At 37.7% G+C, this 57,671-nt stretch carries 50 protein-coding genes, 1 pseudogene and 1 CRISPR repeat array (1 of these 52 running past the window's edge); of the genes and pseudogenes, 9 read left to right on the top strand and 42 right to left on the bottom strand.

Going from position 1 to position 57,671, the window contains the following annotated elements; all coding sequences use genetic code 11:
• The 11 genes from SPD89_RS09205 to SPD89_RS09155 form a co-directional block, all read right to left on the bottom strand.
• A protein-coding gene (locus SPD89_RS09205) for a hypothetical protein (RefSeq protein ID WP_336261657.1) crosses the window boundary here: on the bottom strand, positions 1-242 show its 5' end (the start). It extends 2,956 nt beyond the left edge of the window; 242 of the gene's 3,198 nt are visible here — the first part of the coding sequence; it begins with the start codon at positions 240-242; the stop codon falls past the left edge of the window.
• A gap of 244 nt (positions 243-486) precedes the next feature.
• Positions 487-1,488 carry a LacI family DNA-binding transcriptional regulator gene (locus tag SPD89_RS09200; protein ID WP_336261656.1) on the bottom strand — a complete coding sequence of 334 codons (1,002 nt, stop codon included), beginning with the start codon at positions 1,486-1,488 and terminating at the stop codon, positions 487-489.
• 250 nt (positions 1,489-1,738) lie between these two features.
• Positions 1,739-2,581, bottom strand: a complete 843-nt coding sequence (locus SPD89_RS09195) for a carbohydrate ABC transporter permease (protein ID WP_336261655.1) — start codon at positions 2,579-2,581, stop codon at positions 1,739-1,741.
• Positions 2,578-3,525 (bottom strand): carbohydrate ABC transporter permease, encoded by a 948-nt coding sequence (locus tag SPD89_RS09190; protein WP_336261654.1) that lies wholly within the window; start codon positions 3,523-3,525, stop codon positions 2,578-2,580. Before SPD89_RS09190 ends, SPD89_RS09195 begins: the two co-directional genes overlap by 4 nt.
• 417 nt (positions 3,526-3,942) lie before the next feature.
• Positions 3,943-5,241 carry an ABC transporter substrate-binding protein gene (locus SPD89_RS09185; RefSeq protein ID WP_336261653.1) on the bottom strand — a complete coding sequence of 433 codons (1,299 nt, stop codon included), beginning with the start codon at positions 5,239-5,241 and terminating at the stop codon, positions 3,943-3,945.
• A gap of 294 nt (positions 5,242-5,535) precedes the next feature.
• On the bottom strand, positions 5,536-6,126 hold the full coding sequence (locus SPD89_RS09180; protein WP_336261652.1) for a YesL family protein: 591 nt from the start codon (positions 6,124-6,126) through the stop codon (positions 5,536-5,538).
• A gap of 569 nt (positions 6,127-6,695) precedes the next feature.
• On the bottom strand, positions 6,696-7,868 hold the full coding sequence (locus tag SPD89_RS09175) for a DUF763 domain-containing protein (RefSeq protein WP_336261651.1): 1,173 nt from the start codon (positions 7,866-7,868) through the stop codon (positions 6,696-6,698).
• A gap of 144 nt (positions 7,869-8,012) precedes the next feature.
• Positions 8,013-8,423, bottom strand: a complete 411-nt coding sequence (locus SPD89_RS09170) for an MAE_28990/MAE_18760 family HEPN-like nuclease (protein ID WP_336261650.1) — start codon at positions 8,421-8,423, stop codon at positions 8,013-8,015.
• Positions 8,401-9,039, bottom strand: coding sequence for a hypothetical protein (locus SPD89_RS09165; protein ID WP_336261649.1), 639 nt, complete (start codon positions 9,037-9,039; stop codon positions 8,401-8,403). The genes SPD89_RS09170 and SPD89_RS09165 overlap by 23 nt, the downstream gene beginning before the upstream one ends.
• A 260-nt stretch (positions 9,040-9,299) precedes the next feature.
• Complete coding sequence (locus SPD89_RS09160) at positions 9,300-10,253, bottom strand: DUF262 domain-containing protein (protein WP_336261648.1); 954 nt, start codon at positions 10,251-10,253, stop codon at positions 9,300-9,302.
• Positions 10,250-10,876: a DNA methyltransferase gene (locus SPD89_RS09155; protein WP_336261692.1), complete on the bottom strand. Its 627-nt coding sequence runs from the start codon at positions 10,874-10,876 to the stop codon at positions 10,250-10,252. The genes SPD89_RS09160 and SPD89_RS09155 overlap by 4 nt, the downstream gene beginning before the upstream one ends.
• A gap of 343 nt (positions 10,877-11,219) precedes the next feature.
• On the opposite strand from SPD89_RS09155, the gene SPD89_RS09150 reads away from it, so the two are divergent.
• Positions 11,220-12,074, top strand: coding sequence for a HipA domain-containing protein (locus SPD89_RS09150; protein ID WP_336261647.1), 855 nt, complete (start codon positions 11,220-11,222; stop codon positions 12,072-12,074).
• On the top strand, positions 12,071-12,826 hold the full coding sequence (locus SPD89_RS09145; protein ID WP_336261646.1) for an HIRAN domain-containing protein: 756 nt from the start codon (positions 12,071-12,073) through the stop codon (positions 12,824-12,826). The genes SPD89_RS09150 and SPD89_RS09145 overlap by 4 nt, the downstream gene beginning before the upstream one ends.
• A gap of 369 nt (positions 12,827-13,195) precedes the next feature.
• On the opposite strand, the gene SPD89_RS09140 is transcribed toward SPD89_RS09145, so the two are convergent.
• From SPD89_RS09140 to phnG, 15 genes are all read right to left on the bottom strand, one after another.
• Positions 13,196-14,215 (bottom strand): aldehyde dehydrogenase family protein, encoded by a 1,020-nt coding sequence (locus tag SPD89_RS09140; RefSeq protein ID WP_336261645.1) that lies wholly within the window; start codon positions 14,213-14,215, stop codon positions 13,196-13,198.
• A 90-nt stretch (positions 14,216-14,305) separates the two neighbouring features.
• Positions 14,306-16,042, bottom strand: coding sequence for a thiamine pyrophosphate-requiring protein (locus SPD89_RS09135; protein WP_336261644.1), 1,737 nt, complete (start codon positions 16,040-16,042; stop codon positions 14,306-14,308).
• A gap of 165 nt (positions 16,043-16,207) precedes the next feature.
• The gene (locus SPD89_RS09130; protein WP_336261691.1) at positions 16,208-16,786 is read right to left on the bottom strand and encodes a hypothetical protein; all 579 of its coding nucleotides are present in this window, start codon (positions 16,784-16,786) and stop codon (positions 16,208-16,210) included.
• Between the two features lie 735 nt (positions 16,787-17,521).
• Positions 17,522-18,376, bottom strand: a complete 855-nt coding sequence (locus SPD89_RS09125) for an ABC transporter permease subunit (protein WP_336261643.1) — start codon at positions 18,374-18,376, stop codon at positions 17,522-17,524.
• Positions 18,376-19,161: a phosphonate ABC transporter, permease protein PhnE gene (gene phnE / locus SPD89_RS09120; protein WP_336261642.1), complete on the bottom strand. Its 786-nt coding sequence runs from the start codon at positions 19,159-19,161 to the stop codon at positions 18,376-18,378. The genes SPD89_RS09125 and phnE overlap by 1 nt, the downstream gene beginning before the upstream one ends.
• Before the next feature lie 12 nt (positions 19,162-19,173).
• A complete protein-coding gene (phnC, locus tag SPD89_RS09115) occupies positions 19,174-19,938 on the bottom strand; it encodes a phosphonate ABC transporter ATP-binding protein (RefSeq protein WP_336261641.1) in 765 nt (254 codons plus the stop codon).
• A gap of 75 nt (positions 19,939-20,013) precedes the next feature.
• A complete protein-coding gene (locus tag SPD89_RS09110; RefSeq protein ID WP_336261690.1) occupies positions 20,014-21,087 on the bottom strand; it encodes a PhnD/SsuA/transferrin family substrate-binding protein in 1,074 nt (357 codons plus the stop codon).
• A gap of 103 nt (positions 21,088-21,190) precedes the next feature.
• Entirely contained in the window at positions 21,191-22,036 is an 846-nt protein-coding gene (locus SPD89_RS09105) for a PHP domain-containing protein (protein WP_336261640.1), read from the bottom strand.
• A gap of 1 nt (position 22,037) precedes the next feature.
• Positions 22,038-22,751 carry a phosphonate C-P lyase system protein PhnL gene (phnL, locus tag SPD89_RS09100; RefSeq protein WP_336261639.1) on the bottom strand — a complete coding sequence of 238 codons (714 nt, stop codon included), beginning with the start codon at positions 22,749-22,751 and terminating at the stop codon, positions 22,038-22,040.
• Between the two features lie 20 nt (positions 22,752-22,771).
• Positions 22,772-23,950 carry a phosphonate metabolism protein PhnM gene (gene phnM / locus SPD89_RS09095; RefSeq protein ID WP_336261638.1) on the bottom strand — a complete coding sequence of 393 codons (1,179 nt, stop codon included), beginning with the start codon at positions 23,948-23,950 and terminating at the stop codon, positions 22,772-22,774.
• A 37-nt stretch (positions 23,951-23,987) separates the two neighbouring features.
• A complete protein-coding gene (locus SPD89_RS09090; protein ID WP_336261637.1) occupies positions 23,988-24,827 on the bottom strand; it encodes an ATP-binding cassette domain-containing protein in 840 nt (279 codons plus the stop codon).
• Complete coding sequence (locus SPD89_RS09085; RefSeq protein WP_336261636.1) at positions 24,820-25,686, bottom strand: alpha-D-ribose 1-methylphosphonate 5-phosphate C-P-lyase PhnJ; 867 nt, start codon at positions 25,684-25,686, stop codon at positions 24,820-24,822. Before SPD89_RS09085 ends, SPD89_RS09090 begins: the two co-directional genes overlap by 8 nt.
• On the bottom strand, positions 25,673-26,791 hold the full coding sequence (locus SPD89_RS09080) for a carbon-phosphorus lyase complex subunit PhnI (RefSeq protein WP_336261635.1): 1,119 nt from the start codon (positions 26,789-26,791) through the stop codon (positions 25,673-25,675). Before SPD89_RS09080 ends, SPD89_RS09085 begins: the two co-directional genes overlap by 14 nt.
• 4 nt (positions 26,792-26,795) lie before the next feature.
• Positions 26,796-27,386: a phosphonate C-P lyase system protein PhnH gene (gene phnH / locus SPD89_RS09075; protein ID WP_336261634.1), complete on the bottom strand. Its 591-nt coding sequence runs from the start codon at positions 27,384-27,386 to the stop codon at positions 26,796-26,798.
• Positions 27,387-27,418: 32 nt separating this feature from the next.
• Complete coding sequence (gene phnG, locus SPD89_RS09070; RefSeq protein WP_336261633.1) at positions 27,419-27,844, bottom strand: phosphonate C-P lyase system protein PhnG; 426 nt, start codon at positions 27,842-27,844, stop codon at positions 27,419-27,421.
• A gap of 220 nt (positions 27,845-28,064) precedes the next feature.
• On the opposite strand from phnG, the gene SPD89_RS09065 reads away from it, so the two are divergent.
• On the top strand, positions 28,065-28,406 hold the full coding sequence (locus SPD89_RS09065; RefSeq protein WP_336261632.1) for a hypothetical protein: 342 nt from the start codon (positions 28,065-28,067) through the stop codon (positions 28,404-28,406).
• A gap of 226 nt (positions 28,407-28,632) precedes the next feature.
• Entirely contained in the window at positions 28,633-29,394 is a 762-nt protein-coding gene (locus tag SPD89_RS09060; protein ID WP_336261631.1) for an SDR family oxidoreductase, read from the top strand.
• Positions 29,395-29,973: 579 nt separating this feature from the next.
• Positions 29,974-33,229: direct repeats of the CRISPR family, unit length 33 nt; unit sequence ATTTCAATCCACGCTCCCCATACAGGGAGCGAC.
• 158 nt (positions 33,230-33,387) lie between these two features.
• Here SPD89_RS09060 and cas2 read toward each other — a convergent pair.
• The 11 genes from cas2 to SPD89_RS09005 all read right to left on the bottom strand — a co-directional run bounded on the left by cas2 (position 33,388) and on the right by SPD89_RS09005 (position 46,276).
• Positions 33,388-33,678 (bottom strand): CRISPR-associated endonuclease Cas2, encoded by a 291-nt coding sequence (cas2, locus tag SPD89_RS09055; RefSeq protein WP_336261630.1) that lies wholly within the window; start codon positions 33,676-33,678, stop codon positions 33,388-33,390.
• Between the two features lie 9 nt (positions 33,679-33,687).
• Entirely contained in the window at positions 33,688-34,719 is a 1,032-nt protein-coding gene (gene cas1c / locus SPD89_RS09050) for a type I-C CRISPR-associated endonuclease Cas1c (protein WP_336261629.1), read from the bottom strand.
• A complete protein-coding gene (cas4, locus tag SPD89_RS09045) occupies positions 34,716-35,375 on the bottom strand; it encodes a CRISPR-associated protein Cas4 (RefSeq protein ID WP_336261689.1) in 660 nt (219 codons plus the stop codon). Before cas4 ends, cas1c begins: the two co-directional genes overlap by 4 nt.
• The gene (cas7c, locus tag SPD89_RS09040; protein ID WP_336261628.1) at positions 35,362-36,237 is read right to left on the bottom strand and encodes a type I-C CRISPR-associated protein Cas7/Csd2; all 876 of its coding nucleotides are present in this window, start codon (positions 36,235-36,237) and stop codon (positions 35,362-35,364) included. Before cas7c ends, cas4 begins: the two co-directional genes overlap by 14 nt.
• Complete coding sequence (cas8c, locus tag SPD89_RS09035) at positions 36,218-38,116, bottom strand: type I-C CRISPR-associated protein Cas8c/Csd1 (RefSeq protein WP_336261627.1); 1,899 nt, start codon at positions 38,114-38,116, stop codon at positions 36,218-36,220. Before cas8c ends, cas7c begins: the two co-directional genes overlap by 20 nt.
• Before the next feature lie 2 nt (positions 38,117-38,118).
• Positions 38,119-38,838 (bottom strand): type I-C CRISPR-associated protein Cas5c, encoded by a 720-nt coding sequence (gene cas5c / locus SPD89_RS09030; RefSeq protein WP_336261626.1) that lies wholly within the window; start codon positions 38,836-38,838, stop codon positions 38,119-38,121.
• 13 nt (positions 38,839-38,851) lie between these two features.
• On the bottom strand, positions 38,852-41,215 hold the full coding sequence (cas3, locus tag SPD89_RS09025; RefSeq protein ID WP_336261625.1) for a CRISPR-associated helicase Cas3': 2,364 nt from the start codon (positions 41,213-41,215) through the stop codon (positions 38,852-38,854).
• Between the two features lie 1,755 nt (positions 41,216-42,970).
• Positions 42,971-43,777, bottom strand: a complete 807-nt coding sequence (locus SPD89_RS09020; protein ID WP_336261624.1) for a transposase — start codon at positions 43,775-43,777, stop codon at positions 42,971-42,973.
• Between the two features lie 255 nt (positions 43,778-44,032).
• Positions 44,033-44,236: a hypothetical protein gene (locus SPD89_RS09015; protein ID WP_336261623.1), complete on the bottom strand. Its 204-nt coding sequence runs from the start codon at positions 44,234-44,236 to the stop codon at positions 44,033-44,035.
• Positions 44,237-44,295: 59 nt separating this feature from the next.
• Positions 44,296-44,565, bottom strand: coding sequence for a hypothetical protein (locus SPD89_RS09010; protein ID WP_336261622.1), 270 nt, complete (start codon positions 44,563-44,565; stop codon positions 44,296-44,298).
• 706 nt (positions 44,566-45,271) lie between these two features.
• On the bottom strand, positions 45,272-46,276 hold the full coding sequence (locus SPD89_RS09005; protein WP_336261621.1) for an Rpn family recombination-promoting nuclease/putative transposase: 1,005 nt from the start codon (positions 46,274-46,276) through the stop codon (positions 45,272-45,274).
• 1,344 nt (positions 46,277-47,620) lie between these two features.
• On the opposite strand from SPD89_RS09005, the gene SPD89_RS09000 reads away from it, so the two are divergent.
• On the top strand, positions 47,621-47,782 hold the full coding sequence (locus tag SPD89_RS09000; RefSeq protein WP_336261620.1) for a hypothetical protein: 162 nt from the start codon (positions 47,621-47,623) through the stop codon (positions 47,780-47,782).
• Between the two features lie 54 nt (positions 47,783-47,836).
• On the opposite strand, the gene SPD89_RS08995 is transcribed toward SPD89_RS09000, so the two are convergent.
• From SPD89_RS08995 to SPD89_RS08980, 4 genes are read right to left on the bottom strand one after another with little or no spacing between them, the layout of a single operon-like run.
• Positions 47,837-48,754, bottom strand: a complete 918-nt coding sequence (locus SPD89_RS08995) for a ferrochelatase (RefSeq protein ID WP_336261619.1) — start codon at positions 48,752-48,754, stop codon at positions 47,837-47,839.
• Between the two features lie 4 nt (positions 48,755-48,758).
• On the bottom strand, positions 48,759-49,763 hold the full coding sequence (locus SPD89_RS08990) for an ABC transporter substrate-binding protein (protein WP_336261618.1): 1,005 nt from the start codon (positions 49,761-49,763) through the stop codon (positions 48,759-48,761).
• Positions 49,754-50,554 (bottom strand): ABC transporter ATP-binding protein, encoded by an 801-nt coding sequence (locus SPD89_RS08985; RefSeq protein ID WP_336261617.1) that lies wholly within the window; start codon positions 50,552-50,554, stop codon positions 49,754-49,756. The genes SPD89_RS08990 and SPD89_RS08985 overlap by 10 nt, the downstream gene beginning before the upstream one ends.
• The gene (locus SPD89_RS08980) at positions 50,551-51,459 is read right to left on the bottom strand and encodes a FecCD family ABC transporter permease (protein ID WP_336261616.1); all 909 of its coding nucleotides are present in this window, start codon (positions 51,457-51,459) and stop codon (positions 50,551-50,553) included. Before SPD89_RS08980 ends, SPD89_RS08985 begins: the two co-directional genes overlap by 4 nt.
• Before the next feature lie 398 nt (positions 51,460-51,857).
• On the opposite strand from SPD89_RS08980, the gene SPD89_RS08975 reads away from it, so the two are divergent.
• From SPD89_RS08975 to SPD89_RS08960, 4 genes and pseudogenes are all read left to right on the top strand, one after another.
• On the top strand, positions 51,858-52,871 hold the full coding sequence (locus tag SPD89_RS08975) for an ABC transporter substrate-binding protein (RefSeq protein ID WP_336261615.1): 1,014 nt from the start codon (positions 51,858-51,860) through the stop codon (positions 52,869-52,871).
• A complete protein-coding gene (locus SPD89_RS08970) occupies positions 52,864-54,681 on the top strand; it encodes an iron chelate uptake ABC transporter family permease subunit (protein ID WP_336261614.1) in 1,818 nt (605 codons plus the stop codon). Before SPD89_RS08975 ends, SPD89_RS08970 begins: the two co-directional genes overlap by 8 nt.
• On the top strand, positions 54,665-55,174 hold the full coding sequence (locus tag SPD89_RS08965) for a pyridoxamine 5'-phosphate oxidase family protein (RefSeq protein ID WP_336261613.1): 510 nt from the start codon (positions 54,665-54,667) through the stop codon (positions 55,172-55,174). Before SPD89_RS08970 ends, SPD89_RS08965 begins: the two co-directional genes overlap by 17 nt.
• 234 nt (positions 55,175-55,408) lie before the next feature.
• Positions 55,409-56,474: pseudogene (locus SPD89_RS08960) on the top strand (IS630 family transposase).
• 397 nt (positions 56,475-56,871) lie between these two features.
• Here SPD89_RS08960 and SPD89_RS08955 read toward each other — a convergent pair.
• Positions 56,872-57,642, bottom strand: coding sequence for an ISL3 family transposase (locus SPD89_RS08955; RefSeq protein ID WP_336261688.1), 771 nt, complete (start codon positions 57,640-57,642; stop codon positions 56,872-56,874).
• Positions 57,643-57,671 lie beyond the last annotated feature (29 nt).

The following is a 57,671-nucleotide window of genomic DNA, read 5'->3' as shown; positions in this document are numbered from 1 at the left end:
ATAAAAGTACGAAAGCCTTGAAGTGGAACCATTTGATACGATTTATCTGCCGGAAAAAATTCTGTAATGGAAGCATCTTTATCTCGTATACCAAAGCCCGCCATTGCTTGTCCGCGGTTAACATAAAATGCCCAAAGCGGAATTCCATTTTCTCCAGCAATCCCTGGCAGAAAACTTGAAAAGGGGTGAAATCGCTGAAAGTCTTCCATGATAAATTCATTTTTGTCTGTTACTTTACACATTAGAATGCCACCCTTTTAGTGCGTGTTCAAAAAGGAGGATAAAAAGGACCAAGAAGTTCGAGGCGGCGCAGTTTCGAGCAGCGGAATGTATGCATTTAGATACATGAGCGGCGGAGAAACAAGCATTCGTGCGAAATTCGCAGTGTCATTTTTACCGGACTTTTTGAACATCCTCTTTTATACATTCATTTATTGTATTTGCCCTACATTATTAATTTTGGCTTTTACACTTGTTACTGCGATATCAGGATTCTCTTATAATTAACTTTGAGTCAATCAAAACTGGCTCTATTTGCTTTTTGCCAGATATTAAGTCATTCAATACATTTGCAGCTAATTTACCTAATCTATCTTTATATTGCTTTACGGTGGAAAGCTTTGGGCTACTATATCGACATGCGTTTATATCATCACAACCAATAATTCGAATATCTTGAGGCACGCGAAGCCCTTCTTCCTCTATTGCTCTTAACGCACCAAAGGCCATTAAATCAGCAATTGCAAAAACAGCTTTAGGATATGGCTTTTTATTTAAAAGCTTTTTCATTGCGATATAGCCACTCTCTTCATAAAAATCACCATATTGCATCCAATCCTTATTGATTTCCATCCCTAACTGTTTCATCGCATTCACAAAACCTATTTTTCTATTCCGAGCAACAGCAGAGTCCCTCATGCCACCGATGTATGCAATTTCTCTTATTCCATCCAAATATAACTGTTGAACAACTTTGGTAGATAAATTTACATTATCTGTCATTACATAGCTGACTTTCGGACCCGTTAATTCAATATCAATTCCAACACATGGAATTCCACTTTTAACTAGTTCCTGTACACCTTCTTCTATATCATCACCTGCAATAATGACACAGCCTTCCACATGATAATAATTACATCTAGCTAAGTAACTACCATCACCATGTTCAAAGTTTTCATTTGAAAACATGATAATATCATAGCCCATTGCTCCAATTGTCTTTTTAAAGGAAGTAATAACTTCATTAAAAAATGGATGGGTGAAATCTACATTTATCTCACCTGCATAGATTAAACCAATTAGCTTGGACTTTTTGGTAGTTAGTGTTCTAGCCGTATATGTGGGCTGATATTTATTTTCTTTGATCACATCCATTACAGCCTTTCTCGTTTCTTCACTAACACCACTATAATTATTCATTACTTTTGAAACAGTTGATGGTGAAACACCGGCTAATTCAGCAATATTTTTAATTGTTATTTTCATTTCATCCCCTCAATACCAAGAAAAATTATAGTGTATGTTCAAAAGGTGGATAAAAAAAGACCTAGGTCGGCTAACGTCGAAACGTCCTGTTCGGGCGCCGACACTAGCACAACCTGTTCGTCGAAATTCAAGGCGGCGAAGCTTAGAGCACCGGAATGTACGTCAGTGGGTACATGAGGAGCGGAAAAGCAAGCCAACGCAGAAGTTCGCAGTGCCATTTTTACCGGACTTTTTGAACATCCACTCATAGTTATGATTTAACAGCTCCATCCGTAATACTTGCTATAAATAGCTTGTTGAACAAAAGGAATATAATAACCAATGGAATAGTTGCCCAAAATACACCCGACAAGAGCATACCATAGTCCACTTTAAATGTATTATTCAGTGAAGCCAAAGCCACCTGTATCGTATACATTTCTGGATCTCGTAATACTGTAAACTGCCATAAAAATTCTCCCCAAACCGAGGTAAATACAATAATGCCTAATGTTGCAAAAGCAGGGAGAATAATCGGAAGCACAATTTTCCGATAAATTTTTAAATTGGAGGCTCCATCTAATTTCGCAGCTTCAATTAATTCATCTGAAATCGATTCACTTATATATTGTCTCATTAAAAATATTCCTAATGGATTTAAAAACGATAAAATCATAACTCCTTGCAGCGTATCTAATAATCCAGCCTTCGCAATAATCAAATATTGCGGAATTAATCCTAACTGAGGTGGTATAATCATTGTTAATAAAATTGCAATGAAAAGTCCATTTTTCCCTGGAAATTTAAACTTTGCAAATGCAAAGCCAGCTAAGGAACTTATAAATAACACGACTATCGTTACGACGGTACAAAGAATGAAAGAATTCCACATCGCACCAAAGAAGTCGATTTGCTGTAATACCTTTTGAAAGTTCTCAACTAACATATTACCAGGTGTTATCGTAGGAGGTATTGAATTATATGCTGAGCTTGGGCGTGTCGCCATAACAAACATCCAGTAAAAAGGAAACAGGGATAAAAGAGATGCAAGGGATAAAAATGCGTACATCAACACCTTGCCTAATGTAAACCTTTTTATATCAATTTGTTTCATTTACTTACACCCCTTTTTCTCTTCCTGCCAATTCCGGAAGTTACATATAAATTTATTGCTGCTAATACGGCAATAAAGATAACTAAAATAATAGCTGTTGCTGAAGCAGTACCAAATGACTGTAGTCTGAAAGCATCACGATATAAATACATTACAATCGTCATAGCCTCATCTCTAGTAAATGCACTCTGACCTAAAAATACCGTGGGCTCTGAAAATAACTGTAATGCCCCTACTGTAGAAAAGAAAACAGTTAATAGAATAAATGGTTTTAAAAGCGGCATTGTAATATATCTTAACTGCTGAAATTTACTCGCTCCATCTATCGTTGCAGCTTCATATAATTCACTAGAAATACTCTGCAGCCCTGCAAGATAGATGATGGTATTATATCCGACCCATCTCCAAAAGACCATAAGAGAGATCGCTATTTTAGTACCCCATTCCGAAGTGGCCCAATTTACTGGATCCAATCCAAATAGACCTATTATATAATTCGCCATGGAAGAATCTTGATTACTGAAGATAACACTGAATACTAATGCAACTGCGACCATTGATGTGATATAGGGCATAAAAATTGTAACTCTATAAAATTGTTTAAAACGCAATAATGCTTGATTTAATAGAAACGCTAAAATTATTCCAACAACTAATTGAGGTGCCGTTCCTAATAGTCCCATAATAATTGTATTGTATACAGACTTCCAAAAAAGCGAGTCTGTCAAGATAATTCTAAAATTATCAAATCCCGCGAATTCCATTGGTGAAAAACCATTCCAATTTTGAAATGCCAAATAAAAACTAAATAACGTTGGAAACAAACCAACTAAAATAAAAATAATAAAAAACGGTGAGACGTATAGATATCCTGATATCATATCCTTTTTCTCTTCAGATAAATATCTTTTATTACTTTTTTGTTTCTTTTTTAGCGATCCCATTCTTCCACCTCGTTTCTATAAACAATTGGATATGGCACTTCTAGAAAGCACCATATCCTCAGTAATTAAGAAAAGCGCAAGCGCCCGTTTAGCAACGTACAAACTGGAGTGCTTCGCAACGGAGATAAAGGAAACACGGTAACGTCAGTGAACCGAAGTTAACTTTCACCGCAAGGGTATAAGTGGACTAAGCCTCACTTCGTTCGGCAAGTCTTCTTTATCCTAGTGGAGCAACTCGAAGTTTTGGGACTGCGCTAAAGCTCGCCCCACCAAAAAGATATGCTATGGCTTTAGCACTGGAGCTAGACAGGACTGATTATGTTATTAAGCAGTTTCAAAAGAAACCTTTTTCATGATAGATGGTGGAGGCATGCCCCTAGCCGCCATGCTGGTTTTTTCTCTGAACAAAATCCTACTTTATCGACTTACTAGGTCCTCAGCGCGTTGTATAGCTTCATCCCATTCTTTATCTGGATCAGCACCTTCTTGAACGTTTGTAAGCGCAGTGAGAATTTCATTGTTTACGGATACATATTTCTCGCCCTTATAGACAGCTTCTGTAATATCATTTGCTGCTTCACCAAACACAACAGAAGTTACCTGTCCACCGAAGAATTCATCTTCATTTGTTTTAAACTCATCCATTTCATATACTTCTGGAGCAGAAGGGAATAACCCATGACTCTTGAAAGATTCTAGTTGATTTTCAGGAGATGTTAGCCATTCAATAAATTTATATGCTTCTTCAGGATGATCTGTTTCTGCTGGAACTGTTAGGAATGAACCGCCCCAGTTTGCGGAAAATTCTGATGGTAAAGTGGCAACCCGGAACAATCCTGATGCATCAGGAGCATTTCCTTCCATCCAGCCTTTTAGCCAACCTGGTCCTAGCTCTACTGCAAAATCTCCATTATTTACTGCGTTCGCCCACTCTGGGGTCCACATTTCGTAATTTCCAACCAAGCCTTCTGCATTTAATTCTACAGCAAAATCATACGCTTTTTTCACAAGGCTTCCTTCTTTATCGGCTATTAATTCACCTTCAGGATTTAGATGGGTTTCTGGCGCTGCATCTAGATAGGCTCTGTACGCCATCTCCATACTGTCTACAAATGGCTTCCCAGTTTTCTCTTTAACCGCTATCGCAGCATCTTTTAACGCTTCAGGAGAATCTATTAAAGTGGAAACTTCGTCCGGATCAGTTGGTAATCCCGCTTCTTCAAACACATCTGTACGATAATATAATGCTTTTGGTCCGATGTCAGTCGGGAGTCCAAACATAAAATCTCCTTCTACACTTTGTCCAGTATTCCAAGCCCAATCCTGATAACGATCTTGAATATCTTCAGCACCATACTCAAATAAATTAACAAAACGGTCTTGAGCTTGTTTAAAACGATCTAACTGATCAACTTCAATCATAGCAATATCTGGCGCTCCAGTTCCTGCAGACATTGCAGTAAACAAAGAATCATGATGATCGGCATTCTCAGAGGTTTTAAATTTAACCTTCACATTCGGATGTTCTTTTTCATACTCTTTTATTAGTTCTTCATACCCGGTCGCACCAAATGTCCAAAAGTTTAATGTAATATCTTTACCTGAACTTTTATCACCTTTACTTGATTCATCCTTATCCCCATTACTGCAGGCAACCAAGAAAAATGCTAAGAACAGAACTAGTGATAAAGTAAATAATCGTTTCGTACTTTTCATCATTAAACCCCCATATTTATTTTTGAGTGACTAACAAATAACTTCCAAAAACTATTTATAATCGGATTACTCTCCCTGCACCTCCTTCAGGAAATAAATTAATAAGTAAGATCTAGCAGGAAAACAAACACCTTTTTGGAAACCGGTTTCCAAAATCGTTTTAAGAAAGCGATTTCAATTAAAGTATAAGAGACTTATAACAAAAAATCAACCATTATTTTGGGTGGATGGTGGCATTTCCATGAAATCGGTTTCTATAATATAAGACCTAAAGTGTATAAATACTTAATTTATCTAATTCAATTTATTAAATATCTTTATACTAACCATCATTTGAAAAAACGCTAATGGTGTTAAGCCAAAAAAGAGAAGAAGAGCAGGCAATCTAAATATAATCAAAAGAAGGATCCCAATAAAAATGATTTGTAACACCAGACCTAATATAGAAGAAAATCCTGTTTTTAACATGACAAGAAATAAATCATGATTAGATAACTTATAGTGAACGATGGTCGGGAACAAATATACCCAGATAATAAACAAAATAATGGACATAAATACTAGGATAGCATACATAATTAGGCGGATATTTTCGGGATAATAAGACATATATATAAAATTTGTAATAACTACAAGAGTAATCAATAAAACGCTCCATCCAAAAATATTAGCAACCCTAAAATTTTCATCATAATATTGTTTGAACAATTTGGTAAGCATCTCTGTTCTTCCTTTTAGCAGCCAATGCCGAATAACAGCAAAGATAGCTGCTATAGAAGGAAATAATCCAGCAATGACGAACCCCTTTAAGGTATATATAATCCACTGAAAATGTAAGTGAAACAATTCAAAAATCAAATCGGTAATTTTAGCAGTTTTAGACATAGAATTCTACTCCTATCTATATAGGAAAAATAAAATAATTTTACATCAAATAATAGGTTTTAAAAGTATTGAATATGCAATTTAAATGAAGTTTTAGAGGATTTTAAAATAGTATTGTTCATATAAAGAAAACGGTTTCTGTATTTTAAGTATATGTTTTTTTACAGTGTCTAGTCAATAAACAGCGAATCATAGTTTTTTGCTTTTATGCTTTAATTGTAGCACTAATTACTTCCATTCCTTAAACTTCCCAGCTGGCGATAGTGATAGATACAAGTTTTTCTTCTACCGCTGGAAATAATTTTTTAAACATCAAAGCTTATGCGGAAGCATTAAAAGCAACGATACAAATACATCCTAAGGCAAAAACCAACCACTGATAAGTGAGTTCACCCAGAACTTTTAATTGAATAATGAAAGAAAAAAACATAAAGATCTTTTTGTTCCACTATATACAACGTATAAAAGAAGTAATCATCCAGACTAGTGTGATTACTTCTTTTTTAAATTTTTAACCATCACTTTCATTTGTCTTTGGTTGAAAATATTACTTGAATGAAATTGTACATTTAATTGGTTACGAGTTTTTCTTGTTGTTTTGCAAGTCTCCTGAGGGATTCTAATTTATCCTTTTCCCCCATTTTTCCCTTTTCAATCACTGTTTGCAATACAGACAGGGAGTGATCCACATCCTCACGGGAGACTGGAAACGGAAAATTATCCTTCCCGCCATGTGCGAAGGCATACCGAACTGGGTCATGAAACGTCGGTTGAGCACCGTGTGTCACTTCTGCAACCATAGCTAATGCGCGCAATGTGCTTGGCCCGACCCCTTTTCGCTCCAATAACTGTCGATATGTTTCCGGCGGATGGTCATACATTTTATATAACATTTTATCCAAATAACGTGGAGATGGAATTGGATGCTCAGGAGGCATCGTAATAATCGAACCGGCTTGTTCGTGCGTTAAACGACCATCATCCGGATCTTCAAAGAGACTTAATTGCTCAGGCACCTGTTTTGTTTTTCCATTATGTTCCACAATTGCATTATATACTTTTTTAATTTCTTCCGGCTTTTCTTGGCAAATTTCCACCGAAGCAAGCCTAGTCGCCTCATTTTTTCCTGCAACTAAATTAAGTACGTGTTTTTCCTTCGTTCCACACACTGCTTTATGCGGATCTCTTGTGAAATCAGTGAGGTCTTCATTTAACCAGTGATATCGGCGAGCATACCGATTTTTACTGTTCATTCCTTGTTGGATGACGGTCCAATTTCCATCCCGATCAAACACAAGGAAATGATGGTATAGCTGGTATCCATCCTGCACCGCTGCGGAATCTACTTTTGCCACTGTTCGGCTCGTTTGCTGTAAAGCGAATAAATCATTGGATAAACCATATTTATCTCCTGTTTCGATAATTTCAGTTGGGGTTTTCCTTGATGCTTTCCCTTTTCCCCCAACAAGAAATAAACCTAATTCCCCTTGAGCATCTCTAAGCCCTTCCTTAAGAGCCCCACATACGACCGTTGTTAATCCCGATGAATGCCAATCAAACCCTAATACACTACCAAATGACTGAAACCAAACAGGATCTGACAGCCTTCTCAATACTTCTGTTGTACCATATTCCATTACAATTACTTCAATAATCGTTGCACCAAGATCCCGCATTTTTTTAAATAACCACGGCGGACAAAATCCACCGTGCAGTGGCACATTCGCTACACCCGTTTTCATGTTGTTTCACCTCGCTGCTTATATTTTACCATGCTGGGTAAATTAGTATTGCATATATAAATTATATTTATATATTTACTAGCATTTATTGGGACGGAGGTTTGATTCTGTATTAATAATTTCATCAGAAATAAAAGCAGGTTCTTACCAAAATTGGTTTAGATTTTCAACAAAATATATTTGTCTGGAAAACTTTTCAATCGCCTTTTCTTCAGGAGGATCATTTTTAAATATTTTTCTATATTCTTTTGTTTTTAAATGAGGATTTTCGTAAGCTTTAAATACATCCGCGAAAGAATTAGCAGCAAGATTATTATTCAATTGTTTTCTTTTTAATGCTTCCTCATTGATTGCTTTTATATAAATTTGAAAAGCGGTTGAACAAAACCCTTCAAAGTGTGAGTATAACATTACAATAAGAGCTTTTCTGAACCGCTTTTGATCATCTTCCAAAACATATCCCAATTGATTATGCAACAACCGAATTTCATCACGTCTCCACGTTAATTCTTCTTCAAGTTGTGCCCGAATATCAAGAAGCTTTTCCTCGTTCACGTATCCACACACCTACTTTGTTTTCAACATACTCAATTCTATTTCTTAAGAAATTTGCAGTATTTTTTCCACCACCACCGGTAACCTTTATAAATTCGTCCTCACTTTTTATATCTTTTAATAATTGTCCTAATTCTTCCATCATTGGTTGATCTTCAGGTTTCAGTAAATCTAAGTATTTTTGAATTCCCATTGTAAATGCATCAAAATGGTTTGGCGATAATGAAATGATAAAATTTTTATTTTTTTTATTCACTCTTGCAAAAACATTTTCTCCAAGCGCTTTATTTAAAACAGCAAATGTCTTTTTAAAAATTTTTTCTTCCTCTTGATAATCAAATATTTCGTTATTATCTTTATCTAGTTGACTATCAGCAACCTTTTCCATATAATCTGTCAAGAATGGTGCGATGTTTTTTCGATACTCTTCTCTATTATTTTTAAATGCGAAGAATTTAAGGACGTACTCCTGATCAATCTTCTGATCATATTGCTCTCTAGATAGATTGGCAATACATATTTTAAAGTCCTCACTTTTACTTAATTGAATAATAAAATCATTAAAAGTATTATCTAATAATCGAATTGTACTGTTTCTTATTTCTTGCTCACTCAACTCTTCTCCACCAGTGTTTAGGCGCTTAAACATATAATATCTTAGTTTCTGATCACTACCTCTTCGAATTACCTCTACTCTTATAAAATTTCGTTTTAGCCAAATTTGTAATGCTTTTGGTAATGTATTGTATGAATACCCATTTAACTCTTGAACAATATCACAACCAGTTAATAGTAAAAATGATTGCTCTTCATCAATATTCTTTTTTAAAGCACCTCAAAATGTAAGTACGACGACAACCTTTGCAATCCATCAATTTATTCATAAATCCCATCTTTTACTTCTATAACAAAGATAGGTGGAATGGGCATTTCAAGAATCAATGACTCAATAAATCGAGACTGCTTCTCTTCTGACCACCGAAAAAGCCTTTGATACTCAGGGCTTATTTCTAATTCATCATCTTCATACATATCAAGTAATTCATTAAAAGATAAGTCTAATGTACGAGTCTTAACTAAATCAATTTTTGAATCCACAATTTGAATTAGTTCAGCTGGCGATACTTTTGATTCCTTAGTCATATCATTTAACTCCTTTTGAAAGAATAAAACTGTTTCTTTATCTTTCGTTATATTTCTATACTTTTTACTATTCGTATTTATCCAGGACATACTTTGTTTAGAGGTATAACTAAGCTGTTTAGTATGTTTCCAATTTAGTGAAGTAGCCATTTCAGAGACAATCTCAGCTAAGTTTATGTTTATATGAATATCTTTATAATAAGAATCTTGAACTACAATAACACATTTTCCATTACTTGTTAAAACTCTATCAATTTCAATTAAAGATTTATATAAGCCATCAAAATATTGTAAATATGTACGTAGATAATAAGTATCAGATGCTTTAGATTCGTGCCTCTTGATTCGATTTATAGTGGTTAAACATAAATTTCTCCAATCAACATTAATTTCAGGTTCAGTAGGATGTGTAAGAGGAGAACCAATTAATGTTCTACGTAACGTTGCTAAATCATCATCATTTATACCTAAGAGCGCTAACTCTAAACTAGTTAAAACAGCATAATCGATTCGTGTACAATATGGGGGGGAGGTAATGACAGCATCAACAGACTCGTCTTCTACTATCAGATTTGTTGAGTTAGAAAGTCCTAAAGAAATACTACCTGTTTCTACATTCAAGTCATTAACTTTATTCGAAAGTAAAGCCAACAACTCATTTACTTGATCATTAAAACACGAAATCACTGACTCTTTACTAAAAAAGCACGATCATTTTCTTGTCTTGGCTTCTTTATCCATGTAGGATTCGAAGACCGAAATGAAGAAGAGAACTCTTTCAAAACACGGAACAAAGCAACATAGAAAAATGCTGTTTCTGAAGTAATCTTTACAAGTTTTTCTAGATGGTGAAACAAACGTACATTCTCAGTGAAATCCAATGAAATAGACTGGATACAATACTCTATAACGCGTATAACCTCAACTGTTTCTGGCACAAACCAATCTGTTAACGGATCATTATTTAAACTTAACTTAGACGGTTGATCTAAAGCTTGTAATTTCTCTTCGAAATCTCTTTGCATTTCCTTCAACACCTCGTATTGAGATACTGATACATTTCGTGCTTTAGCAATAATAATCATTACTGGATTTAAATCATACCCTTTAGCATGATAACCTAAATCTTTTGCGGCTTCAGTAGTTGTCCCACTACCATTCCATGGATCCAAAATAACTGAATCTTTAGAAAGGCCCCAATATTGCAGAATATCTTTAACGAATTCAGTAGAATACCCTGGATAAAAATGATAAAAGCCTCTTTTCCTTGAGCTTCTCTTACATTTATTTTTGGAGTGTTCGGGATAAATTTTACATCTGTATTTATCATTCCAGTCATTCCTTATCTTAATTTGCTATTTGTAGCAAAAAATTCCCTCAATTCACTTACTCTTATAAGTAAAACCAAATTTGTTTCAGCCCTTAACCAACCGTTGTCTTTATCCCCCATTATATCAGTATTATCTCATCTTTGTGAAATGTTAATGATAAATGTAACATCCATCCCATGACTTTAAAACTAAAATTTTTGACTGTGAATAGTAACCCTGTAAATACTTGACAGACTCCTACTCGGTTTTTCTGGGTGACAATCAGACAAATAATCTATATACTAATAGATAGTAAAGATTTTGGTTGAAGGAGCGATGATAAATGATAGATACCTCGCTCTGGAATCGAGACATCAAAAGCCATGCATCAGGGACCCGAACAAAGTTTTGGTTGTTTGAACCCGGAGCGGATCCTGAACATGCAACAAGGTATCTTTTCAAAATTCCCACAGAAGGAACAGGGGGACATTGGGCAGAGTATGTGGCAAGTAAAGTTGGTGCGCATTTGGGATTTCATACAGCTGAGGTGGAATTAGCTATACATGAAGATGCGGTTGGCACAATCTCAAAGAACTTTCGCGCCAGAACGGAAGAATTGTATGAAGGTGGAGACTTGTTTTTAGCACAGTTTGAGGATTTTAACAGACACTCGCTAGCTTACTATGAGTTACCACACATCTTGGATATACTTTCTGCGTATAATTTAGAGAAGGATTTTGTGGTCATACCGGTGTTTGACGCATTGATTGCCAATAATGATCGGCATTGTGATAATTGGGGCGTTTTAAGTGGACCTAGTGGAATGCGATTAGCGCCTATTTATGACAATGGTTCTTCCCTTGGTTTTAACGAGCTTACTGAAAGAAAGGAAAAGATGCTGACGGATGATCGTATGCTTGCAGGCTTTTGTAATCGAGGAAAGCCAAGTATTGGATTGCCTGATAGAAAACGACCTAGGCATTTTGAGTTATTATCCTTTCTTCACAGCTGTTTACCTAAGGAACTTGAAAAGATCATAATGGGGTTAAATAATTTGAATGAGGAAATGATAGTAACGATTGTTCGTGATATATCAATCGACCTAATGAGTGATTTAGATAAAGAATGGATTGTCCGCCTTTTAATGTATCGGAAGGAATGGATTTTAAATTGGTATGAAGGGAGCGTGAAAGTATGAGAAAGAGACCGTTTGAACTTTGGCTGATTTGGCAAAATGTTGAGACTCGCCAACGTTACCATGTTGGTAGGTTGTTTCATGAAGATGGTATTTATACCTTTTCTTACGCAAAAGAGGGGTATAGAAGAAAATTAGCAGAAGCTATGGACAATGGCTATCGACCTCATTTGGCTTTCCTAGATACGAATAAGACTTATACTTCCACTACATTATTTGGACCGTTTGCACGGCGGTTACCAGACTCTCGGAGACCGGATTATCAATTAGTGCTTCAGGAATTAGGACTTTCATCGGAGTGTACAGAAATGGATGTCTTGCGAGCTACGGGCGGCATTTTAGCAACAGATGCCTATGAGTTCGTTTCCCCAATCATCGTTGAAAATAGCTACTTTGCTTTGGACTTTTTTGTTGCAGGTTGGCGTTATTATAACGGGGATCAGGTGATTGATCAGCTCCAAGTAGGAGACATTGTAGAATTTTCTTTAGATCCAGAAAATCCGCATGATCATAAAGCAGTTGTAGTGATGTCGGTGAATGGAGAGAAGTTAGGCTTCATCCCTGCATTTTACAGTGGTTGGATGTTTGAAATTATTGAGAAGAAATGCAACTACCAAGCAAGGGTGGAGTCTATTCACCCACAAGCGGTTCCGCATCGTAAAGTTAGCATTTCAATCGGCGGTGAAGTAAATCAATATGTCAACATTGAGGAAGTACTAAATGATAAAGAAGAATTACGAGTGGTGATGTGTTAAGGGATTTGCTTCAAAGATATCAGTATCCGTGTCGAATATCGAGGTCGGTACCCCATAGTACTGACCCCTAAAGTTAGACTAAATTTTAAGGAGATAATTGGCTGGTTTGTTTTCGGTATTCAACCGGACTCATACCAGTCAATTTTGCTTTTAATCTCTTATCCTAAATCCGTGACAAATGTGCCGATTAACTAGAAACAAGCTTAATTTTAATTTTTTCTTCAGTGAGATGTTTTGATATCACATCAAGGATACTTGCTTAATCTTAATAATGAAACATCCACCTATTTAAGGCATGCCAAATAAGCCTGCACTTTTACTGGTAATGGGTATTTTAGGCTGTTTTATCAAATAATTGAAGCTATTTTATTAAGTAGTTGAGGAAAATGTGCTGTATAGCCTTCTGAATGTTGGCAGCCACGGGTTTGTCTTCGTTATTTTCAAGACCCATCTACCAGCATGAAAAATCATTTTTGATGCCATAGTAATCATAGACTTGATTACTGTTCGAATACGGCGTCTTTGAACTTTCTTACGTAATGGCTGGTCATCTGCCTGCAGGCTTTCCTGTCCAATGATTCGTAACAAGTTGTAAGCAACCAATCCTAAGTGCAAAACCAAATCATTGGTCGCAAACTTTCCGGAAGGCAGGCGTTCCAAGTCCAGTTCTGTTTTGATTTCACTATGGAATTGTTCCATTGTACCATGATCGTGAAATAGTGAAATAACTTCATCGGCACGGATGTCTAGTGAAGTCCAATATGTATCAAATGTAATTTCAGGAATAAGAAGAGCCTGTCCATCTGCGTCTATCGTTCGCTCGATTACTTCAAAAACAAGGTAAGCAGTCTTTTTAGCCGCAGGGAGCTCTGCATATTCAAATGCTTTTGCTACGACAACACCTGACACTAACCCAACTTCAATCCCTTGCTTATGCACAACAGCATTTCCAAGTGCAATCCCCGGGATAATATTTCGTAGAGATAAGTTGAGCGGGAAGTTAAACGGCGCAATAGAAGAAATTACTCCTAAAGGCTTATGATAAATTTTGTTAACCTTTCCTTCAGGATCTCCCGGAACTTCTGTTACCTCGTCAAGTCTTTCAGCATAATTTAATGCTTCTTCAATTACTTCCATTGCAAGCATAAATTCAACATTAGCTTTTATTACTGTTCCACCTGTTTCACGACTAATTAGTTTAACAATTTCTTCTTTATTTTCATTGAAATATTCAATTACTTTTTTAATAACATTTAATCGTTCTTCTGCTGTGGAATTACCCCATTCTTTTTGAGCTTCATTAGCAACTTCAAAAGCCTCTTTTGTTTGTGCTCTTGAAGTAATTTTGATTTCCGTAATTAATGAATCATCATGGGTTTCTATTTTCATGAACGACCGCTATCTCCTTCAACCCATTTTCCGTTAATATAACATTTGTTTGTTTTTTCAAACTGTTGCATGATCCCCAGTCTCCTTTTCTTATTGTTCTTGTTTAATAGCTGGTAAATAAACGTCTAACACAGCTGATCTTCCGGATTTTACAGCTTTTAAAGCTTCTTGAAGTGTTGCTTTCATTTCTTCAGGATTATCTACTTTACGTGCATATGCTCCACCAGCTGCTTCAGCCACTTTGGATAAATCAGCATGTGGGGTGAAATCTATAAAAAATCGATCTGTCTCGTTTGCAATTCCATCTGGATGTACTCCTAATGTAGATAATTTCGGTGATTTCCAGCCACGGTTATTGAAAATCACTGTTAATATTGGTGCATCATATCGTCTTGCTAACCAATAAACTGTTGAAGGGACACTAAACATGTAACAACCGTCACCAGCTAGATTAATAATTGTTTTGGATGGATCAGCTAGTTTAGCACCAATTGCAGCACCACCATTCCAGCCAAGTCCACCAGCACCACTTCCTATTATTGATCCCGGTTTAGTCATATTTAAATGTGTGTAAGATGCTTGATAACTTGAAATCAGTTCATTTGTTACAATTGTATCTTCATCAACAACATCCCTTATACAGGCTAGAACATATTCCGATGTTAGTGCATCTTCTGGGAATTTCTCTGCTTCTTTTTGCAATTTTTTCTGCTCTAAATGTATTTCTGTTATCTTTTTTCTACGCTTTTCTATTTTTGTTTCATCAATTTCAGCGGTCTCCAAAACTTCATTTAATTGCATTAAAGCGGTTTCAGCATCTGCTTTAAAAAAGCGTCTTGATGGAATATACCAAAGTGGCATGCCTTCTTTTAGAGGATCCTCGTCGATATAATAAATCACTGCATCATCTGCAGGTTTATTTTTGAATGGAATCCATGGCACATCACTATCAATAGCGAGAATAAAATCTGCCTGTGCAAGAAGATCATTTTGTCTCGGTGTATTCCATTGATAACCCATATGGAGCGGATTGTCAGATGGAAAGTTCATGTAATTTGGAACTGATTCAAGTAAAGGAATCGCCATTTTTTCACAGAATCTTACTAGTTCTCTTACAGATTGTTTATTTCTACCGATATAAGAAGTTACGACTAAAGGGTGTTCAGCTTGTTTTAAATCTTCGATAAATGGCGCAATATTTTTTGGTGCAATTGCGCTTGGTTCAACAGGCTTCCAAAGACTTGTATCAATTGTTACCTGAGGCGTTTCTTCTTCCATTACTTCACGGGCGCCAACAAGATACACCGGTCCTTTAGGTCCAGATTGTGCAATTTGTAATGCACGATGTACCATTTGCTTCACATTTGTTCCGGTACGAATTTCATTATCATACTTCATGTATCCCCTTACAATTCCTCTTTGGTCTGGTACATCTTGTATCCAATGAATAAATTCATTTCGACTACCTAATAGTTCCCCTTCTTGTGTAAATGGTGACGTTCCGGCAAATACTAGAACAGGTACACGACCCTTCCATGCATTATGAATTGCCGCCCCTAGATTTTGAGTGCCGCATTCGACATGTACGATAACTGCTTGCGGTCTTCCGGTCACTTGTGCATAGCCATGCGCTGCACTTAAAGCGACCATTTCGTGAGGACATGTAATAACTTTTGGAAATTCTTTTCCTTCTCTTTCTGCTGAAGCAAGTGCCTCAATCATAGCTGGGTGATCACTGCCGAAATTTGAAAATAGATAATCCACACCAGCTTCCTGTAATGCTTCTAAAAATGCCGTACTAGTTGTATATTTTTCCAATAAACCCACCCTTTCTATTTCAATGGTAATCTTCTAAGTTGTTGATAAGAAACATAGTATACTGAATATTCAGTTGGCTAAGCAGAAAATATTAGTCATTAATAAGGAGAGTTAAAGTGCAGTTACCTGAATAACCACGCGTATTACTTTATTCACTTTGAAGAAACTACTTTCTTAACCTACACTCACTCTAGATTTTTCTTTCTCAAATGTAATAACAGCATTCCAACTTCCCGATGATTGCCCATCAGCATGATACTTCGGTTTCATATCATCTTCCAACATACTAAGTAACATAGCAATATGTCTCCCACCAGACTCTACTCTTGCCATGCGAAAATATTCTGGAAGCATATTATAAGCAGATTCATAGTCTTCATTCATAATAAAATCAACAAACTGTTTATCTAACGCATGTTCAGATGTTGTTGAGCCATGATGTCTTCCTCGAACGAGATTATGAGATAAGGCACCGCTTGAAAGGAAAATAATTCGTTTATCACTCTCACGACATACTCTAGCAATTGCTTGCCCCAACTTATATGTTTCTTCAATTGACGCTGCCAGTGTAACAGATAAGTTAATTACCGGGATGTCACTGTTTGGAGTCAAATATCGTAAAGGGACAACGCTTCCATAATCCCACATATAATATGGATCATTAATTCCTTTAACTTGTAACCCTGAATCTTTCCCTGCTTGAACGATTTCCTTTGCCAATTCCGGATCACCCGGGAATTCATATGGTACTATGTTATCACCTCAGTGTGCCGATACCTTTATCCTTCTATATTTCAAGGCAAAATTCCTGCAATAAAAAGATTTTATCGCTTCAAATGGGTGCGTAATATGGGGGGTAAGGTGATGATAAGTCTTTGCTAAGCCGAATCCTCAAATTAAGGTTTTTTCACATCCATTTAATTGAATTAACAATAAAACAGTTCGTACCAAAATGGATACGAACTGTTTAAGAATTACCTTATTCTTTACTATTTTCACTCAGCACTTTCTCCCAAGATTAAATATCTTAGTTGTTCTTCTGGAATGTAATTATACTCTTTTCTTTTTTAAAATTAAGAGGTAAATTAAAACCGTTTCACCTGGATTTACCCGAGCATAGGTCAAGATACCGACTAAAAACATAACTATGCTCCGCGAGTTGATTAACCTCTCGATTAGTCGATAATAAAATCTAGTAATTGATCAATCATGAAGTAGCAGATTTATTATACGACCTAACAATAAACCGTGCCACATGCTCAAAAATCACCAGTGGAGAAATTCCCACTGGTGATTTTTTAATTTCCATTTAAATCGGATTACCTAATTATTAAAATGATAAAACATATCCTGTCATGCGTATTCGCAATCGGGTATAATTACTAGCCCCGATTGAACTGTAATTTCTTTTCGATCGTTTTACCGCACCTTTTATTCTGAAAGAGAACATTACCCCTGTACGAAAAACACCATCCCGAACGGAGTCGCTTATCTATTACTTACACCTTGCATGTATCTCTCTTTTAATTGTGTAGACAACATTTCTAGGATAATGGCGATCACTAAAATAATATAGGTAATCAACCCAACTTCTTGAAAGTCAAAATAAAACCCAGATGCCATAAACAACTCGAATCCTATTCCACCTGCTCCAGCAGCTGCCCCCATTGCAACGGCAACACCAAAGTTAATTTCAAAACGTAAAAATGTCCAGGACATCAAATAGGTCCAAGTTGATGGAAGAATCCCATGCCTCACGACATGCCACCAGCTGGATCCAGTCGCACGCAACGATTCGATAATACCTGGGGCAACTTCTTCAAACGCTTCTGAATATGCTTTTACTAAGTATGCAATAGAGTGAAACAGCATACCAACGACAGCCGCTTCACTACCAAGCCCAGCCGATATTGCAAAAATTAACACCCACAATACAGTCGGCACCGCTCGAATAAAAGCAACGATCACCCTTATCGTACGTGAAATCCATTCTTTTGATAAATTCGTTGCCGCAAGTAATGCTAGAAAAAAAGCAATGACAGCACCAAGAATAGTAGACAATACAGCTAATGCAATCGTGATCGCAACTTGTACAAATGCTTCACCAATACTAAAATGACTTAGTTTTGGCAACAGGAACATCATTTTCAAGTTATGCGTCGTATCGACAATTGCCTTTTGTAACTGAAAACCAGTAAAATCGAAAAAGAAGACTGCCCCAATCGTTAAGACGACAAGCAAAATAAGCGTAAGCTTCATCACTCTTTCCGATTTTTCTCCAGATTTTAAACTGATTTTCCCTGACCGTGTTCTTTTCATATGGACAGCAAAGCTATTCTGCATTATATAATCACCTTTCGAATATAGTTAGATAGTAATTCAATGATAATAACTGTGATAACAATGCTGAACGTGATTAATGCAACAGTATTATAATCCATCGATTTATAATATAAATCAAACGAGTATCCAATACCCGTTCCAGTTAAGATACCGACGAGTGTTGCACTTCTAATATTTGTTTCAATCATAAACAATGTCCAACTTATAATTTGAGGCAAACTTTGAGGAATAACAGCTTTGTTAACGATTTGAAAATACGTTGCCCCTGTAGCTGTCAACGCTTCAACAGAACTTTGATCCGCTTCATCAATCGATTCGATAAATGCCCTCGTTAAAAATCCAACCGAACCGACAAATAAAGCTAAATAGCCAGTAACTGAGTTTTGACCGAAAGATAGTAATAAAATTAGCGCCCAAGCGACGACTGGAATATTTCTAGAAAAAGATGCGATCACACGGGCAATCACACTAACTATATTATTCATTTTCGTCGTTTTAGATCCCATTACTCCGAGGAAAAGAGATACAGCTGCGGCTGTAGTAGATGCTGCTATTGACATAAAAATAGTCTCATTCAATTTTGTTAAAATAGTAGGTAATCTTTGTAAACTTTCTTCCGTAATCAATAGATTCGAAAAAATCCATTGGAATGCGGATGGAATACTCATCATACTGTGCATATAATTAAAATTGGTAATAAATGTAGAGAGCAACATGACAATAATAATGACAATAAAAAATAATGTTGATTGCCATTTTTTTCTTCGTAGCTTTTTTTCACTCAAGTTGATTTCTCCTTATACCGTAATTAACTCACGTGTTTCAATTCCATAAATATGATTCATCCGCTCTTCCGTTAATTGTAAATGAGAGCCGTCGAATACAACGAATCCTTTATTCAAAGCGATAATTCGATCAGAATATTCACGTGCGATATCGACTTGGTGTAAGTTAACAATACAAGTAATATTAAGATCTCGCGTAATTTTCTGCAAATAATTCATAATTACTTTTGAGGCGTTCGGATCAAGGGACGCAATCGGTTCATCACATAAAATAAGTTTTGGATTTTGAATTAACGCGCGCGCAATTCCAACCCGTTGTTGCTGCCCGCCACTTAATTGATCACAACGTTTATAGGCATGCTCGACAATCCCTAATGTATCGAGTAGCGAAAAAGCATTTTCTTTTTCTACTTCTGTAAATTGACTTAATAATCCTTGAATAGTAGATTTATACCCTAAACGTCCATGTAACACATTTTCAATTACCGTTAGTCGTGGGACTAAGTTGTAATGTTGAAAAACCATCCCAATGTCTGTACGAAGCTTGCGTAATTGTCTTTTTTTATAATGGGTTGTATCTTCCCCGTCAAAAATAATTTGACCGTCCGTTAAGTCGACCATTCGATTAATACATCGAAGTAACGTTGATTTCCCCGCTCCTGAAGGACCAATAATTGAAACCAAGCCACCACTCTCAATATCAATATTAATATCATTCAATACGTTTGTTTTACTATCGTACGACTTATATAGATTTTTAATTTTTAATAAAGACATTTTTAGGCTCCTTTTTAATCGTTAGAGCATGCAATACATGCATACTCTAACTTTATTTACTTGGATTCTTCATTATTAATTAGATAATTCACGAATTGGGTTAAACCAAGCATCTTCTACAGGAATAAATCTTTCTTGATCTGTTTTATAAAACAAACCGGAAGCATCTGAATCTTCTGGTACGAAAACTTCTTCATTATTAGCTGTCGCATCGGAAGCGAGTGCATCTTGAATTTTCTTGAAGTCTTCTTCTCCTAACACTTCTAAATTCGCAGCAATTGGTGCGTTTAATACAGGAGTAACACTTATTAAAATAAACTCTTCCCCGATCACATTATTAAAAGGTTCAGCAGCTCCTTCTTTCACGCGATAAACCGTACCTACAGTATTTTCTTCTCCATCTGCAGCTTCCACATAGTTTTCAACACAATTATCACAAAATGCTGCAACATCAGCATTCCCGTTAATTAAATTCACAGCAGAACCTTGGTGTGAGTTACCGAATAGTACTTGTGAGAAAAGTGATCCACCTTCCATTAAATCTTCTGGAGTTAAATCGCCATAATCTGAGCTATCCGCAAAATAATCGATAATGGTTGACGTTGGAACAACAAAACCCGAAGTCGAGCTATTTGACACGAATGACATACGTTTATCTACTAATGTATCAAGAGAAAATTCACCATCCACTTTAAAATCATCTTGTTTATCAACATCTACTGCAAGCCAACTATGATAAATAGCATCATCTAATGTACCTGATGCACCAGATGGAACTACAACAGGTTCGATCGCATCATTTCCATTTTTCGCTTCAACATACCCAACAGCTCCCATAAAAGCTAAATCCGCATTATTATTAATTAACGTTTCAATTGCAATAGCATAATCTGTCGTTAAATGATGTTCCACTTCTTTCCCTGTTACTTCCGTAATGATCGCTCCGATTTCATCACGGGAAGCTTTCATATCATTTCCAGATTCATTCGGATACCATACAATATCAATGACTTCATTAGAATTACTATTTGCATTTGATTCACTAGCATTTGATTCACTAGAACTACTTTCAGCTCCGCTTGCACTACAAGCTGCTAAAGCAATAACGAATAAAGTTAATACGAGAAGAAAAATCGACTTATTTTTCATGAATGTAAACTCTCCCTTTTTAATTAATAGAAAATGTTGTCTCTTACACTCCCAATCTCGCATTCCTCGATGAGCATCCCCCCTTAAAATCTATTATGATTCGTTACAATATATGGCATAATGATTGGGGACTTCTCACTTCGCCGATCCCAATCGGTTTGCCATATAAGCCGTGAAAGTCAGAGCCACCAGTCATGATTAAGTCATATTTTCGAGCAAGCTCATCTACCCGTTTCATATCTTTTACGGTATGGTCGAAATGATTCCGTTCAATTCCTTTTAATCCATGCTGTGCAAGGAGTGGAACAATCTCAAACGAATCTAATTGTCCGGGGTGAGCAAGTACCGCTATTCCCCCATCTGCAACGATAGATTCAACCGCTTCGACCGCACTCACATACGAAATATCACCTGAGGCAACACCGTTTCCTTTAAATAATGTTTGATATAAAGTTTGATATGCTTCGGATGCAAAATGGGCATCAGTTAATGCGCGCATAATATGTTGTTTATAAATGGTTTCACTATATTTTGCATAGGATAAAACTTCATCCATATTCAATTCGTAGCCTGCATCTTGAATTTGTTTTATTTGCCTGAGGGAATAGTCATGTCTTCTTTTCGAGACGACATCACATAAGCTGCTAATATTTCGTGCTTTCTCGTCATATCCATAACCTAAAATATGTACTTTTCGATTTCTCTCAAAGTCATATGCTGAAATTTCAATTCCCGGTATAATTGTAATTTCATATTTTTCACTTAAATATTTAGCTTGGACATGGTTTATTTTACAATCGTGATCAGTGAAACTTATTTCAGTTAACCCATTATTTTTGGCGAGCACAACTACTCCTTCCATTGAATGAAAACCGTCCGAATAATTACTATGAACATGTAAATCAGCTGAGACTGTATTCGCGTTCGTCCCACTAGAAAAGTCTGTCATCTCATACACGATCCTTTATGAATATTTTCGTTTGCCGTGATTCCATTTCGAAAACTCTATCACATAAACCTTCCATAAATTCTAGGTCATGAAAAATACCAACTAATGTTGTCCCACGTCGTTTTAATTTTTCGATGATTTGACGTACTTTTTCTTTGGAATTTGCATCTAAACTTGCCGTCGGTTCATCTAGTAAAAGTAGGCGAGGGTTTTTCACCGTTGCAATTGCAATATTAAGTCGTAATTTTTCGCCACCTGAAAAAGTATTCGGATATGCATCCCACAATGTTTGATCAAGATCAAAATGGACTAATGCTTGTTCCGCTCGTTCTTTTGCTTCTTTGATTGAAAATCCAACCTCAAGTAAGGAATTTTCCACAAGTTGACGCGATGTAATCCGTGGCATTACATTTAAAAATTGTGAAACATACCCAATTTCGTGTTTTCGTAAATAAATCATTTGTCTTTCCGATGCATTTGTTAAATCGATTTGCCCAAAACGAGCCGAATCGTACATAATTTCTCCTTCTTCAGGTAAGTACGTTCGATAAATGCTTTTTAAAATGGTCGATTTACCACTCCCACTTTTGCCGACAATACCAATAAATTCACCCTTCTGTAAGGTAAAGTGAATGCTTTCGACTGCTTGCATCGTTTTTTGCAAATGATGGATCCTAAATGACTTACTGAAATGATTCACTTGTAAAATAGCCACTTTTTTAGCCCCTTTACTTTTTAAATACGATAATTCGTTTCCGTTATAATGACACCATCCACCACTGTCGTCGTAATCATCGGATAACCATCCTGCATTTTTTCAATAATGAGAAGGTCTGCCTTTTTCCCTCGCTGGATTGAACCTATTTCACTGTCCATCTGCACCGCCCTTGCTGGATTGATCGTTACCATTTGAAACATATCATGCAAATCATATCCATATTTCTCGTGTAAGTGAAACACAGCATGTAATAAAGCTACAGGATAATAATCACTACAGAGAATATCTGCACAGCCAGATTCAATTGCTTCCACTGCCGATAAATTACCGGAATGAGATTTACCTAATAAAACATTTGGAGCGCCGACAATCGTATGGAAACCTAATTTTTTAGCCTCTTTTGCAACATCAAGCGTAATTGGGAATTCACTAATCGTTGTTCCAAATGAGCGCATAAGATTCAGTTTGTCAATATTATCATCATCATGAGAAGCAACTGCAATCTGCTTTTCTCTTGCTAATTTCGTAATTCTTTCAATATCTTCTATAGAGACTGTTTCACATGCTTGTTTTTCGAGAATAATTGTTTGTACTTCATCATATGAAACGTCACGATATCCCCGAAGCGCTTGATAGTAGTTTTGTAAATTTCGATATTGCCCTTGCCCAGGCGTATGATCCATAAACGATACTAAATGCACTTTATTTTGTTCAATGTTTTCGATTAATTGATTTACACCGTACGTATTGTCGATTTCGAACCGCGCATGTAATCGATGACGAATTAAATGAAGGTCGTCGCTCGTCCCGTGAATGAGATCAACCATTTTTTGCACATTATCCGGCAACCGCATAATGTTTTGTGTAAAGATATCTTCTTTAAAAAATGATAAAGAATGAAACATTGTCGTAATTCCATTATTGACGAGAATTTTCTCCGCTTCACGTAAACTAATATTAAAATCGATCATACTTGTCGGACGCGGTGAAGCAATTGTTTCAATATAATCAGAATGCATATCGATAAACCCTGGTGTAATATATCCGCCATGCGCATCAATTCGTTTCGCTTCTGGAAACGCTGCAAGTTGCGAGGTTGAAATAACAGAATGGATATGACTTCCCTCGACTACGACGGCTAAATCTTCTTCGATTTTTTCCTCAGTTACAACTAAACCATTATGAATAATGTACAAAATGAAACCTCCCTTATGGAATGGGTTAATGATCGATTTAAATTAATGAGTAAACTAATTGCTGAGTGAAATGATGTTGAGGATCTTCTAAAATTTGGTCTGTTAATCCTTTTTCAATTACTTGCCCATCTAGCATGACAAGTGTGCGATCGGCTAACATGCGAATCACCGCTAAGTCATGGGATACAACGATCATACTCACACCGTACTCGACTTGAATATTTTTAATTACGTCCAGTACATTTGCTTGTACAGATAAATCGAGTCCTGTCGTAATTTCATCTAAAAATAAAATCGGCGGATTATTAGATAAAGCTTTCGCTATTTGAACACGTTGCTGCATCCCACCTGAAAAATGAAGTGGTTTTTCTTTCGAGCGAAATAATGGAATTTCCACTTCTCTAAATAACGTATTACCGATGCTTTCCATCTCTTTCACATTCCTGTTTCCCGCAGCAATCAGTTTTTCACCAATATTACTAATCGCAGAATATTCCATTTTCAAACCGTGTATCGGGTTTTGATACACCATGCCAAATTTACTGTTGCGAATAGATCGTTTTTGCTTCGCAGATAAATAAAATAGATTTTCTCCTTGCCATTCCGAACTTTCCATATATACTTCTCCAGATGAAGTTTCCAAATCAAAATATAAACATTGCATTAATGTTGATTTTCCACTACCACTTTCACCGACAATACCGAGTATTTCACCGCTATATAAATCGAAGGAAACGTCACGACAAGCATATACAGTCCGACATACAGGACAGTAATTCTTAATCATTACCTCCGAATGCAATGCAGCACATTTTTGGCAGCCTGCCCCATATTTCTTTGTCACATTTTTCACTTGAAGAAGTGGCTGTTCAAACATTTACCTCCACCTCTTCTCGTGATGTTTTTTTATTTAACCGTTCCAAACAATAGCTTGAATCATTGCATTGAAAATAAGTTTCACCAGTTTCTTCATTTACTAATTCATCTAAGAAAACATCCGTTGCATTACATAAATGACAAGCTTTTCCATCAAAATTCTCTACCCGAAATGTATAATCATCGAAAGCGAGTGATGTTACATTCGTATACGGAGGCACTGCATAAATTTTCTTTTCCCGACCAGCCCCTAGCAGAATTAATGCTTCTGACTGATGCATTTTTTCATTATCAAAACGTGGAATTGGACTAGGTGCCATCACATAGCGGTTATTCACAACTACTGGGTGATTAGCATGTGTTGTCGTACTACCAATTATCATAATTTGTTCGAACAATTGTAACCACGCACCACTATAATCCTCTTCTGCATGCAATATCTTCGTCTGATGTTCACTTTTTTCGATGTCACGTAACGGTTCGGGTTCAGGAACTTGTAAGACGATAATTTGTTCTTTCGTTAACGGTACTTCAGGAATACGGTGCCGCGACTGAATAATACTTGCTTTTCTCGTATCGTCTGTACAAGATACACCTGTTGTTTCTTGCACTAGTTTTTTTATACTGACTGCATTCACGGATTCATCTGATCCTTGATCAATTACTTTTAGCACATCATTTTTACCGATTAATGATAAAGTGAGTTGTAAACCACCAGTTCCCCAGCCACGTCCAATTGGAACTTCACGTGAAGCAAAAGGAACTTGATAACCTGGAATTGCTACTGCTTTTAATGTCGCTCTTCTAATTTCTTTTTTTGCACCTTCGTCAAAATAGGCAAAATGTCTAATTAGTTTCACTCGTGTCTCGCTCCTTTTTAGTATTTCGGACGGCATCTAATTTAGATTGGAACGTAACGTAATGCGGTAATTTTAAATGCGATATGAAACCAGTCGATTCAACAGAATCAATATGCAATAACACAAATTCTTCATCATGTGTCGGGAAATCAATTTCTGGATGTTCTAAACATTGATCTAAAATACTCATCGCAATTGCTTTCGTTTCATTTCTTCCAAAACAAACACCATATCCGATTTCAAAATGTAATGCATCATTTCCATTTTCATCACTTGTTGTAACCGGGACGAAAGATTCTACCTCAGAAAGCTTAATCTCCCCAATATAATATGAATCATCTGGATCAATTTCCGCTTCTGACTGTACATTTACGTGAATCGGAATCGAACCAAATCGTACTTCTCCAACAGTTGGGTGAACTGCTCCATACCCTCGTAAGGACGCATAACCTAAAGAAGTAACTGCACCTGTTTGCCCTCGAGTCAACATTTGTAAACGAGCACTTCTTGCAATAGGAAAACGTATATTTTCTTTCGTCACATCAATAGGTTCCTCATTATTCGGTTCATATGTCGGAAATAGTCCTTCTTTTCGTAAGTACTCCACAACCTTTGGGTATCGTAAAACTTCCGTCGTATTTACATAAGGTGGTAAAGCACTTTTATATTGATTTATTAATTTTTCATTGTGAAAGGCGGATTCATCGATTAAGTCAAAATTGAGTAAACGATGCTTATAATCTGGGGTTGCTCCAAGTAATTGACCACCTGGAATATCTTTAAAACTAGCTGATATACGTCGTTCCACAAACATATCATTCATATCGACTGATTCACTTACATAAAGCCTTGGTAAAGTGGAGCGATGTGCACGCAAGAGAAACACCGCCTCTTCCATACTTCCTTCTGCCTGCTTAATTGCCAGTGCTGCTAAAAACGGTGAATATAAACTGCTTTCTGACATTACTTGATCAACTAAACTACGCATTGTTGATATGATTGTTTCAACTTCAATGATTCTTTTATCTTTGATCCGTTCATAATTTAATAAATTGATAGAAGCTTCAATTGCTTCTGTTCCACCTTTTACAGCTACATAAGCCATAACATCATCCCACCTTTTCGACTATTGTCGTCCTTGGCATGCATAACACTTCGTTGCGACGATTCGTAAAAATAATGTCAAGACCGAGAGGAAATTCACTTAATCGTTCTTTTCGAATATCCCAAAACGTCTGGGCTAATTGGACTTGCAACAAAGTTTCCGTTTCAATCCCTGGCCCCGTAAGTTTTATTTCTTTACCTAACTGCAAAGGCTCTGTTTCAACAATCCACGTGGCGGATAAATGAGGATCCCTTAACGTACCAACTTTACATGTCTTTAGGGCATGCTCTACTTCCGATTCTTGCGCATCCATAAGCACGATAATAAAGTCAGCTTCTTCAACAGGTACATGACGTGCTAACGTATATGCTGTGATCATCGTCGACATATTTACTGAGTCGTCAGAAATTAAGTGATACGTAACATCATGATCTAAAAGAGTGAATAATAAAGAAGAGGTTGCCCGAAAACAATTAAATGTTTTTGCGAAAGAACTGTCCGCCTCCACAAGACATACGATATCGCCAGGTCGAGACATTGCATTTAATACGTCTCGATACACATTTTGCGTGTAATGAACTTGATCTGTAACCATACTGTCCCTCCTATTTATTTAAGGATTTTATTTTACTCTTCCATCGTTTCAAAATTAACCTTTGTCTGTAAGAGTTCAGCCTGTTTCTTTGCTTTCTCTTCCTTTATCTTTTGTTCAGCATGTTGTAATTTTTGAGCCCAATGAATCGTTTCAGGCAGATTCGCTCCGTATGCCGCGTCAATTATTGCTAGATGTTTAGCCAAATCATTTTCCATGCCAACGACGATCCCTACTCCGATATGACCTGCGATTTCTACTTTGCATTCAGTAACAAGTACCTCTCCGATGTGGAATAAACTGTTTTGTGCAGATTCTCGAAGTTTCAACATCGTTAACCCATAATGTGGTGCATTAATTTCTTTATGTGGATAGTTTGTAATAATTTCCTCTGCCAGCTCATTTGCTAAACTTGAATTAGATTGAATTAAAATTTCCGTCCTTATGCTACGCTTCAACACTTATCCGCCTCCTCATAATTTATAATACGTTACAAGTATTGATTTAAAGTAAATAGAAGGTGAATTAAATGTAAAATAAAAAAATTCGCTTTCTTCAAAGAAAAAAGTTTAATTAGAAGGTTGCTAGATTTGATTTTGTATGTTCACTTTTATTTACCTATAGATTAAAACGATATTTTTGCAGCTGTGAAATTGACTCTATCACGATCGGTTTGAGATTGTGATTATAACACCTGAAATAAGAGATGAAGAAGAAATAGATGGTAATGATGTATTTAGATATTGGGAAAATGCCATTTATCTAGATATAAAAGAATTACGCGATGATGAACGAGGAAACTACTATACATACTTCCATGAAGTTGCCCATGCTTTTGATTATTATTATGCTCAAGATAATGAAGAGCTTTTAAAAGAGATAATGGAAGGCGTTGGTAAAGAGATTGATAAAGCTACATTTTTTACCGATGGATTTATGATAGATGAAAAAATATTAAACGATTATATGTATGAAGATGCGGAGAATCACTTTAGAATTGAACTTGCTAAGGTACTAGAATGACCGGAATATAACCAAGTCTTTTACATAAGATCCGAAGCGGGTTACACTCCAGTTTTTAATTTACAATTATCCCTTTAGTACAGAAACTTATCGAAATCGAATTCAATTTAATTGGGAGAGTTCGGTAGATGCATTGCGCAGTTTTAATGATACTAAAATTTGGTATAATATTAATGTACAATGTGTTTCGAAAACTTACTAAATTACGAGGAGGGAATTGATTGAAATGAAATTACAAGACCAAGTTGCCATCGTGACAGGCGCAGCTTCAGGAATGGGAAAGGCAATCGCTGAGTTGTATGCGAAAGAAGGCGCAAAAGTAATTGTCGCTGACCTGAACCTAGAAGGAGCGGAATCGGTAGTAGAAGGAATCCTTGATCATGGTGCAGTTGCAAAAGCAGTGCAAGTCAATGTAGCAAAGCAAGAAGACATCGATCATATGATTGATACTGCAGTGAATGAATATGGAACATTGGATATCCTAGTGAATAATGCCGGTATTATGGATGGGTTTGAACCTGTTGGGGAAATCCAAGATGAAAAATGGGATGTCATTTTTGATGTTAATACAAAAGCTGTGATGCGAGCGATGCGGAAAGCAATCCCGATTTTCTTAGAAAAAGAAAAAGGAGTAATCATTAATACCGCTTCAACTGGAGGTCTAAACGGGGCGCACGCTGGAGCAACTTATGGTGCATCAAAACATGCTGTTATCGGTCTAACTAAAAATACTGGTTTCATGTATGCACAAAAGGGTATTCGTTGTAATGCTATCGCTCCAGGAGCTGTAGAAACAAATATTAGTTCCTCCATGAAAAGTATTAGTGAGTTTGGTGCTGAACGAACAAAGGTTGTACAAGGTGTGATACCTAGCGTGGGACAACCTGAAGAGATCGCACAGGTTGCATTATTCTTAGCATCCGATGATTCACGTTTTATAAACGGGACAGTTGTCACTGCTGATGGCGGTTGGACTGCTGCGTTTTAATCCATCTATCAAGAAGCCAAAACATCTTTTAAGTTTTACAACTACGCAGCCCGCAAATAGAAAACTAGTATGTTATGAGTCATGCACTTTCAACCGAGAAGTGCAACAAGAAAAGGAAATAAACATGTTTTACGGTTCAGGGATTTATGCTGAATTTTGCACAAATGAAGCCCAGCTTCTTTATCAAAAGAACTGGGCTTATTTATTCTCATTTTATGTCTATACTCTCTGCACATTATGAATAATGAATCCACTCTTTGGCACACTCGGCATTTGCCTCATGCTCATACTGAGATCTTGTTCAGGCTCCGTGTACTCCATTTTGTTCACCATAATATCGATACATCTTTTCATCACTTCGGTTGTCAACCATTCTCCCGGACATCTGTGCCCTGTAATATTATCCCCTCCACCTTGCGGAACGTATTGTCAAAAGTTTATTAGAAAAACTTATTATATTGCCCAGTTTCATGCGTTTTATACAAAAAAACTTGCTACCCCCTGTTTTTAGGAACACTACATACACTCCCAATACAGGGAGCGACTGAGTTTACGTGTCCACATTGTGGCGGTGAATGTATTTCAATCCACGCTCCCCATACAGGGAGCGACTTGATTTTTTGTTGTTGTATTTCCATTGCTCGTTATTTCAATCCACGCTCCCCATACAGGGAGCGACTATGATGTCATTAACCTCACGTCTCCAATTTTTAATTTCAATCCACGCTCCCCATACAGGGAGCGACCTCTTATCGATGTTGGTAGCTTTGGAACATGCGATTTCAATCCACGCTCCCCATACAGGGAGCGACTCTTTGCTTCATGTTCTAATATCAATTCATCTTGAATTTCAATCCACGCTCCCCATACAGGGAGCGACATGTCTGGGTAACAGTCATTGACAATGAATACTTTATTTCAATCCACGCTCCCCATACAGGGAGCGACCAAAGGGCCATTGTACGAATACCGTTCAGGAAAGAATTTCAATCCACGCTCCCCATACAGGGAGCGACAAGGTGTGATGATATGTATATTAGGCGCTTGACTATTTCAATCCACGCTCCCCATACAGGGAGCGACACACTTTGGAAGGCTAACAGCTTTGTATCGATTATTTCAATCCACGCTCCCCATACAGGGAGCGACTAATGGATATGATATCTGAGGTGCAAGGCGAAGGATTTCAATCCACGCTCCCCATACAGGGAGCGACAATCAATGATGGCATAATCGTTCGGGTGTCTGCTATTTCAATCCACGCTCCCCATACAGGGAGCGACAAATACGAAGTAGGTTATAAATACATTGAGAAAAAATTTCAATCCACGCTCCCCATACAGGGAGCGACGAGCGGTATCCGAGGTGCATTAAACGTAATTAAATTTCAATCCACGCTCCCCATACAGGGAGCGACAGGATGTTTTTACACGCTGTATCAAATGACAGAAATTTCAATCCACGCTCCCCATACAGGGAGCGACGTCTTCCTAATTTTCCACTTAAAAAATCTTCTTGATTTCAATCCACGCTCCCCATACAGGGAGCGACGCGTTTAAACAACTCAACCAGGATAACGAACTAACAATTTCAATCCACGCTCCCCATACAGGGAGCGACAATATGAGGATTGGACGGATCCCTCATCATGGCCAATTTCAATCCACGCTCCCCATACAGGGAGCGACAGAAAGGTGGCCTAACAAAAGGCTGTGCAGACATATTTCAATCCACGCTCCCCATACAGGGAGCGACAGATGCTGTAGCGTTTTACGGTGATGGTTCTAATATTTCAATCCACGCTCCCCATACAGGGAGCGACCTAGACAGTGTATTTTTATCGGTACTACTAACGAATTTCAATCCACGCTCCCCATACAGGGAGCGACAAATCTCTGGTTCGGTTTCAGACCATGCCTGTATAATTTCAATCCACGCTCCCCATACAGGGAGCGACGGAGGCGGTCTTGTGGAAGCGAAGATTAATTTAAATATTTCAATCCACGCTCCCCATACAGGGAGCGACCAGACGAGGGAAATACCTTGATTGGATTACAGCTATTTCAATCCACGCTCCCCATACAGGGAGCGACGTTCTAAATCTGCATTTGTTGTGGCTAAATCTTCTTATTTCAATCCACGCTCCCCATACAGGGAGCGACATCATACTGATCGCCTAAGTGTGACTTCGAAGATATTTCAATCCACGCTCCCCATACAGGGAGCGACAAATGGTATTGCTCAAGCTTTAGGTTTGAAAAAATTTCAATCCACGCTCCCCATACAGGGAGCGACTGGCTATTCTCTTCCAAGACGTAATGGGAAAAATATTTCAATCCACGCTCCCCATACAGGGAGCGACCTTCAAATTTGTAACAGATGTAAACAGAATTTCGAATTTCAATCCACGCTCCCCATACAGGGAGCGACTAGAGCAGGGCTATCAGGCTGGGTAAAGGATTTTATTTCAATCCACGCTCCCCATACAGGGAGCGACGAGCGGTATCCGAGGTGCATTAAACGTAATTAAATTTCAATCCACGCTCCCCATACAGGGAGCGACAGGATGTTTTTACACGCTGTATCAAATGACAGAAATTTCAATCCACGCTCCCCATACAGGGAGCGACGTCTTCCTAATTTTCCACTTAAAAAATCTTCTTGATTTCAATCCACGCTCCCCATACAGGGAGCGACGTTCTAAATCTGCATTTGTTGTGGCTAAATCTTCTTATTTCAATCCACGCTCCCCATACAGGGAGCGACATCATACTGATCGCCTAAGTGTGACTTCGAAGATATTTCAATCCACGCTCCCCATACAGGGAGCGACAAATGGTATTGCTCAAGCTTTAGGTTTGAAAAAATTTCAATCCACGCTCCCCATACAGGGAGCGACTGGCTATTCTCTTCCAAGACGTAATGGGAAAAATATTTCAATCCACGCTCCCCATACAGGGAGCGACCTTCAAATTTGTAACAGATGTAAACAGAATTTCGAATTTCAATCCACGCTCCCCATACAGGGAGCGACCTTTACTTTTTTTTGGCTACTGTCTTTTATAATCATTTCAATCCACGCTCCCCATACAGGGAGCGACAGAGGTTGAACATGACCAAACATTTAACCAGGATATTTCAATCCACGCTCCCCATACAGGGAGCGACATCGATAGCACCTTCAATTGAATAAGTACGACAATTTCAATCCACGCTCCCCATACAGGGAGCGACATAATATTCTCTTTTATCTGCAACCAAATACGATATTTCAATCCACGCTCCCCATACAGGGAGCGACTTTGAGATTTTCTTCGGCCCTAGCTCTACAGGTGATTTCAATCCACGCTCCCCATACAGGGAGCGACTACCAGGATGGAAAGTTTGCTTACTCACACCACGATTTCAATCCACGCTCCCCATACAGGGAGCGACTAGAGCAGGGCTATCAGGCTGGGTAAAGGATTTTATTTCAATCCACGCTCCCCATACAGGGAGCGACGAGCGGTATCCGAGGTGCATTAAACGTAATTAAATTTCAATCCACGCTCCCCATACAGGGAGCGACAGATGCTGTAGCGTTTTACGGTGATGGTTCTAATATTTCAATCCACGCTCCCCATACAGGGAGCGACTTATCCAGCGCCGAAAGCGATTGTTATCTTTGCGATTTCAATCCACGCTCCCCATACAGGGAGCGACTTACCGAAAACTGTTGCCAATGATATCATCTCAATTTCAATCCACGCTCCCCATACAGGGAGCGACGCCTCATATATGTCGTGTTTTTTATAAATAGGGTATTTCAATCCACGCTCCCCATACAGGGAGCGACTGCGAGATATTGACAAATCCAACATCTCGCCTCTACATATAGTAGTCTATCCATTACTTTTCACTAATTCAACCAATATCCTTTCCATTTCCTTTAAATAAACATGTATATTCTGCGCGAACCTCCCTGGAAAATCATGTTCACTTCAGGTTCGCGCATTAAAAAATCAGTGGCTTTTCTACTTCAAGCGACGGTTTAGCACCGATATGCTTCACCTTATTTTCATAATTGTTCCCTAAACGATAGAACCGCAGACTGTCAACAGATGGGTCGATGATCGATTCTAAGCTAAGTTCCAACTGACGTAACTGCGCACTGTCCACCACACACTCAAATACAGAATTCTGTACTCGAACCCCGTATTCCTCACACTTCTTAGCTACTTTTCTCAATCTCTTTTGGCCACTCCCAGTCATCGTCTGAACATCATAGGTTACTAGTATTAACACTTCCCTCACCTACCTAAGTAAAATTGGAGGATATGCATCAAGGTCTCCCCTTAAAAATCTGGCTAATAATAATGCTTGCACATGCGGGATCAACCCCCAGGAAATTTTTTCTTTTAAATACGGATGGGTGATTTCAGACTCCTTGTTTTCCTGCCATAGCTGCAAGAATTTTCTTCTCGCATCATCTTTAAGGATGACAGCACCATTTTCTTTAATTACAAAATCCTTAGCATGCATCTGCTTTCTATTTACGATCTTTAAAACAAATCGGTCTGCAATCAATGGTCGCAACTCTTCCATGACATCTAAAGCAAGAGAAGTTCTCCCCGGCCGGTCACGATGCAAAAAACCTACATACGAATCAAGTCCGACCCCTTCTAGAGCAGCCGCTGTTTCCGATGCCAGTAAAGAATACGAAAAAGACAGTAAGGCATTTATTCGGTCTAATGGCGGTCTCCGGTTACGATGCGAGAATGTGAAATCTTCTTTATTCTGCAGAATGCATTCGTTAAAAACGCTGTAATACACACTTGCTGCGTTTCCTTCGATTCCTCTTAAATCTTCTAAATCATTGCAAGCAAGTACGTGTTGTCTGGCTTTTGCAAGTCTACTAATCGCATGTTTAATCCGCTCCGAATTTACGCGCAATCCATGATCTCTCCATGTACGGTTTAACAGTTGCTCACTGTTAAAGATTTTCCCGACAATCATATGTCTAGCTATACGTAAACTTTCATCTTCTGAGTCGGAAATTCTATATTGTTTTTTTCGCAGTAAAACATTGCCATTCAACTCTCCCGTCAGCCGTCCGCGAAACCTACCTGAGCTTGTGAAAAAAGTGAGACTGATATTTTGATCCATGCATTCAGCCATCAGTGCCGGGCTTGCTCCCTGGCGTCCAAAGGTGCAGATCGCCTGGATATTATGAAGCGGGATACGTGCGATCGAATCATTTTCTTTTATTAAGTTCAGATTTTTTCCTTTAAGAGCCAAATAGATATCAGGCTGAGACACGTAAACGGTATTCAGTAATTTTTTCATTCCGCCAACATCCTATTCATGTACGCAGATACTTTTTCTCTTTCCAGCATTTCCGGCAAACAGATATCCCGTAATGAGCATCTTAAGCAATGTTTTCCAGTTTTTACCCTTGGAGTGTACTTTCTACCATAGTAATGATGCATTTCTTTTATCATTTCTTTTGTTCTTTTCCTGAGATCATCTGTGATAGGCACTGGTTCCCTTCGTTTGATTTCATGATAGTAGAGTGCCGCTTCCTCAATCACTGTGCCGAGCATTTCCTCCAGGCACAGTGATTGGGTAGCCAGTTGCAAAATATCGGCGGCATGCTTTTTGGGTTTTCCTTTTTTATACTCTACTGGTTTTACGCGATACAGTCCTTCCTCTTTATCTAAAGGAATCCCATCTTCATCTCTCGTAAATTCCACCATATCGCAGATGCCACTGATACCAAGCGAGCTTGAATGAATAGGGAGCGCACGGACAAAAATGGTATCTCCCCTTTTTTCGCGTACGAAAGGGTCGTCTGCCTTTTCATGGAGTGCATTTCCTTCTACCGTCAATACATTCTCGGCCCACTCCTGCTCTACATGAATAAGAGCCCACTGCCGCTTGCAGAATTCAAAGTGCTGAATCCCTGAAAGCATCAGATAATCTTGTTCGTTATAGCCCGTCATGCTCTTCAACCGGAAGACCTTCCAGCTCGTCCACATTAATCTTGTAATTTTCAATAGACTGTGGAAGATTGTCTTCTACCTTTTCCACGTGTACTGTCCGATGAACTTTCGCCGAAGAATACTTTCCTAATTTCGAATCATGTTCCCACCAGAATACTTTATTTACTTCCATGCTGCCATCCGGACGTGCGGAAGATGAATCGTTTGCAAAAAGTGTCTTTAATGCTTCTTTCAGTTTCTGTGCATCTTCATAAGTGAATCCAGTGCGTTCAGCAAGCTGCGGGTTAATGCTTCCGTAAAATACATATACACCAAAATCTACTCGATGTTTCATCCCCATCGTGTCGGATGTTTTTTGACCTGGATCTTTTGTATTCGTGGTTGAATTTACGCTCTTTGTTATCTGCATACTAGATATGTCGACAGGCTCAACACTCGTTGCAGTATGAATGGATACCGGACCGCGGATACCGATGGACATTTTGGTACCTTTAAATGCAAAAACTTGACCAAAAGCACGTACATCATACCATGTGCTGCTAGCTATCATTTCTGCTGATTCTTCGTCCGCTCCTGTCGCTTTCGACTTTGTTAGTAATTTTTTCAGTTCCTCTACTGAATCTACTCTATCTTTAATACTGCGGAATGCGTCCGTTCTTCTTTCATCCGATTGAACAAGGATTGCTTCCCCATCATCCTGCAGCCTATTGCGCAGCTTCCGCTTAATCGCTACATCAGATACCTCACCATATCCTAAAAAGTCCTGGCGCGGACGGTTACCATTTAACGGATCTCCGTTTGGATTCGCTTTATCTACTGTGAATACTACTGCAAAATCAATTTTATTCTGCAATACTGTCATTTTCTTTTTCCTCCTTCTTTGTATATAAACGTTGAATTTGACTGCTGTACCCCATTAAGAAAACTGGACTGAGCGGAGCGTCGGTCATATTCTCCACTGTTAGCCTATCTTCTATTTGCTGAATGAGCATCGCATAATAACCTGTTAGACCCCCGGAACGCTGAAAATATGGATTTAGCTGCTTCCGGATTACCATCCAGGTACGGGCAGGATGCTGAGAAAAGGCATTAAAATATCTGGTAGCATTCGTTGCCCTGTCTTCATTTCTTTCTTTCAGCTGTCTTTGCTCCATCACTTCCGCAATACCTAACAATCTTCCAAATAAATAATCTCTTGATGAATTCTCTTCCTGTAACGCCACGGTAAATCCCTCCTTCTCGTATTGCTTCTTAATTAGTGCGCATGCAATGTTTAAAACGGAATTCCATTGTCCTAATCCCTCAAAGCTAAATGGATTTTTCACTCTATTAAACAGCGTCTGAACGATATCTTTCGGGATCGCTTTCTTTTCTGTGATACTTGGAAGCAACCTTGTATATAACTCTTTCTTCATCCTTGGATCTCCATTCCTTCCATAGACAGCTTCTGCAATCTGATGGGTAGAGGGAGCACCATAAAATGAAACCCATTTATTTCCATTTTTAAAACGCATTTGCCAGCTGCACGTACGATGCCAATGGGCAAGTGCTTCATAATATAAATCTGCACTTTGTTCCTGATAGTAAACAATCGCGAGCCTGCCTGGTGTTGCAGCATCCACGGACATAATGATAATATTTTCCAAAGCATTTTCTTTCAGTTCATGCCTTTTTCCTTGCAGTGCCTTATTTAATTCCTCTGCGACAATTTCTTCGGTATAAATTGGTGTTTTAGCATCTTCATCCATTTCTGCGGAGAAAAAATCAAATAAGTGATTTGCTGTTCCTTCAAGCGGATCGGCTACCTCTGCTTCCTCCACACCAAATGAAACAAAGTAGCGCGAATCAACATAAGTCCCCTGTCTTTGCAAGAGCCAGCGCAGCGCATGATGTGCTTTTTGAGACACATCGTAGCCAATTTGCACTGCCTCGGTTGGTTTCGCAAATCTCCCGCGGTATGTGTAACCACTACCGTCATTGGCAGAAATCAGTTTCGACATGTCCCCGGCATTTCGGATCCGGGAGCCATGTTGTGTGGTCAGTAACGTTTCCTCACCTGTAACATAGCAGTAGCCTTTTTCCATCTCCGCAATTGTTTCCTGGTATTCGATATAGTCATTGAACAATTTTTTATCTTCCCAAACAACCGGATCATCTGCATTGTCATGAAGCACATCAAATCGGACAAAAGCAGTTAGAATGTCACCAAGCACCACTTTATAAATCAATGGCTTTTCCTCGGCTGAAGTCCACTTTGTGATCACTTCATTGTTACTGTCTGCCGGAATTATTTTTTCATTGATAAGATCTTCAATCACGTTTCCTTTTTTAATATATTGATAGATTGCCTGCACTTTTTTCGGTGCATTCGGGGATTCTGCCCATCCTTTCATTTGCTTAAGGTAATCTTGATGATGTTTTTCACGCTTTTCCTCTCCTGTGTACGCTACATAATCGCCAGCAACGTAAAACAGTTTGTCATGGATATAGTGAGGTGCACTCGAGTTACTGCGGTTCGCCGACGCTGAGGTAGCAGGCACAATCGTCCGCGCATTCTCTTTCTCAATAACTTTCGCATTCACAAATTCTCCATCTCTATTAATTAAAATTTCAATTTGTGCACTCTGCATGACGTGAGAAACAGGGAGCAACGTTATCCGCTGATTCCGTCTTTCTTCAAACTCTCCGACATGGGATATATTATTGTCATACACCTTTCTTAATTGCTGCATCCAACTCATTTTCACACCTCCCTGAACATCTCTTTATATTCTTGATCTACATCTGTGAAATTTTCTCCTTTGGTAAATTGTTTCATAGAGCCTTTTCGGACATCCCGGATGATCTCGCACTCATCTGGGCGTTTGAAGCAAATGATTCCGTCCTTCATGGTCGGTACCCAAATTCTTGCTTGCAGCGTTTCCTGATCCCCTTCATCTGGATAAGTAAATCCATGGAACATCGGGCCAAAACTTACTTCGCCATAACCGTCATAAAAACTTTCACCTTCACCAAACGTGCACTCCTCTACATACCCTTGGCATTCACGTGTTCCGAGAAACACATCACGCCGCCCACCTTTTTTCACCGCTCGCTTAGCGATGTTATGGTGTTTGTGCTCATTTCTGTCATAGGCAAGATCAGGTCGGTTTTCATTGAATTCAAAATGGGCTCGCACTTGGTACACAGGCTCTCGCAAGTAGGTGTAGTACATTAAATCATTGTCACTGTTCTGATATTTGATGGGGCGAACCCCCTTCACTTCCGTCTGGATTGGGTTCATCACACGTACTTCATCGATATACCAGGTTAGAGTCGGCTTCCAGTACACCGATTCAACGATTCCCTTTAAAGCCTGGTAGGTCGGGATCTGATACGTGAATTTCTCCCCGCCAATCCGAGTCACAGGATCAGTGAACAAGGCATATTTTCCATGAACAACAAATTCAATCTGGTTCCTCATCGGTATCACCTCCTTAAAAGTTATAATCCATCATCGAACCTTCTCCATCAATCGTGACACCGAAATCTTCATCATACGCCCGTTCCGTCAGACAATAAATCGAATTGTCGTAAAGGGGTGCGAGCAAGTTATTTTGACTGAGTTTCTGTATTTCATAATCAAAGAGATTTACGGAATATTGCTGTGCCTGTTTCATAATGTTGCTAAACTCTTTGATGTCGAGGTCTTGGTTGAGTGAAGCAATAATATCCTTGCCTTCTTCATCATGAGGTACAATTACAGATGTAGTGGGCGATTCAATCGCTTCAAAATATTTTTCTACTGTCTTAAACATCCCTCTGGAAATTGTGTTTGTCCTCCGCGCGTTAGGGTGTGACCCATCCAGATGTTCGATAAGCGGGTAATCCAATGGCTGTGGCACAACTTTTATCTCGCGGCCTGCCTGAGCATCAAAATGTCTGAAATAGGTCTGTATTGCCCGCGGGCTTAGATAATTGTCGTCAAATTCTTCATTATTCAAGATATAATTTGCCAGCACTTCTCCGCCGATTCGAATTTCGGGCAGTCTTGAAAGATTTTCTTCTGCGGAGCGGATGATATAAACTTTGCCTTCTTCTCGCTCCCCATTTCGGTTGCAGCGACCGGCCGCTTGAGCAATCGAATCGAGTCCCGCCTGGGAGCGGATTACGGATTCAAAGCTGATATCTACGCCGGCTTCAATCAGTTGTGTGCTGACACAGATGATCCGTTCTTTACCCAGTTTGTCCCGTATCTTATCCAGCTTCTCTGTTCGGTGCGCCGGGCACATCGAGGTACTGAGATGATAGACATCCGCTATATTCAATTCTTCCAGCAGCTGATAAAGCTTCCGTACTTCTGACTTTGTGTTTAAAATGATTAAAAGTGATTGGTGTTCTGCCATGACTTCTTCCGTAAATGATGCTATTTTTTCGAGATTCCAGCCACCTTTGTCCACTTTATTAATGATTGACACTCTTTTAAATGCATCTACGGTCCTCACAAGATCTGGTACAATTTCTGCAGTTTCCTCGAGATGTATTTTATATTTCATCTCAGCTACTTCCGGCTGTGTTGCTGTACAAAGCAGAATACTACTATTTCCGACCATTTGGAGAAAATTCATTGCTGTATTAAACAGATGGAAATGTTTGTAAGGAACGGACTGTACTTCATCCACGATAATTACGCTATTCGTAAGATGATGGAGACGCCGGCTTTTTCTCGTTCCTTTTTGAAAAAAGGCATCCAGAAACTGTACCATTGTCGTAAAGATAATCGGATAATCCCAGTTATCTCGGCCAAGCTGCAGTTGCTTATGAAATGCCTCTTGATAATAATCCGGTTCATTATCCAAATCGCTTTCATCAATGACATTGGCATGATGCTCGAGGACGGCTTCTGGCTGTTTGATAATATTGCGGACGGCTGCTGCATTTTGTTCCAGAATGGTTGTGTAAGGAACTACATAAATAATTCGTTCTTTTTTATGCCGTATAGCATGTTTTAAGGCGTAACGGAGGCTTGCAAAGGTCTTTCCGCCGCCAGTGGGAATCGATAAGGTCATAATGGTTGATGGTTCATCTGCTCTTCTACCGCAACTTTCAGACATCTCATTACGCAGCTTGTTAATGGGATGAACTGCCGTACTCCATTCGTTCACTTGGTTCATGAGGTTGCTGTACCCTTCTTCAAATACGTCCGAATGGTCAAAGACAGTTGCCTCCATAGCCTCTTCAAAACAGCGGGTATCGGTACGATCAGCATCGATCAAGCAACTGAACACCAGCTTTTGCATGTAATTTAAGTGAATGGTTCGTTCGTTTCCATTTAGGTGTTTAATCCGCTCCATAAATTCCTGGACTTCCTTCTTAGCTGCTTCAATCAATTGTGTTACTCTATCTACATTTCCAGGTATAGCTTCAAAGTTGGATACTACCTCCTGAAAGTATGGTAAATCAGCATTTGTCACACGGCGGATATAATCCGATTGGCTCGTATCGGTCTGAATAAAATTCTGAAGGCCGGAGTGGTGGGATAAAATAGCCATCCCTACCGTTTCCACTACAAGATTTTGCAAGGGATCTCTCCCATAATAGTTTTCATATAAATATTTTGCTCCTGCGGTGGAATGATCAAGCTTGGTGCTAGCCACATCATCGTAGAGCACCGCATTTCTTATGTAGGTGGTAAAGGCTTCCGTGTACTTTCCCATATCATGGAGAAAACCAGATAATTCAGTATGAGCAGCTAGCGCTACCGGTTCACCATATCTCCTTGCAAGCCAGGCAACGCCTTTAAGATGATCTTGAACTGTTTGGATTTCATGATCACTTTTACGGATATGTGCTATGAACAAAGGACACCCTCCTTTATGTTTACATTAGTTTTCCATATTTTTATTATATAATAAAACGCTCACAAAAAATTGTATACCTTGGAAGTTATAATAAAAATTTACTAGACTACCAGAAATAAAGAAAAAATCCTCATTACTTTACAGCATACCTTAAGTCCCGAGTAATTTCTACTATTATTTGGTTTATACGACTTTTTTATGCCTATAAAGACCTAAAGTTGTTATATTTTGGTTGAGATACAGATGTTGAAGGATTTATGAAGTTTCATTTTCTGTACCAGAGTCCCTACATAGAACATATAGTTTCAGTGATAAATTATTACTGTTAAAATTCAATCATGAAGGTTCGTTATACGAGTTAAAAAAAACCCTGAAGAACCTTTTCTTTAACCCATTAGATGAGTTTTTACGTTCCCTATTTCGGAAGCCGACTCAGAAGTCAAAAGGTCGAAAAAAATATAACCGGTAGGAAGAATTCAAGCACATTGTAAGCCAATTTGAAGAAGGAAAGGTGTAACATCTTAACAACTTAACTTACAATCCATTAATATTTAATAAACAATTATAAATAACCTGAAATTGTGGATAAGAGCTACCTTTTATATCCCAACTGTCTTTTTTTCATAATAGATGGAAATTAATATATGGATTCTCACCAGCAGAGGCTTTTACTTAGCATGCGTTTCAAAAAATATCGGAAAGTTGTTCTTGGTGTTATAGCAGTCTGCTTAGTTTTATTGATGGGGGATACGGACTACTTGCAGGAGTTGTAGATAAAAGTGGCTGTTATAAACTAAGTGGTTCCGGTCACCATGATTTATTACACATAAAAAACTAGAACTGATAATCTCTGTTGATTAAAAGTCCTAGCTTTTAAATAAGTATAAATTCAACAATTTTGGTGAGAATTCGATAAATCCATGCTTTGTAATATACTAATCTTCTGTCGTACCAGCTATCTCATCTATGACAAATAGGAATTCACTTACCCTTCCTTCAATGATTGTTCGCCATTTAGGTGTAATACTACTCTACTCTTCTCCCCAGTCTTCATTTATATAACGATAAGCTTCAATCAATAATTTTGTGGATGATTTTTTACAGCCTGACACCATTGAAAAAATTTTATGCAACACTAATGAAAAAGTGCTCCAAACTTTGGTAGAATAGGATTTGATACAGTCCAAACAACCAAGGAAGGGAGCACCTTATGGTGAATAATTATAACACATTTAATATTATAATACATCGCACTCTTAGTGTCCAAGTTCATTTGGGGGCTTATGAGTATTAGTTACTCATGCGAGGAAATGGAAACTAAAGTTAAGTAGTACATTTATCCGATATCCAAATTGGTTGAAAATGGTAGAACGAATGCGTCAACTAGAGTAATTATCCACAATTGAATATTTTTTGAATTTTTCCCACTATTGGGGAGGAGGAAAGTATATGCTTTTTTAGGGACAAATTATAAATTATGAGAAAAATAAGATTGATTTTTAGAATTCAACCTGAAAAGGCCTGTGGGTGGAGTTATCCACAGTTCGAAATGCAGGATAATGTTGATAGATATCAAAATAACTTTTTTGGTGATTTTTCCTTTTTTAAAAATACTTTTTGAAAGAAATAAGCACTAATTGCACGCACTACTCCCTTTAATACTTCTCTAAAAAATGCCTAGTAGAGCCTATCTCTCCACCAGGCTTTCAATGACGTCTAACCTTTTTATCCGCTCTCTTGATATTAGCTTTTAGATTATAGTTGTTTTCTCAATTTTTCTATTTCTTCCATCGTTAACTTGGTCGTTCTTTTAATAATTTCTATGGAGACCTCTTCTTTTAACATTTCCAGTGCAACTTCTTTCCTACCTTTTTCGAGACCTTCCTTTAAACCTTCTCTACGTCCTTTCTCTCTCCCCTTTTCTTCATAAGAAATAGGAAGATTAAATATTTCCTCTGCCTCATCAAATTCCCTTACCAACTTCACAAATCTCTCCTCCTCTTCCTCCGTTAATGTTAAATATGCTTCGAAAAAACCATATATTAAGCGCTGATCAGCTTCGTTCAATTGCAAACGCCAAAGCATTCGCATAAACTCTACCTTCACTTGCACACGCTCTTCATCTTTAAACCCCATTTTACTAAGTAGTGCTGCCACAACAGGATTATCTTTTCTCAGATATTCTCGCCAATTCATCTTCTTCAAATGTAAGGTATGATAACGAAAATATAAATAGGTTGTGTCCAAAACGTTGATACTAAAATCATTTTTTTCCCAATTCTCTTCATAACTAAACACCACAATTGGAATAATCGGCTTTTGATATTCATTATACAGGAAACTATAATATTGAAACATCCGCCTGTGAAAATCCTGCTGAACAGAGCTTTGCGGTTCAATATGTATAATAATGATCGCTCCTGTATCCTTTAGTTTTGTTTCAACGACAATATCAAGTCTTCTCGAACTGCCTTTAATAACATCCGTAAAAACTTCTCCAGATAGGGAGCTTACCGATTCTACATCAATTTGTTCATAAATATACGGAAAAAAAGCTTCCATAAAATCCTTAAAAAAATAACGAATTAACTGTTTAAACAACAAATCATGATTCGTATAGCTCCGAGACCCCTCCAACTAAATGAATATTCGGACTACTCTCATTAAAACTATACCTCACTTTTTCCAGCACCCTCATTATACCACACCCCAAATTAAAATATGCGTTGCGACTTTTGTTAATTCTATAGTATCATAAAATAACGAAGGGAACAAGAGTTCCGTCAAATTATTCCTTATTAGATTTACACTTATCTGCTAATCAAAACCACCAGTGTGAACTGGTGGTTTATCTCTATTCAATAATAGTTGTAATCTTGGAAGAGAATATCCAATATAAAGAGGCGTTTCAACAGCGGCAATTGATATAGGCATTAGAAATAATGCAATTGTAACTGCCCAAATAGGCAAAGGCTGGAACAGCGTTTCAGGAGATAACCCTCCATAAAAGATAAAGCCCATTCCGTAAATACCAATCCCTCCAACAACAAGCCCAAGGACACCATATTATAGTGCAAGTCCTATATCCTTCCACCATCGCTCCTTCTTAAATCAATAAATTGTAGATACTTAATTCCCTCTCGCTTTAACAACCAAATTAAAATGGCAAATGTGATAATGCTTGCAAATATTGCTTGATATACCCACCAATTTATAGCTTCATCCCAAGGATTTTGAACTTCTTGGATTGAAAAATAGGTAGTAAATATAAATGCAAACAAGATAAAAAGTATAGTTCTAAATGCAAGAGCAAAAACAACAAGAGAACCACGTACTTTACTTGAATCCATTACATATCTCCTTTAAGCACCTTTTTATTTAGGCATCTGTCCCATTTTTATCATTTAATATTTTCTATAAATTCAGTTTACACTGAAACACTTAATTAAGTAAGTTCTTTTTACAATGAAACACCCCTTTAGACAAAATATCCAAAGGGGCAAAACGGTGCAATTTTTTTATAAACGGTACGACTTTTATTTCAAAGCCACATAAGGGGTGATGGTATAAAGCCTGTGCAGAGGGTGAAGTTTTTTTCTTTACCAGCTAAAGGATCGAACATCATGCAGGTAGGTTCGTTTGCACCTCCGAGACTTAGACCAGAGATAGTGGCTCCAGCCGCTTGGGAAATGAACTGAGCTCGGCACGTCTCCTTTTAACACTATCCTTTGCACAAACCATTCTTAATAGTAAGTACTAATCCGGACGCAAGGGACTCCCAGACCGTGCACTTTTCCAGTGAGTAGTAGGAAAGGAATTATACTTATCTGCTAAAAAAATAAAAATCTCCTCAGTGATTAATTTTCAGCTTTATCACTGAGGGGATTTCTATAAGCGTTATTTTGTTCGATTCTTTAAACGTTTTATCAACTTATCCATCTTTGTACAGCTATAATGCGTCTTAAAAGCATCTCTAGTATCTCGTTGCCTAACCACATCATAAGATTAAAAAAACGTCAAAATCTTATTTAGATCAGATGCCCCCTCAAAAGGAAATTACTTCTCCATTTCCTCCGCAATTTTCTCTATTTCCTTCCTCGATAATCCTGTCAGCTTTTCAATTAAATGCAATTCCATACCTTCTTTTAAAGCATTTTTAACTACGGATATCTTGCCTTCCTTGATACCTTCCTTAATGCCTACCTTAACGCCTTCTTCTCGCCAGCTTTCAGCTAATGTCATCACAAGTTCGCTCCCTTCCGGATAGGTGGTTTCAACTTTCTCCACAATTTCATCAGTATCTTCCCGTGTTAAATTCTTTGCTGCGCTAAATATATAGCGCATGAACGTTTCGAAATACTCCACACCCGTCTGCTTATCTTCTAATTCCTGCAAATACATAATCGCCTTATCAATAGTCTTCAGCAATTCTTGAACGTTCTTTGCCTTTTGTACATCTCGAAACATCATAAATAATATTTGGACACGAGCCTCGCCTTTTATTTCTTCATCCTTATAGTTCGTTATATCATATACCAAATATGCATATTCTGGGACAAATTTTCGAATACCCGGGGGAAAATATCCATATCCTGATATCATTCCACCGAGCGTTTTTTCTCTATTCCACGGTGTTAAACCATGATAGATCAAAAGGGGAATGACCAGTGGTACCTGATCCATTTTCTCCTTTTTCATCTTTGTACTCCAGATTTTCGTCATATATTTTAGCAATTGAAAGACAACAGTTTTATCTGGGTAGCTTTTATGTTCAAATAAAAAGTAAATATACCCTTTCCGACCATCTATGTCTGCACTAAAAAGTAGATCAGAAAAGCCTTCCTCTAGCTCCTTATTAATAAAACTATCTTTTTCAGGTTTTAATGTGGCTATATCTAAGATTTCCGTTACATCTGGTGGCAAATAATGAAGCAAAAAACTTTTAGTTACCTCCACATGACTGAATGTTTCTTTGAAGAACTTATCATGGGGATGTTCAATTTTCTTATGCGTCGAAAGGGAATAGCGTGAAACATCTTCTTTAACTATCGTACTAGTCAAGTTATCACTTCCTTTGGGGATAATTAGAAAGGTTGGACCAGGGGGCACCACATAATATACCTGTTTTTCATGAGCAATACATAAATAAGGAACATTAACAAAACAGTGTGCTCCCATAAATGTTTTAGCGACTTTTACTATTCTATTTGCAATTATAGCATAATTCTTGACAATTGAAATAACAATTGTTTACTAATATAGTTCATGATAGGTTTCTTATAAAAATGTTTCAAAATAACTCGTAGATTCCTGCCTGCCGTCACATTTCTAGTTACTGTGTTTATTTTTAGACTTATTTTCAGCGTAAGATTTTATACATTTTCTAAGCTGCTATTTTCACTCAAATTACCGACTCAACCCTTCATCAGCCTTTAACATCTTCTTCAATGTTTATTCCAATCCTTTCACCGTCATAAATCTTTCAATCTTGGCTGATGATAATAAATCACTATTGGAGCGTGTTCAAAAAGCCACTATTTTTTCTACAAAATAAAAATGCACCTATAGCCAAATATGGTAAATGGAGACACAACAAACAAAATAACCAATTTGCGAGGTGCATTATCATGGAATTACAATTGGAACTAATTCCTTTTCACTGTTATAACACACTCGGCTTCGATCCGGAACTAATAGATTACATTGATCATGTCGATGATTCTATTGTCATCGAAAAAATAAAACCACTATATAAGGATGGCGGTCGTCCTCCTGTTGATCCAAGGACATATTTCAGGATGCATTATCTATACTTTACACTGCCGGAAATTTCGTCTTTTCGAGAACTATGCAGGTAATTAAAACAACCTAAAAATCAGGCATGGCGTAATTTCATCGGCACACCAAATATAAATGATCTCCCTGTATATAGTAGTCTTTAGTCATTTTCGGAAGTATGTGACACCGGAACTGTTTTATGAGATCTAGTTTGATCTTATACGCCAGGCATTAAAAGTAGACAATTTTCTACAACCGACCTTATCTGGTATCGACTCTAGACCAGTATATGCACATGTGAATGGCTATAAAAAGAAACGCTGAATTGCGAGGACAAGGAAACCTGTGATTGTGAAAAAACATATTCTGATCCTGATGCAAAAGTTGGTGTACAACGGAATAAAGCCAATCAGAATAAGTTCTTTATTATATATCGCAAGCATTCTATTACTTGTCCTAAGCCATCGGGACCTATTGTTCTACTATCGATTATTCTTCCGCCAGATACTGCTGACATTGATGTGCTTTTACCACTGGTTGAAAAGCTCAATCAAATTGGCGATGTAAAGGTAAGACTACCTGGTAGCTGATCTGGGTTATTTCAGTCAAGAAGATCAGGCTGCATCATTGATAGAACACGATGTCGCTGTAGTGACCGATTTTAAGTCGATTAAAGAGATGATGGAAATAGGTAGGGGCGCTACTGATGCGGTGAAAGGTTATAAACAGTCGATACAGAGGAAAGCGCAAGATGATGAAAAGTTGAGACGGATGTTGGAGGAAAATTAAACATAAAAACTTCCAATAAAATATAGATAATAACATAGTAAACAACCCTCGTTATTACGAGGGCTGTCTTATTTCCTCTAATACATGATTCGTTAGCACATTCATAAAATCATCACTGTCATTTAAATATTCTGTTTGAACAAATTCCATCCCTAACAAATGAGCAAGACGCATGCCATCACGACCAACTTCTTGTATTGCTTCTGCATTTTTTATAATCGATAAAAGCTCACAAACAACAACCGCCTTCTTTCCTTCTTTTGCTAAACTTCTGATTACATCTAAAATATCTGGCTTAAGCCACGCCTCACCAGGACTAGCACTACGATAAGCAAGGCGATACGATTGATACGGAACTCTCTTGATTATTTCACTGGCCATATTTTTATATTGGCGAATAAAGTCCTTCTGCGTTGTACGATCACCTGGCATACTATGAGAAGTAAAAACGATTTCCGCATCCCCTTTTATGTTTTTCGGCAGCCAATCTATCGCATCGTTTAGACGATCAGCTAGAAGATGAATAAGTGATTCATTAGTATAAAGAACCGGGATATTTGTTACGGATACCCGGTCCTTTCCATGTTTATTTATCGCTTTTACAACCATTTTTCCATAAACATGCGTTCCTGTTTTTGAATACAACGGAGTTAGGGAGACTGTATATAGCTTGCGATTCCCATCCTTTACACATTGTTCAACAGCATCTTCTACAAATGGATATGTATGCTTATTTGCAATATAGTATTTCCACTCTTCCTTCGTATCTTGTTTTAGCCTGCGACAAAGAGAGCGTCCAATCCGATTTGTAGTAGAGGCCAACGGATCACATGTCCCAATAGATCGGAATAAATGATACCCTTTTTCCACCATTTCTTTCGATGCATTTCCATATGTTACATGATCATAAAAAGCAGTAATATCATCCATCGAACGAATCGTTCCGTAACTAAATATCATTAACCCATTCATTGCATTACTCCTTTTCTTCATAAATCCAGTCTACCATAAGTCGTAATCCTTCAATCACTTGTGTATTTGGATTCATTAAATATTTCACTTCCAAGACCTTAAGATTCTTATTTTGCACGGCTTGTAATGAATCCCACCCCGGACTATTCATCAATTCCTCATGAGCTTCTTCACCATTTCCTTGAAAGTCAAGTAAAAATATATAGTCGGGATCCATCTTCATCACTTGTTCAACCGATGCTTTAGCACTATGATCCAGACCAATGGAATCAACTGCTGGCGTTGCACCTGCAAGTTGTATTAAGTCATATGAAATATTTCCCGGTCCCATCATAAATAGTCCTGTACCTGGTCCAACTTCAGATAAAACAAGTACACTTGGCGGATCCGTTTTTTCTGGAATGCTTTGTTGAATTGATGCAATTTCTTCTTCCATTTGTGCAACAAGTGCTTCAGCCTTACCTTCCTCTCCAATTGCTTTACCGATTATTGAGATATTCGTAAGCAAATCTTCTACTGTTTCCATCGTTGAAAAAGAAATGATTGGCACATCCACTTGACTTAAAATAGTGTCCGCATCTTCTTCCTGTCCATGCAGTTTCGTTAATAATAATAGATCTGCATCGTAAGACAATATCTCTTCCGGGTCAATATTGACAGCAGAAGCAATTCGGCTCGGAATGTCCTTAGCCTTTTCTGACTGTGTTGACAAATATTCATCATCAATCCCTTGAGTAATTGCCGCAATAATTTCCGTCTCTGTAAGCTCCAAAACGATTTCTGCAACGTCGAGTGACATTGGGATTATATTTTCTGGTTTTTCTTCAATTGTTATCTTTTTCCCATCCACTTCTACCGTAACAGGAAAATTAGTTTCATCCCTATCTTCTCTCTTTGCCTTAATTTCACTATCTTTATCGACGGCTTCCGAATTTCCTTCCTCTGTACAACCGGCTACTACTAATAAGATCCCTAATAAACAAAGGATCCACCTTCTTTTTATTCCCATAATCCCTTCCCCTTTCTATGAATGAATGGTGTTACTGTCATGGAGTTTGTTATATCATCCTTTCGAACTTTTGTATGTACACCATATGTTTGTTGTAAAGTATCCTCCTGGAGCACTTCTTCTGGAGTACCAAATAATGTCACTTCCCCTTTTTTGAGTAATATAAGCTTCGTACAATAACGGGCAGCTAAATTTAAATCGTGCAATACCATCATAATTGTTTTTCCTTTTTCACTTAGACGCTTCAATAAAGATAAAACCTGAAGCTGAAAATAAATATCTAACGCAGAAATAGGTTCATCAAGTATGAGCAAAGGCGTATCTTGCGCCAATGCCTTCGCAAGTAATACAAGTTGACGTTGACCACCAGATAAACGTAAAATAGAGTTTTCCGCTAAATGCCACGTATTCGTTTGCATCATCGCATTTTTTACAGCAAAAAAATCCTCCTCCATCCTCGTTTCAAATCGAGAACGATGCACATGTCGGCCCATATAAACAACTTCTTTTGCCTTAAAGTCGAAATCAATAAACGTATCTTGTGGTACATAGCTCAATAGTTTAGCTAACTCCCTTTGACGATACGATTTTATGTTCTGGTCAAAAATGCAAATAGTGCCATTCGTTATCGGATATATCGTTGCAATGGTTTTTAATAATGTTGATTTTCCACTTCCATTCGGACCGATTAAGCCTATTATTTCACCTTGTTTAACGTGAAATTGAATACTATGTAAAATCAGATTTTGTTTGATAGAAACATGAAGATTTTCTATTTTCATCACATTCATGCGCTCACCCCTTGGTTCGAACGTAATAGTAAAAAGATAAAAATTGGGGCACCAATAATTGAACAAACAACACCAACTTGTAATGTAATTGGTTCCAGGAGCATTCGTGAAACTAAATCAGCTAAAATAAGAAAAATTGCTCCGCCAAAAACGCTTGCAGGTAATAACAATTGATGATCTGGACCAAGGACAAGTCGCAACATATGCGGAACGACTAATCCGACAAAACCGATCACTCCACTAACTGCTACAGCGGAACCAGTCATTAGTGCAGTTAATAGCAAGATAAAATTTCTCGTTAACCGAATATTGATACCAGATGTTTTCGCATGTTCTTCCCCAAGTAACAGTACATTCAATTCTCTCCCAAATATCATCAAAACAACGGCACCTGCAACAATTGGAAATACAATGATCCACACATGCTCCCATGTTCTCGCTTCTAGACCACCTTGCAACCAATAAACGATACTTCTTAACTCTTGTTCATTTCTTGAAGCCGCAATAATGACATTCATAAATGCAGAGAAAAATGCATTCATCCCTATACCTAATAATAGAAGTATGACAACACTATTTTTTCTACTAACCTTCCAAACCAATAAAGTAACCCCTAAAGAAACAATCGCCCCAACAAAAGCAGCACTTGGAAGAAACCAAGGACTTACTGCAGACCAGCCGAAAAAAATGGCACAAACAGCACCGAGAGCAGCTCCACTTGAAACACCGATAAATCCAGGCTCGACAAGAGGATTTCGAAACAACCCTTGCATCGCAACTCCGCAGATAGATAAAGCTCCCCCCACCAACGCAGCTACAAGCACTCGAGGTAGCCGAACTTCGGTGATCACTGTCCACGCTTGTTCCGAATACGTCGCTTGTATGGGAATGTGAATCTTGTTCATCAAGACAATGTTGTTTGTTTAAAGGGAATTGTAATTGGACCGATCGAGATCGCTACTATGATAGTAAAGACTAAGGTTATCAAAAGTATTGATAAAATTAGTAACTGACGTTTGAAAAGTGATCGATGATTCATCCACATCCCCCTTATATCTCTATGCACCACTTTGGTCAAAGGCAATTTATTATTCTATTAAAACTATTTTGCCCAAGGTAAACAAATGTTTACTCATACATAATAATCAATTCAATTTTTGTTGTCAATGGAGAGGTGAGGTACCAATGGTCAAATCTAATTTTTTTTGGGGGTTATTGCCATTACTATTGACACTTTCAAGTAGATCATATATCATCATTAATTGATAATGATAATTATTATCAATTATAGAGGAGGAGCAATATGAGATCTTATAAATTACTTGCTATTTTTTTAGTCATTAGCCTCGTTCTGTTGGGTTGTAGTGAGAAGAACAAGGAAGAACTTCAATCTGAAGAAACAGCGTCTACAAGTTCGCCAGAGGAAAATCAGACAGAGGAATCGGAAGCGTTAACTCTTGAAAATGACGGAATTAATGAGGAGGAATTCAAAGAGGCTCTTGGCACTTTTCCTGATGAAATGAAAGAAAAAATTATCACGTCATCTGTACCAATTTCGGAAATATTATATGAATTAGATATTACACCTGTTGGTATTCCTACTTCACCATATGAATTGCCTGAAAAATTTAATGATATTCCTGAAATAGGTACGAGCATGACACCAGATATTGAAGTGATTACAAGTTTGGATGCTGACTTTTTCATAGGATCTGCATCTGTTAAAGAATCACTTGATGAACATTTAAAAAATATCGCCCTTGACACATCTTATTTGGGAACTGATAATTTTGATGACATAAAAATGGCGATTAAAGTATTGGGTACATATTTTGATAAAAAAGATAATATGAATGCCATGCTAGAAGATATCTTATTATGGGAAAATACTCTGATCGAAGAAGGGGCTTCCCTTGAGAAGCAAAAAGCACTTCTCTTAATTGGCACGTCTGATTCATTTATGGTCATGAACAATAATACATACTTAGGCAGTATCTTAAAAAGAACAAATATTGAGAATGTTGCAGAAACTGAATTCAAATCAGAAGAAACCTATGCAGCTATAAATATGGAAAATATTATCCAAGCAAATCCTGATGTGATATTTGTTTTAGCGTATGGAGATGCCGAAGATATTAAAAAAGAATTCTTGAATGAAATAGATAAAAACGAAGCATGGAAAAGCTTAGTTGCATATGAAAACGATGCTATTCAATTCTTAGATTATGACGTGTATGGTGTATCGTCGATTAAAAATATGGAAACCGCACTTACTGGAATAACTGAATTTTTAGAAGTGGCCGAAACAAATGAATAACAAGAAGTTCACAAAAAGAACGACTATTTTACTAATTTATATTCTTTTATTCTTTTCATTACTATTAGCTATTGCAGTTGGCAGTGTGTATATCCCTTTAAAAGAGGTTATCTCAAGTTTATTCTTAAACATGGATGATGTGAATCACACGATCATATTTGATGTCCGATTACCGAGAGTTTTAGTCGCCTTGATTATAGGGACAAATATTGCATTAGCAGGTGCATTGCTTCAGGCAGTTATGGGAAATCCATTAGCTGATCCAGGTTTAACCGGTGTGACAACAGGTGCTGCGATGTTTGTATTATTCATTATGCTTGTCATGCCGGAACATACGGCTCTTGTACCTATCGCAGCATTTTTCGGTGGTATTATCGCCGCAATTGGAGTGTACATTCTAGCTTGGCAAAATGGCAACCTAACCCCGATTCGAATTATACTTGCCGGGGTGGCGATCAATGCAATTTGTGGTGGAGTGATTGGATTTTTAACAATTATATACAGTGATCGGCTACCGTCAGCACTACAATGGTTAAATGGAAGCTTAGCAGCCAAAGGTATGGATTCCCTTTGGCCATTACTCCCCTACTCTATTATTGGCTGGATATTCGTTGTCTTATTTATCCGAAAAACAAATATTATTAGGCTTGGCGATGAGACAGCATCCAATTTAGGTGAAAATGTAAATGCTATTCGGATCATTCTATCATTAATTGCCGTTTTTCTGACAGCGATTTCTGTTGCAATTGTTGGTGTCATAGGTTTTGTCGGATTAATTGTCCCACATATGGGTCGATTGTTAGTCGGCTCAAATTATAAATACTTGATCCCGGTCAGTATGGGACTTGGAGCACTCACATTATTAATCGCTGATACAGTAGGAAGAACAGTATTTGCACCTCTTGATATACCTGCTGGAATCTTTATGGCAGTGATCGGCGGTCCGTATTTTTTTATATTTAATGAGAGGAAGAATAATTTGATGCTTAGTCTTCAATCCGTTTCTATAGATATGGAACAAAAAAGAATTATTGATAGCATGTCATTTGAAGTAAAAAAAGAAGAAATACTATCCATTATCGGCCCGAACGGTTCTGGTAAATCAACCCTGTTAAAAGGAATTTGCAAATATATTCCTCTGTCGCAAGGCAAAATCACGTTAAATAACGATAATATAGGAAAACTTTCCACCAAGCAAATAGCATTACAACTATGTATGTTAAGCCAAAAAAACACAGCACCAAATGATATGACGGTAAAGGAGCTTGTTTCATATGGACGATATCCACATAAAAAAATGTTTCAAAAACTGAATAAAGAAGATTATGAGATTATTAGATGGGCGATGGAGAAAACAAATATAGCTAAATTAAAAGAACGACGAATTGCTACATTATCTGGTGGAGAATCTCAAAGAGCTTGGATTGCTATGGCTTTAGCACAACATCCAAAAATCCTCTTTCTTGATGAACCGACCACTTTTCTTGATATTTCCCATCAACATGAAGTGCTAGAACTTGTAAAAGAACTAAACAAAGAGATGGGAATGACAGTTGTGATGGTGTTGCACGATTTAAATCAAGCATCAAAATACAGTGATCGGATTTTAGTCATGAATAAAGGTAAAAAAAGAATAATCGGAACACCGAAAGAAGTCTTAACGAAAAATATGATTCGTAATGTGTACGAAATGGAATCTGAAATTGAGCGAGCACCAAATGAATTGAAACCACGTATCCATTTAGTTTGCACGTGTAAACAACTACGCAATGAAAAAAGGAGAGAAATACAATATGGCAAAGAAAATTGATGTAGAGAAATATAAAAAAATGTATAAAGTATTTTTAAATAAAAAGCATACCGCTGTTATCAGTATGAAGGATAGGCAAGGAAATCCCTTCATCAGCTGTGCACCTTTTATATTAAAGGATAATGCTTTCTATATTTATATTAGTGAAGTAGCTGAGCACCATAACTATCTAGTAAATAACGAGCAAGTTGACGTCATGTTACTTGCAGATGAAGCAGAAACAATGAATCCTTTTGCAACCGAAAGAATTCGTTTTCGTTGCGAGCCTAAGGCAGTAGTGGATAATGAGGATATCTTTGTCGCATTTGATGAACAATTCAATCCGTCCCTCATGGGTATGTTGCGCAAACTTGATTTTACGATTTTCAAATTGTCTCCGGTAAGCGGAAGATATGTTGTTGGCTTCGGCTTGGCATTTGATACAAATATAGAAGGGTCTTCTTTCAGACATGTCACAGTTGATAAAGACAATAAAGAAGGACAACTAAATTAGCATAATTCCGGCTGCAATTTTAAAAAATACTATCCTAATTATGCCCCCCTTTCAGTCATTAGGATATTTAGATTTTTTATTTTATACGTTGCAGTCATTATTGGACCTCTCCCTATTACATGGGAGAGGTTATATATCTGGGCTTGCAAAAAATCGTGTAAATATATATATAAATGGTAAAAAAGGATTTCAAGAACTTTTGTCTAATTAATATAGGTAATAGATTCTTTACCTATGGAGGCGGACAAAGTGAAAAAAAATTATTCATATGACAATCTGAACCTTGAAATTCAAGCTGTTAAAAGAGCGATGGGAGATACAAAAGATTTTCGTTTATTTAAACGATATCAAGCAATTTTAAAGTATTTGAAAGAATAGTCGATATCCGAAATTGCTGATTTCATAGGATGTAGCGAGAAAACAATATATAATTACGTAAACGCATATAATTCAAATGGTTTGGCAGGATTAATTCCTGGTGTATCCCCAAGTCGTCCTCGCCTTCTAACAGGAGCAGGAGCAAGAAGTCTACGAGACAATAGTTGAAAAAAGCCAGTTGATTTTGATTTTCCTGCTGAAAAGAACTGAACCTCTTTTTTAATTCGTGATTGGATCGAGCAGACATATGATGTCACATTTTCAGATCGAGGTGTGCGAGCGTTGCTGCACCGTTTAGGATTAATTTATACAAGGCCAACATATACTTTGGCAAAAGCCGATGCTGAAAAACAGGAAGCATTCAAAAAAGAATTTGAAACTGCTAAAAAAATGAAGGGTGGCGAGATAGATCGAATTGTTCCAGGATGAATCCATGATTAGAGATTATCAAGCCATTGCTAAGACCTAGTTTCCAAAAGGGCAACAAAAAAAGATACCAACATATGGCAAGCATCATGATGTCAAATTAATTGGTACATTGGATTACGAAACTGGCGACATCTTTTGTATTGAAAGAGAACGGTATGACGCAAAAGAATTTCTATATTTTTTAGAGCAAGTAGTCAACCGCTATCCAGATGAAAAAATACTTATGGTTCTTGCTAACGCAAGAATTCATCACGCGAATCTAATTAAACCCTTCTTACAGGCACACTCCAAACAATTGGAGTTAATGTTTCTTCCGCCGTATAGTCCGGAACTGAATTTAATCGAAGGATTATGGGGCTGGTTAAAAAAATCAGTAATTTATAATGTATTCTATAAATCTGTTGATGAGATCCGTGAAGCCGTACAGTCCTTTATTTTAGAAATCAGCAAGTGTCCTGATACCATAGTTCGTAGGTTGTGTACTAAGTTTTAATTATTAAATTCCATTTATATAGAACATAAAAGGTTTTGCGACGTGACGGCTGGGAACTGTATAAAAAAACTGATCACTACTTTTATAGAAAAATGCGGGAAGATGGAAGTTATAAACATATAAAGATATCAATGGGGCGCAAGGAATACGAAAGAAATTCTGGAGAGAAATATTAAAAAAACAGTTAGAATGTGATCAAACATATTTTAATAGCAAGATTTAAGAAGTGGCGGATTTTAAACCGCTGCTTTTTATTTTAACTATAAAAAATTTGTTTCAGTAACAAATCACGGGATTATCGACAATAGTCGACATTAAAAGTTTATAATAATAGGCTGAATGTTTGTCGAAAAAAATTTAACAAGCCATTTGTTGTCCATTTTGTTTTAAACGTTTCTCAATAACAGTCTTGGTATTTCCTCCATTTGAGTTGGGCATTCTTTTCTTCCTTCATCCGCATCCGTGCCTGGATCGATTTGATGGAATAACCAAAACCTTGTTGATTCATCGTCCGAACCTGGTTGTTTTTCCCTTCCGTTTTGGCGTTAGATATGCGATGGATAAAGCGATTAAGGATTTCGGGCAACCAATTCCAGATCGTTTTCAGCAATTCCTGGAACGGTTCCAGGGAAAAAGCCAGGACCTTCTCTTCCCATTCAACCAAAAGTTCCAGTGCTTCTTCCAAATCGTCGCAACGATATAAAGCGCGAAGTTTTTGATGAAGGAAGATGGATTGTGCCAGTTCCGGAGATGCCTCTTCCCAATGTTTCAAGCTCTCCTGTTGCTCTTCTGTTAACTCTTCAGGCGATTCGGCAAGGAGCTCCTTGTCTTTTTTCAAGGCATCCCGCTGTTCCTTGCTTAACGATTTCTGAACATCTTTTCGAACATCGCTTAAAGCTTTTGTAGATGCCTGAATAACATGGAACGCATCAATAACTACAATGGTCTCAGGAGGTACCGCTTGGACTGCGGTTTTATAACCTCTCCACATATCGATTGCAACCGCCAGCACGTGTTCTGGTTGGGGTAATTCCTGAAGTAGCTTAATGACTTCATCTTTGCGCCTGCTTTCATGCATCAGAAACAATTGCGGACGCCACGGAATGGAGAGATCATACATGACGAGTCGGTATTTTCCTTTCCCCTTAGCCAAACTGATTTCATCCATTCCAATCAATGGGGAGTTGAACGTTCAGG

Source organism: Pseudogracilibacillus sp. SO30301A, from assembly GCF_037072025.1.
In the GTDB taxonomy this organism is placed as follows: Bacteria; Bacillota; Bacilli; order Bacillales; family Amphibacillaceae; genus Pseudogracilibacillus.
The sequence above is the reverse complement of the archived record's forward strand: the minus strand, read 5'-3'. Positions and strand labels throughout refer to the sequence as shown.

Coding starts and splice junctions, on each gene's coding strand:
- SPD89_RS09200 (WP_336261656.1), bottom strand. CDS start 1,488: ATGAAAATAACAATTAAAAATATTGCTGAATTAGCCGGTGTTTCACCA.
- SPD89_RS09195 (WP_336261655.1), bottom strand. CDS start 2,581: ATGAAACAAATTGATATAAAAAGGTTTACATTAGGCAAGGTGTTGATG.
- SPD89_RS09190 (WP_336261654.1), bottom strand. CDS start 3,525: ATGGGATCGCTAAAAAAGAAACAAAAAAGTAATAAAAGATATTTATCT.
- SPD89_RS09185 (WP_336261653.1), bottom strand. CDS start 5,241: ATGAAAAGTACGAAACGATTATTTACTTTATCACTAGTTCTGTTCTTA.
- SPD89_RS09180 (WP_336261652.1), bottom strand. CDS start 6,126: ATGTCTAAAACTGCTAAAATTACCGATTTGATTTTTGAATTGTTTCAC.
- SPD89_RS09175 (WP_336261651.1), bottom strand. CDS start 7,868: ATGAAAACGGGTGTAGCGAATGTGCCACTGCACGGTGGATTTTGTCCG.
- SPD89_RS09150 (WP_336261647.1), top strand. CDS start 11,220: ATGATAGATACCTCGCTCTGGAATCGAGACATCAAAAGCCATGCATCA.
- SPD89_RS09145 (WP_336261646.1), top strand. CDS start 12,071: ATGAGAAAGAGACCGTTTGAACTTTGGCTGATTTGGCAAAATGTTGAG.
- SPD89_RS09140 (WP_336261645.1), bottom strand. CDS start 14,215: ATGAAAATAGAAACCCATGATGATTCATTAATTACGGAAATCAAAATT.
- SPD89_RS09125 (WP_336261643.1), bottom strand. CDS start 18,376: ATGCAGAATAGCTTTGCTGTCCATATGAAAAGAACACGGTCAGGGAAA.
- phnC (WP_336261641.1), bottom strand. CDS start 19,938: ATGTCTTTATTAAAAATTAAAAATCTATATAAGTCGTACGATAGTAAA.
- SPD89_RS09110 (WP_336261690.1), bottom strand. CDS start 21,087: ATGAAAAATAAGTCGATTTTTCTTCTCGTATTAACTTTATTCGTTATT.
- SPD89_RS09105 (WP_336261640.1), bottom strand. CDS start 22,036: ATGACAGACTTTTCTAGTGGGACGAACGCGAATACAGTCTCAGCTGAT.
- SPD89_RS09090 (WP_336261637.1), bottom strand. CDS start 24,827: ATGTTTGAACAGCCACTTCTTCAAGTGAAAAATGTGACAAAGAAATAT.
- SPD89_RS09080 (WP_336261635.1), bottom strand. CDS start 26,791: ATGGCTTATGTAGCTGTAAAAGGTGGAACAGAAGCAATTGAAGCTTCT.
- phnH (WP_336261634.1), bottom strand. CDS start 27,386: ATGGTTACAGATCAAGTTCATTACACGCAAAATGTGTATCGAGACGTA.
- SPD89_RS09060 (WP_336261631.1), top strand. CDS start 28,633: ATGAAATTACAAGACCAAGTTGCCATCGTGACAGGCGCAGCTTCAGGA.
- cas1c (WP_336261629.1), bottom strand. CDS start 34,719: ATGAAAAAATTACTGAATACCGTTTACGTGTCTCAGCCTGATATCTAT.
- cas4 (WP_336261689.1), bottom strand. CDS start 35,375: ATGACGGGCTATAACGAACAAGATTATCTGATGCTTTCAGGGATTCAG.
- cas7c (WP_336261628.1), bottom strand. CDS start 36,237: ATGACAGTATTGCAGAATAAAATTGATTTTGCAGTAGTATTCACAGTA.
- cas8c (WP_336261627.1), bottom strand. CDS start 38,116: ATGAGTTGGATGCAGCAATTAAGAAAGGTGTATGACAATAATATATCC.
- cas5c (WP_336261626.1), bottom strand. CDS start 38,838: ATGAGGAACCAGATTGAATTTGTTGTTCATGGAAAATATGCCTTGTTC.
- SPD89_RS09020 (WP_336261624.1), bottom strand. CDS start 43,777: ATGGAAGCTTTTTTTCCGTATATTTATGAACAAATTGATGTAGAATCG.
- SPD89_RS09015 (WP_336261623.1), bottom strand. CDS start 44,236: ATGGGCTTTATCTTTTATGGAGGGTTATCTCCTGAAACGCTGTTCCAG.
- SPD89_RS09010 (WP_336261622.1), bottom strand. CDS start 44,565: ATGGATTCAAGTAAAGTACGTGGTTCTCTTGTTGTTTTTGCTCTTGCA.
- SPD89_RS08995 (WP_336261619.1), bottom strand. CDS start 48,754: ATGAATGGGTTAATGATATTTAGTTACGGAACGATTCGTTCGATGGAT.
- SPD89_RS08990 (WP_336261618.1), bottom strand. CDS start 49,763: ATGGGAATAAAAAGAAGGTGGATCCTTTGTTTATTAGGGATCTTATTA.
- SPD89_RS08985 (WP_336261617.1), bottom strand. CDS start 50,554: ATGAATGTGATGAAAATAGAAAATCTTCATGTTTCTATCAAACAAAAT.
- SPD89_RS08980 (WP_336261616.1), bottom strand. CDS start 51,459: ATGAACAAGATTCACATTCCCATACAAGCGACGTATTCGGAACAAGCG.
- SPD89_RS08975 (WP_336261615.1), top strand. CDS start 51,858: ATGAGATCTTATAAATTACTTGCTATTTTTTTAGTCATTAGCCTCGTT.
- SPD89_RS08970 (WP_336261614.1), top strand. CDS start 52,864: ATGAATAACAAGAAGTTCACAAAAAGAACGACTATTTTACTAATTTAT.
- SPD89_RS08965 (WP_336261613.1), top strand. CDS start 54,665: ATGGCAAAGAAAATTGATGTAGAGAAATATAAAAAAATGTATAAAGTA.
- SPD89_RS08955 (WP_336261688.1), bottom strand. CDS start 57,642: ATGGATGAAATCAGTTTGGCTAAGGGGAAAGGAAAATACCGACTCGTC.